This window comes from Streptomyces sp. NPDC001514, assembly GCF_053597075.1.
This window is the reverse complement of the sequence record NZ_JBSFHO010000030.1, coordinates 57,901-109,758: the sequence shown is the minus strand read 5'-3', so window position 1 is coordinate 109,758 and position 51,858 is coordinate 57,901. Positions and strand designations below refer to the sequence as shown.

The window sequence follows — 51,858 nt, the reverse complement described above, 5'->3', positions numbered from 1 at the left end:
ACGCCCGGTTACATTCCGAACCCGGAAGCTAAGCCTTTCAGCGCCGATGGTACTGCAGGGGGGACCCTGTGGGAGAGTAGGACGCCGCCGAACAAAATTTGGGCCGTGGCCCCTGGATTTCGATCCGGGGGCCACGGCCTTTTTGCGTTCTGGGTAGCTTGGTGCCATGCGCTATGACCTGGTGATTTTCGACAACGACGGTGTGCTCGTCGACAGTGAGTCGATTTCCAACAACATCCTGGCCGCCTATCTGACCGAGCTCGGGCATCCGACGTCGTACGAGGACTCCCTCCGCGACTACATGGGGGCTGCCGTGCACAGGGTGCACGACCTTGTCCTGGAGCGGACCGGGCAGCGGCTGCCCGACGATTTCGACGACACGCTTCATTCTCGCGTCTTCGCCGCCTTCAACCGTGAGTTGGAGGCCGTGGAAGGGGTTGTCGAGGTGCTGGGGAAGCTGGTCGCGGACGGGGTTCCGTACTGCGTGGCCTCCTCCGGGAGCCATGAGCGGATCCGCGTCGGGCACCGTAAGACAGGGCTGGATGGGTGGTTCCGGGGCGAGAACGTCTTCAGCGCCCAGGACGTGGGGCGGGGGAAGCCGGCGCCGGATCTGTTCCTGTACGCCGCCGAGCGCATGGGGGTCGCTCCGGAGCGGTGCGTCGTGGTGGAGGACAGCAGGCTCGGGGTGGCGGCGGCCCGGGCGGCGGGGATGGACGTGTACGGGTTCACCGCCATGACCCCGGCCGGGAAACTGGCCGGGGCCAACGGGTTCTTCGCGGACATGGCGGAGCTGCCGGGATTGTTCGCCTGATCCATCTACCCATGGGTAGTTGAGCGCCTTACGCTGTGCGGCCATGACGGATGCGCGGTTGCGGCGTGGTCGGGGCTCGTTGGCGCTGAGCTTCTTTGTGCAGGGGGTGACGTTTGCGCTGCTCGTGACGCGTATCCCTGCCATTCAGGACCGGTACGGGATATCCGACGGGCTGTTGCCCCTGTTCCTGGCGGCGGTGCCGATACTGGCCGGGGTCGGCAGTGTGGCTACCGAGACGGTTGTGGCGCGCGTGCGGCCGGGAGTCGTACTGCGGTGGTCGCAGCCCGTCGTGCTGCTGTCGCTGCTGGGCGTGGGGGCGGGCAGCGGGTTGTGGCAGGTGGCCGTGGCTCTGGGGGCGTTCGGGCTGGCGGTCGGTGCGCTGGACGCGTCCATGAACATGCTCGGGGTGAGCCTGCAGCGGGCGTACGGGCGCAGCATCATGCTCGGTTTCCACGCCACGTACAGCCTGGGCGGGATCGCCGGTGCGTCGCTCGCGTGGGCGGGGGCTCACTGGGATCTGCCGCTCGTGGTGTCGTATCTGCCGGTGGTGGCGGTGCTGTTGCCCGCTGCGCTCGTCGGGAGCCGGTGGTACGTGGACGGGGAGAGCGAGAGCCCGGGGCGCCAGGAGAAGGGGGCTCGGGGCGGGAAGGTCGCCTTCGCGGTGCTGCTGCCGCTGTGCCTGGTGATGACGTTCGCGTACATCGGGGATTCGACGGTCTCCAACTGGAGCGCCAAGTACCTCCAGGACGTGCTGGGCAGCTCGGAGGAGCTGGCGACAGTTCCGTACAACGCGTACATGGTGACGACGCTGCTGGGACGGGCCGTCGGGGATCTCGGGGTACGGCGCTTCGGTGCGGTGGCGGTCGTGCGGTGTGGGACGGTGCTGGCCGCGGGTGGATTCGCGGTGGTGGCGGTGGCGCCTGGGGCGTGGGTGGGGCTGGCCGGGTTCACTCTGTTGGGTCTTGGGCTGTGTGTGATCGTCCCGCAGACGTTCGCGGCGGCGGGGAGGCTGTTCCCGGGCGAGAGCGATGTGGCTGTCGCGCGGCTGAATGTCTTCAACTACGTGGGATTCCTGATCGGGTCGCCGTTGGTCGGGGCGCTCGGAGATGCGTGGAACTACCGGGGCGCGATGCTCGTGCCGATGGTGTTGGTGCTGGTGACGTTGGTGTATGCCCGGTCGTTCGCGGCGGAGTCCGACCGATACGGTGACGTTCATGAGCGGCCGCGCACTGTTGATGTGGGACGAGGCGGTAACGAAGTATGACTTCGGGGCCGGCCATCCGATGGATCCGGTACGGCTTGCGCTGACCATGGGGTTGGTGCGGGCGTACGGACTGGACCGCGCGGTGGATGTGGTGGCGGCGAAGCCTGCCGGGGAGTCGACTCTGCGTCTGGTCCACCGCGAGGACTATGTCGCGGCCGTGCGGGCGGCGTCCCAGAACCCGCGGGCGGCGGATCAGTCGTATGGGCTCGGCACGATGGACGATCCGGCCTTCGCCGGCATGCACGAGGTGTCCGCGCTGATCGCCGGGCAGTCCGTGGGGGCTGCGGAGGCGGTGTGGCGTGGAGAGGCCGCACATGCGGTGAACTTCGCGGGCGGGTTGCATCATGCGATGCCCGGCGCGGCGTCGGGGTTCTGCATCTACAACGACGCGTCGTTGGCCATCGCGCGGCTGCTGGAGCTGGGGGCGGAGCGGGTCGCGTACGTGGACGTCGATGTGCATCACGGGGACGGGGTGCAGGCGACCTTCTGGGACGACCCGAGGGTGCTGACGATCTCGCTGCACGAGCATCCGCGGATGCTGTTCCCGGGGACGGGGTGGCCCGAGGAGACGGGTGGCGCCGGGCCGGGGGAGGGCTCGGCCGTGAACGTGGCGCTGCCGGCGGGGACGGGCGACGAGGGGTGGCTGCGGGCGTTCCACGCGGTGGTGCCCGAGCTGCTGGCGGACTTCCGGCCGCAGGTGCTGGTGACCCAGCACGGGGCGGACACGCACTTCGAGGATCCGTTGGCCCATTTGGCGGTGTCGCTGGATGCGCAGCGACTGGTCCAGGAGGCGTGCCATGAGCTTGCCCACGAGTGGGTCGAGGGCGGGCGATGGGTAGCGCTCGGCGGGGGCGGGTACGCGGTGGTGGATGTGGTGCCGCGGTCATGGACGCATCTGGTGGGGATCGCCGGGCATGCGCCGGTGGACCCGGAGTCGGTGATTCCGTCGTCGTGGCGGGATGAGGCGTATGCGCGGACGCGGCAGTTGGGGCCTGGGCGGATGACCGATGGGCGGACGCCGGGGTGGCGGGGCTGGGAGGACGGGTACGACCCGGCGGACCGGCTGGACCAGGCCGTGCTGGCGACGAGGCGGGCGGTGTTTCCCCTGAGGGGGATGCTGGCGTAGGGGCGGTTTCTCGCCTCGCAGTTACGCCAACTGTGCGGATTTGCCGGGGTTTTGGGGCATGGCGCGGAGGGGTGCGGGAGCATCGGGGGGTGTTGAGCAGGGGAGCGTTGCGTGCGCATCTGTTGGCGGCGAGGCTGGCCGGGCCGGTGGCCACCTCGAGGGAGGAGAGCCTGCGGAGCTATCGGCTGTTCGCGGCGCGGGATCCACGGGTAACGCTCGGACTCGATCCCGAATGGGACTGGGGTGAGCGGGATTTGATCGCCCTGATGGCCGACAAGTGCGGGGTTTCGGGCGATCCCGGTCATGTATCCGGACCGGATGTGATCGATCCCGAAAGGACGTTGAGTGGGCTCGATGCCTTCGCCGAGCGGTTGGCCGAGGCGGCCGGACGGCGGGCCCCGGTGCTGTTCGGGACCGGGCATCCGCATCGGCTGCTCGCGTTCTACGCCGAGCTCGCAGACGCTTTGTCGGCGGCAGGGTGTCCCGTACTCACACCGGCGCAGGGGCGATGTGTCGACATAACGACCCGGTTCGGCGTACGCACGTACAACCTCGACTACGTACGAGGAGTCGCGCTGGTGCGGGAACCGGGCGCGTGGGACGCCGGGCGGGACACCGGCGCACATACCCACTCACCCCTCCCGATTCGGGCTGCCCTGGAGGGACTCGCCGAGGTCGGCGGGCCGCTGCCCGAGCTGGTCGTCGGGGATCACGGCTGGGTCTGCGGGGCAGGTCAACTGGGGTTCGATGCCGTAGGTCTCGCCGATACGGACGATCCCGCGCTGTTCGTCGGCGAGGCAGAGGGGCGTGTGTCGGTCGCCGTTCCGCTTGATGACGCGGTGCGGTCCGATTACTACCGGCCGCTTACTCGCTATGTACTCAATCGAGCGTGTCTGTCACAGTAAACGGCCGATGGCTGCTCCTCTTCCCCACTCGCACCACCCGCCCCTAGTCTGGTGAGTGAGCGCACAGCGACGAAGAGTCACCGGAGGGGAAGCCGGTGTGCGTCGGGTGCGGAAGGTACAGGTGGGTCATGGCTGCTGGCGAGAGGCCTCTCAACGAGGTCAAGTTCCTGACCGTGGCGGAAGTCGCCTCGGTGATGCGCGTGTCGAAGATGACCGTGTACCGCTTGGTGCACAGTGGTCATCTGCCGGCGATTCGGGTGGGCAGGTCTTTCCGGGTCCCGGAGCAAGCGGTTCACGAGTACCTCCGCGAGTCCTTTGTGGGGGTCGAGTCCGCCTGAGGCACCCCTCGGATTACAGGCTTGGAGCTCGGGCCGGTAGGCTAGGCCGACGTAGGTCGTGTGGGCCCAGACGCCCCGCACCGAGTGAAGAGAAGTGAGCGAGGGTAGTCGTGGGCTCTGTTATCAAGAAGCGGCGCAAGCGGATGGCTAAGAAGAAGCACCGCAAGCTGCTCAAGCGCACGCGCGTTCAGCGTCGCAACAAGAAGTAAGCGGCGCCTGTCCGTGAAATACGCGGCCCTTCCACCAGCATGGTGGGAGGGCCGCGGTGCGTCGTACGGCGTTGGGGGCAAAGAGCCGTGAAGACTGTCTGCGGTCATCACAGCGCAACATCAACCCGCTACGGTGACGCCTAGGGGAGAACCGAACGGAAGGCGCTGATCTTGGGCAAGGTCGTGCTCGTCACCGGTGTGGCCCGGCAGCTCGGGGGCCGTTTCGTACGCCGCATCCAGCGGGATCCCGAGGTGGACCGGGTGGTGGGTGTGGACGCGGTGACTCCCGAGCACGATCTCGGCGGTGCCGATTTCGTCCGCGCGGACATCCGCCAGCCGGCCATAGCCCGTGTGCTCGCCGAGCACGGCGTCGACACGGTCGTCCATATGGACGTCACGGGTACGCCGCTGGGCTCGGGCGGCAGGACCTCGGTCAAGGAGACCAACGTCATCGGCACCATGCAGCTGCTCGGTGCCTGCCAGAAGTCGCCCACCGTCAGGCGGCTGGTCGTCAAGTCCAGTACGAGCGTGTACGGCTCCGCGCCACGCGACCCGGCCGTCTTCACGGAGACCACCCCGCCCAAGTCCCTGCCGAGCGGTGGCTTCGCCAAGGACGCTGTGGAGGTCGAGGGGTACGTACGGGGCTTCGCGCGCCGCAGGCCGGACGTGGCGGTGTGCGTACTGCGCTTCGCGAACATCCTCGGGCCGCGGGCCGACTCCCCGCTCGCCGACTACTTCTCGCTGCCCGTCATGCCGACGGTCTTCGGCTATGACCCGCGGCTGCAGTTCGTCCACGAGGACGATGTCATCGAGGTGCTGCGCATCGCTTCCCACGAGCCGCGCCGTGGAACCCTCAACAGCGGCACGTTCAACATCGCGGGTGACGGGGTGCTGCTGCTCTCGCAGTGCTCGCGAAGGCTGGGCCGCCCGACGGTGCCGGTACTGCTTCCTGCGGTCACCTGGGTGGGTTCCGCGCTGCGTACGGTCGGGGTCACCGACTTCTCCCCGGAGCAGATCCGGCTGCTCACGCACGGCCGGGTGGTGAGCACGGTCCAGATGCGCGAGACCCTCGGCTTCACCCCCGCGTACACGACAGCGGAGACCTTCGCGGAGTTCGCGCGCAGCCGCGCGCCGGGGCTGCTGCCGCCGGAGACCGTGGCCAGGACGGTGGACAGGCTCGCCGCTCTGCCGGCCGCTGCGGGCTGCACCAGGAGGACGGCGGGCACCACCGCAGACACCACCGCGACGAGCACCGCGAACAGCACTCAGAGCGCCGGATAGCGTCGGATAAGGAGCGCAAGCAACGATGGCGGACGCCAAGGTCATTCCGTTCGACGACGACCGGTCACGCACGGGCGCGTCGCAACGCCCGGTGCGGCGGCGCCCCGGGGCAGGCCGGCGCAAGGCCGCCGAGGCGGTGGCGGTGCGCGAGGTGCCGGTCGGTGCGGTGCCTGGGCAGCCCGACAGAGAGCATCCGGGCGCGTCGGCTGTGGGCACAGCAGGTGCAGCCGGCGCGGGTGCGGGTACGGGAGGTACGGCGCGCGAGACAGGTCCCCTCTGGGACGCCGCGCGCGGCGTCCGGAGCGAGGGAGAGCCGCGCATGCCGGAAGCGGGCGACCAGGGCACCCAGGGCGGCCTGGGGGCCTGGGACCGGCGGCTCGCCGGCGGCCTGGCGTTTCTGCGGCGGCGGCTCACCGGCGACTACGAGGTCGACGAGTTCGGCTACGACAAGGAGCTCACCGACCAGGTGCTCATGTCACTCGTGCGGCCGCTGTACGAGAAGTACTTCCGGGTCGAGGTGAAGGGCATCGAGAACATCCCGTCGGACGGCGGGGCGCTCGTGGTGGCCAACCACTCCGGGACGCTGCCGCTCGACGGGCTGATGATGCAGGTCGCGGTGCACGACAAGCACCCGGCGGGCCGGCATCTGCGGCTGCTCGCCGCGGACCTGGTCTTCGTGCTGCCGGTGATAAACGAGCTGGCGCGGAAGGCCGGGCACACGCTGGCGTGCGCGGAGGACGCGGAGCGGCTGCTCCAGCAGGGTGAGGTCGTCGGGGTGATGCCCGAGGGCTTCAAGGGCATCGGGAAGCCCTTCAGCGACCGGTACAAGCTGCAGCGCTTCGGGCGGGGTGGCTTCGTCTCCACGGCGCTGCGGGCGGGCGTGCCGATCGTGCCGTGCTCGATCGTCGGGGCGGAGGAGATCTATCCGATGATCGGTAATGCGAAAACGCTGGCGCGGCTGCTGGGGTTCCCGTATTTCCCGATCACGCCGACCTTCCCCTGGCTGGGGCCGCTCGGGGCGGTGCCGCTGCCGACGAAGTGGACGATTCAGTTCGGGGAGCCGATCCCGACGGACGGCTATCCGCCCGAGGCGGCGGAAGATCCGATGCTGATGTTCAATCTGACGGACCAGGTGCGGGAGCAGATCCAGCACACGCTGTACAAGCTGCTCGTACAGCGCCGGTCGGTCTTTTTCTGAGACGCTCGGCCGACGGCGTATCTGAGTGTCCGACGACGTGACGGAAGGGGGTAGGCGCCCGGGCCTGGGCGCCTACCCCCTTCCATGACGTGACCGGCGTACCGGTCTCTAGCGGTCGTCCTCGGCGTCGATGCCCAGGCCCGGGAGCAGGCCCGGCAGCAACGGGGGGATCGTCACGTCCGGCATGGGGTCCGTGATGTCGTTGCCGGACGTGGCGGACGGTGTCGTGCTGTTCTGCGGGGGGTTGAGCAGGCCGCCCGTGTTGCCCCCGAGCAGGCCGTCGCCCGCCGTCGCGCCGGTGCCCGACGGATAGGGCCGGGTGCCGCCGTCCGACTGGCCCGCGGAGGGCGAGGACGACGACGGGTGGTCCGCACCGTACGAACTGGAAGGGCCCGTGGGGCCGTCGGGTGACGCTCCGGGGCGCTGGGATCCGCCGCTCTCCGTCTCGGGAGCGCGGGGCAGCAGCGACTGGAGCGGTCCGACTTCCTGGTCTATGGCGTCGAAGACCGAACTCACCTCGTTGCCGACGTCGGTGAGCTGGGCCGGAAGGCGGTTGCGCAGCCCGTTCCACGTATCGCGGTGTGAGTCGGCGAACGAGGACAAGGTCGCGATGGGGCCGAGCGAGCCGTCCCGCTCGTACGCCTGGTGGAGGAGTCGGTGGCCTTCCGTGGCGTCGTGGCGCATTCCGGTCAGGGCGCGCCTGACCTCGCCGACCGACTCGTGGTCCAGCTCGCCGGCCCGGGCGCGCTCCATGAGGCGGCGGGCCTCGTTGAGCCGTGTCGAGGCCTGGTCGAGGTAGATGGCGCCGCGGTCCGCGTCGTCGTCGGCCATGCCGAGCTTGAGGTCCTCCATGCCTCGTTTCAGCCCGTAGAGCGAGTCACCGGGGAGGGCGTCGGAACTGGCGGCGGCCACTCCGCTGAAGGCGCCCGCGGCGACTCCGACGGTGAGGCCGCCGGCCGCGAGCCCCTTGGACCAGCGGGAGCGCGGCCGCAGTTTCCGGAGCGGCGATGCCCGGTGGGCGCCGCGGCCGGATGCGCGCTGTCTCGGGACCGCAGGATCGGCGGACGCACCTCCTTCGGAGGCTGTGCCCTCCATGAGCATGGCCTCCATGGCGGCGACGAGCTGGGCTCGCTGCACCACCTTGACCTCGGGGTCCAACTGGGGCTTCGGCAGCTCACCGAGGCCGTTCGCCAGGGCCAACAGCCGCCCCTGCTCGGCCGGTTCGGCCGAATCATGGGGCTGCTCGGCCGCCGCGCCCCGGAGCGTCTGATTCTCCAGGGCCTGGGCGAAGGCGTTCGCCCGCCGGTGCGCCGAAACGTTCGCGATCACTGGCGGCACCTCCTCTCGTCATGACGGTCGACTCCCCGGGGGTTCCGGAAGGTTGCACGCCTTGAGCGCATCCACTCGATCGAGTGAGTGGCTGCGGGCAGGGCGTGACCGCAGGGAGTCTGCATTCCGCACAACGAGCGGCTCGGCAGTTGGGTTACGCGCGAAGGATGATCGGACCAGTGCGTCATCAGCCGCTCACGGGTGGTGAGTTGAAGGGACGGGACAGCGTGGGGGGCTTGATGTGGGGGACTGGTTCGTGGGGGGAATGCGTGGGGGAGTGGGGGATCGCGAGGGGGCGCGCGGGGTGGGGGAGTGAGCGGGAGGGTCAGCGGGCGTCGTCGGGGAGGAGCCTTGCCAGGGTACGGACGGCACGGTACTGAAGGGTCTTGATCGCACCTTCGTTCTTGCCCATCACGCGCGCGGTCTCGGCCACCGACATCCCCTGCAGGAAGCGCAGCGTGACGCACTCCTGCTGCTGTGGATTGAGTTTGCGTACGGCCTCGAGCAGCGCGGCGTTCGAGAGCGACTCGAGGACCGACTCCTCGGGGCTGCGTTCGACCTCATTGGCGTCGAGCATCTCGCCGGTGGTCACTTCCAGTCGGAAACGGCTCGACTTGAAGTGGTCGGCGACCAGATTGCGCGCGATCGTGACCAGCCAGGCGCCGAAGTCGCGGCCCTGCCAGGTGAAGGTGGAGATACGGCGCAGGGCGCGCAGGAAGGTCTCGCTGGTGAGATCCTCGGCCGTCGCTTTGCCGCCGACGCGGTAGTAGATGTAGCGGTAGACCGTGTCGCTGTACTGGTCGTACAGACGGCCGAATGCTTCGGCCTCGCCGGCCTGGGCGCGCTCGACGAGCTCCATCATGCGTGCGCTGTCGCTGTCGGCGCTGGGGCGGCGGGCCGTCGTCGAGGCACCGCCGCGGCCGCCCCGTCTGCCGACTTCCCGCCCGTCGCCCGCCCGCCGCCCCTCGACGAGGCCGCTGCGCGCCGACCCCTTGTCGATTCCGCCCGCCAGGGCGTAGCAGGGGCCGGCAGGGCCGAGGGCGGCAGGGCCCGGCGCGGCGAAGGCGGGGACGGCGTACGCGGTGGGGACGAAGCGGCGCAAGTGGTCGGCGACCGTTGCGCGCAGCGTAGCCAGGCCCGAGGCGTCAACCCCGACGTGTGGGTACACGGGACTCCCAGAGGCAGAGCTTCCATCACGAGCAGTGCGGGACCGTTCACTCGTCGTGGCGACGTGTGGGGTCCTTAATGCGTCTGAGGAGAATAACGCTTCGTACAGGCAGCGCTACACCCAGTTGCTCAAATCATCGATTCCGTCGCTTCTGTTACGTCAAAGCGACGGATCAAGTCGCAGGTTGTGACCGGTTATTGATCGGATTACTTCGTGATCTGCTGCGGCGCGTGATGGGTTGTGCTCATGTGCCCGTAACGGGACTGGCGGCGCGGGAGGGCGGGTAAGAAAAATGGAATGCCGCGCGCCGCGCGCCGCAGTCAGCAACGCCCGGTGACGGTGGTTCGGTTGTGCGTTCGCCGATCGCCTGCGCGTACGTCGGCGCCGGCTTCAGCGGCGGCGGCGGTGCAGGGCGACGGCCGCGGCCGTGCCGCCCGCCAGCGCGCCCACACCCGCAGCGGCCGGGATGCCGACCTTGGCCGCCTTGCGGCCCGTCCGGTAGTCGCGCAGCCGCCAGTCGCGCTCGCGCGCGTGCTTGCGCAGCTTGGTGTCCGGGTTGATCGCGTAAGGGTGCCCGACGAGGGACAGCATCGGGATGTCGTTGTGCGAGTCGCTGTACGCAGCACAGCGGGTCAGATCCAGGTTCTCGGCCGCCGCCAGGGCGCGTACCGCCTCGGCCTTCGCAGGGCCGTGCAGCGGCTCGCCAACCAGCTTGCCGGTGTACACGCCGTCGACGGACTCGGCGACCGTGCCGAGCGCGCCGGTCAGGCCGAGCCGACGGGCGATGATCGTCGCGGTCTCGACCGGCGCGGCCGTGACCAGCCACACCTTCTGGCCCGCGTCGAGGTGGGCCTGGGCCAGGGCCCGCGTACCGGGCCAGATGCGGTCGGCCATGTACTCGTCGTAGATCTCCTCGCCGATCGACATCAGCTCGGAGACGCGGTGGCCCTTGACGATGGACAGGGCGGACTCGCGTACGTCCTGCATATGGTCCGGGTCCTCGACCCCGGCGAGCCGGAACCACGTCTGCTGCCAGGCGAACCGTGCCAGCTCACGGCGCTGGAAGAACTTCCGCTTGTACAGGCCCCGTCCGAAGTGGAAGATCGCGGCGCCCTGCATGACCGTGTTGTCGAGGTCGAAGAAGGCTGCGGCGCGGACGTCCCCGACGACGGGGAAGTCCGCCTCCTTGCGCCTGGTGTCGGCGGTGTCCAGGGCTCCGGTCGCCGCGTGCGCGTCGAACTGCTGCGAGGACTTGCGCGCTGCCTCGGCGGCGGCCTCGCCTGCGAGGACGCTCCGGGCGGTCGCGGAGCGCCTACGGGGGGTGAGCCATCCCAGTGCGGCCATGGCGTGAGCATAGCCAGTCAGTTCCGAACTTCCCGACTCGCGGGGATGCGAAGGCGTGAACTCTGGGCGGCCGGATTGTTAAACCGGGCCAATCGGGCGCGCGGTCCGGGGCGGCCGCACGGGGCGGAGAATGGGGTCATGAGTCCTCTGCTGCGGCGCACGAAGAAGAAGGCCGGCGAACGGGTCGTGACCTTGATCGGGAAGCCCGGGTGTCATCTCTGTGACGATGCGCGGACCGTGATCGAACAGGTCTGCGCGGAGACCGGCGCCGCGTGGGAGGAGAAGGACATCACCCAGGACGAGGAGCTGCACCGGGAGTACTGGGAGCAGATTCCGGTCGTCCTGGTGGACGGTCGGCAGCACACGTTCTGGCGTGTGGACGCCGGCCGGCTCCGTCGCGAACTGGGGGGCTGACCCGAAAGGCGGTTACCATTGTGGGCGTTTTGTTGGGGTCTCGGGGGCTGGATCGTGAGGAGTGTGCAGAGTTTTGCCCCCTTCGCGTTTTCCATGGACGGAGACGGTCCACGGTTCCCGGATCCCGTGTTCGAATCGCGTGACCCCGGTCACTTTGCTCGGACAAAGCGGACACCATCTTTGTGCACGCGTTCACAAAGACATAGCCTGCATTCGACGGGGCGGTCCTGCGACGTACGGCCGCCTGCAGCCTCGCTCATCCCGCAGGAGCACCGTGGCAACTGGCCGAACTCACCGACCGGCGACTCGCAGCCGAGGAATCCCCGAGGCCACGGTCGCCCGGCTTCCGCTGTATCTGCGCGCGCTGACCGCGCTGTCGGAGCGCTCCGTGCCGACGGTCTCGTCGGAGGAGCTCGCGGCCGCGGCGGGGGTCAACTCCGCGAAGCTGCGGAAGGACTTCTCGTACCTCGGCTCGTACGGGACCCGCGGCGTCGGCTACGACGTCGAGTACCTCGTCTACCAGATCTCCCGTGAGCTCGGCCTCACCCAGGACTGGCCGGTCGTGATCGTCGGTATCGGTAACCTCGGCGCCGCGCTCGCGAACTACGGCGGGTTCGCCTCCCGTGGCTTCCGCGTCGCCGCCCTGATCGACGCCGACCCGGCGATGGCCGGGAAGCCGGTCGCCGGAATCCCTGTCCAGCACACGGATGAGCTGGAGAAGATCATCTCGGACAACGGTGTCTCCATCGGGGTCATCGCGACCCCTGCGGGTGCCGCGCAGCAGGTGTGCGACCGGCTGGTCGCCGCAGGCGTCACCTCCATCCTCAACTTCGCGCCCACCGTGCTGTCGGTGCCGGACGGCGTCGACGTACGCAAGGTCGACCTGTCGATCGAGCTGCAGATCCTCGCGTTCCATGAGCAGCGCAAGGCCGGTGAGGAGCTGGAGGCGGAGGCCGCCACGGCGTCCGCCGCGTCTGTCGTGGCGCCCGTTCCGCCGGTGGGGTCCACGACGCCCGCGTCGCATGGAGCCACCGGTTCGGCCCCGGGCCGGAAGGGACCCGACGGGGACGTCCCCGCCGTGATGCCGGCATGAGCCTCCTGGTCGTCGGACTCAGCCACCGCAGCGCCCCGGTCAGCGTGCTGGAGCGGGCCTCGCTGGCCGCGGACACGCAGGTCAAGCTGCTGCATGACACCCTCGCTGCGGAACCGGCGGTCGAGGCGTCCGTCCTCGCCACCTGCAACCGCATCGAGCTGTACGCCGACGTCGACAAGTTCCACGCCGGCGTCGCCGAGCTGTCCACCCTGCTCGCCCAGCACAGCGGCGTCGGGCTGGAGGAGCTCACCCCTTATCTGTACGTGCACTACGAGGACCGCGCCGTCCACCACCTCTTCTCGGTGGCCTGCGGTCTCGACTCGATGGTCATCGGCGAGGGGCAGATCCTCGGCCAGATCAAGGACGCGCTCGCGCTCGGCCAGGAGCTGCACACCGCGGGCCGGCTGCTGAACGACCTCTTCCAGCAGTCGCTGCGGGTGGGCAAGCGGGCCCACAGCGAGACCGGGATCGACCGGGCCGGGCAGTCGCTCGTCACGTTCGGCCTGGAGCAGCTGGCGTGCGGCGCGCCGGTGGACGAGTGGGCGGCGGGCAAGCGGGCGCTGGTCATCGGCGCCGGTTCGATGTCGTCGCTCGCGGCGGCGACGCTGGCGCGAGCCGGAGTCGCCGAGATCGTCGTCGCCAACCGGACGCAGGAGCGGGCCGAGCGGCTCGTGCAGATCCTGACCGAGCCTGGGGGTGCCCCCAGGCGAAGCTCTGGGGGAGGTACCGGAGTCGCCGCACGGGCCGTGCCCATGGACGCGGTCGCGGACGAACTGACACGAGTCGACGTCGTGGTGTCCTGCACCGGTGCGACGGGGCTCGTGCTGACGGCCGAGGCGGTCGCCGCGGCCGTGCCGGGTGCGTCGGAGGCACTCGCTGCCGCGGAGACGGCTTCCCTGGAGTCTCTCGCCGCGGAAGCGGCCGCCGAGGAGGCTGCTGGGCAGGCCGCGATCACGGCGGACGCCGAGGTCATCGCACGGCTCGCCGGCTTCGAACGCGTGGCCGAGGACCTCGCCGTCCTCGCCGATGACGAGTGCCCGGTCGGGCTCGACGACAAGGGTGCCGCACCCGCCGGCGCCGCAGCCGCTGCGGCAGGGCTGCCCGCCGACGACATGGGCCTGCACGGCGCATGGGTGGAGAACGCCGCGGCCGACCGGCGCGGTGCCCTGGAGCGGCGTACGGTCCGCGCGCAGAGCACGGGACCGGTCCGCCTCGCGCTCCTCGACCTCGCCATGCCCCGGGACATCGATGCCGCCGTGCACCGGATTCCCGGCGTCCGTCTCGTGGACATCGAGTCGCTCGCCGATGCGTCCGCCGACGCCCCGATGGCCGCCGACGTGGACCAGGTGCGCACGATCGTCGCCGACGAGGTCGCCGCCTTCGGCGCCGCGCAGCGCGCCGCGCACATCACGCCGACCGTGGTCGCCCTGCGCGCCATGGCCGCCGATGTGGTGGCAGGCGAGGTCGCGCGGCTGGAGGGCCGGCTGCCCGACCTGGACGACAAGCAGCGCGCGGAGATCGCCCAGACCGTGCGCCGTGTCGTCGACAAACTGCTGCACGCGCCCACCGTGCGGATCAAGCAGCTCGCCGCGGAGCCCGGCGGTGCCGGCTACGCGGACGCGCTGCGCACACTCTTCGACCTCGACCCGGAGACGGTCGCATCCGTCAGCCGGGCCGACCTGAACGACGCCGACGTCAAGAACCGAGGGCGAGTATGACCGAGAGGGCCGAGAAGGCTTTGAGGCTTGGGACCAGGCGCAGCAAGCTCGCCATGGCCCAGTCCGGGCATGTGGCAGAGGCGGTGACCCGGCTGACCGGGCGTCCCGTCGAGCTCGTCGAGATCACCACGTACGGCGACACGTCCCGCGAGCACCTCGCGCAGATCGGCGGCACCGGTGTGTTCGTCACCGCGCTGCGCGACGCGCTCCTCGCGGGCGAGGTGGACTTCGCGGTGCACTCGCTGAAGGACCTGCCGACCGCGCAGCCCGACGACCTGGTGCTGGCCGCGATTCCGCGCCGCGAGGACCCGCGGGACGTGCTCGTCGCGCGGGACGGGCTGACGCTCGACCAGCTGCCGCCGGGTGCCCGGGTCGGCACCGGTTCGCCGCGGCGGATGGCGCAGCTCAACGCGTACGCGCGCCTCCACGGGCTGCGGATCGAGACCGTGCCGATCCGGGGGAACATCGACACCCGGGTCGGATACGTACGCAGCGGGGAGCTGGACGCCGTGGTGCTTGCCGCGGCCGGGCTGAACCGTATCGGCAGGATCGAGGACGTGACCGACTTCCTGTCGGTCGACGCGGTGCTGCCCGCCCCCGGCCAGGGGGCCCTGGCGGTCGAGTGCCTTTCGGCGAACGCCGAACTCGCCGCCACGCTCGCCGAGCTCGACGACCCGCACACGCGGGCCGCCGTGACGGCCGAGCGGTCCCTGCTCGCCGCCCTGGAGGCCGGCTGCAGCGCACCTGTGGGTGCGCTGGCCGACCTGCTGGCCGACGGACAGGTTGTTCATGAGATGCGCCTGCGCGGTGTCGTCGGTACGACCGACGGATCCACGCTGGTGCAGCTGTCCACCACCGGTCCCGTACCCACGTCGCACGACGACGCAGTGGCGCTCGGTCGCGAACTCGCGGCCGAGATGCTTGCCAAGGGTGCGGCCGGTCTTATGGGGGAGCGAGCACTTTGAGCCCCACCACCACTGCCGCCTCTGCCTCTTCGGCGTTCTTCGCTTCCGGGCACGTCACCTTCCTCGGCGCCGGTCCCGGCGACCCGGGACTGCTGACGCTGCGCGCCGTGGAGGCGCTGTCGGGTGCGGACGTGCTGATCGCCGAGCCCGATGTCCTCGAGGTCGTTCGCGGCCATGCGAGGGCGGGCGTGAGCACGCCTGAGCTGACGGTTGTTGACGATGTGTCAACGACCGTCGGGGTCCCCGTGTTGAGGGATGCGGCCAATCTTGTCATGGAGGCTGCGCGGAGCGGCAAGCGGGTCGTCCGTGCGGTGAGCGGTGACCCCGGGCTCGACGGCAACGCCGGTCAGGAGATGCTCGCGTGCGCGGCGGAAGGCATTCCGTTCGAGGTCGTGCCGGGTGTCGCGACGGCGGTGGGTGTGCCCGCGTACGCCGGTGTGCCGCTGCGCGACGCGCAGGGGACCGATGTGCGCTTCATCGACGCGCGCACGGCCGACGACCGGTGCTGGACGGAGGTCGGGGCGTCGGACGGGACCGTGGTCGTGTCGACGTCCCTGGACGCGGTCGCGGCCGCGGCCGGTGAGCTGGTGGCGGCCGGGCGCAAGCCCGACACCCCGCTGACGGTGACCGTCGCCGGTACGACGACGCGTCAGCGGACGTGGACGGCGACCCTCGGGACCATTGCGCAGGTCTTCAAGCAGGCGAAGGTGCTGCCGTCGCCGGAGGGACACCGGCCCGTCATAGCCGTGGTCGGCGAGCGCAGTGCCCCGGCCCAGCGTGACCAGCTCGCGTGGTTCGAGTCCAAGCCGCTGTTCGGCTGGAAGGTCCTCGTACCGCGTACGAAGGAGCAGGCTGCTTCGCTCTCCGACCAGCTTCGTTCGTACGGGGCGGTGCCGCATGAGGTGCCGACGATCGCCGTCGAGCCGCCGCGGACGCCGCAGCAGATGGAGCGTGCGGTCAAGGGGCTCGTGACGGGGCGGTACGAGTGGATCGCCTTCACGTCGGTCAACGCCGTGAAGGCGGTGCGGGAGAAGTTCGAGGAGTACGGGCTCGACGCCCGCGCCTTCGCCGGGATCAAGGTCGCGGCGGTGGGCGAGCAGACCGCGAAGGCCCTGGTCGAGTTCGGCGTCAAGCCCGATCTGGTGCCGAGCGGGGAGCAGTCGGCGGCCGGGCTGCTGGAGGACTGGCCGCCGTACGACCCGGTCTTCGACCCGATCGACCGGGTGTTCCTGCCGCGGGCCGACATCGCCACGGAGACGCTGGTGGCGGGTCTGATCGAGCTCGGGTGGGAGGTCGACGACGTCACGGCGTACCGGACCGTGCGGGCGTCGCCGCCGCCGGCGGACACGCGTGAGGCGATCAAGGGCGGCGGGTTCGACGCGGTGCTGTTCACGTCGTCCTCCACGGTGCGGAACCTGGTGGGCATCGCCGGGAAGCCGCACAACGTGACGGTCATCGCGTGTATCGGCCCTGCGACCGCGAAGACCGCGGAGGAGCACGGCCTGCGCGTGGACGTGCTGTCGCCGGAGCCGTCGGTGCACAAGCTGGCGGAGGCGCTGGCGGAGTTCGGCGCGCGGCGCCGCGAGGCGGCGCTCGAGGCGGGCGACCCGGTCACCCGCCCGAGCGAGCGCAGGCCGGGCGCGCGGCGTCGTCGTACGACGTAGCCGGGGTCGCTGCCCCGGCCCCCGTTGTGGGCAGCTGGGTGTGCCTGCCCACCTGTTGTGGGCGTGGCACGCCCCAACTGTCGGGTCCAGCGACGACGGCCCTGCCCCACCCGTTGTGGGCAGTCGTTCCGCTGGGGGTCCCCCAGGACGAAGTCCTAGGGGGAGGAACGGGTGGGCACAACCCCCGGTGCCGGGTGCCGGCCCGTTCAGCGTCCGCCCCGGTGGGCCTGGGCCACGCCCGGTGGGTGGGGTCGGGTGCCCTCCGGGGTACCTCCTCGGAGTCGGTGGGCGAGCTGGGGCACCCGGCGCAAGCTGCCGACTCCTGCGGAGCACCCCTGCGGACCCCCTTCCCGGCCCGGTGGGCGGATTACACACCGGCAAGGTGTCGGCAAAAGCCCCCCGAGAGCGGGCGTAGCGTGGACGCATGACTGTGTACGGATCCTTTCCCGGGTCGCGGCCGCGGCGGCTGCGGACCACCCCCGCGATGCGGCGCATGGTCGCCGAGACGCGGCTGAATGCGGCTGATCTGATCCTCCCGGCGTTCGTACGGGAAGGCGTGAGCGAGCCCGTGCCGATCGCGGCGATGCCGGGCGTCGTGCAGCACTCGCTGGACACGCTGCGCAAGGCCGCGGTGGAGGCCCGGGAGGCCGGGGTCTCCGGGATCATGCTCTTCGGCGTGCCGGAGGACGCGAAGAAGGATGCGGCCGGGACGGCGGGCACCGATCCGGAAGGGATCCTGCAGGTCGCCATCCGGGCCGTGAAGGCCGAGGTCGGCGATGAACTCGTGATCATGTCCGATCTGTGTCTGGACGAGTACACCGATCACGGGCACTGCGGTGTGCTGGATGCGGCCGGCCGTGTGGACAACGACGCCACGCTGGAACGCTACGCCGAGATGGCCCAGGTCCAGGCAGACGCGGGCGTCCACGTCGTGGGCCCCAGCGGGATGATGGACGGTCAGGTCGGGGTCATTCGCGATGCCTTGGACACGATCGGCAAGGAGGACGTGGCCGTGCTCGCATACACGGCCAAGTACTCGTCCGCCTTCTACGGGCCTTTCCGCGAGGCCGTCGCCTCGTCCCTGACCGGTGACCGCAAGACCTACCAGCAGGACCCGGCCAATCTGCGCGAGTCCATGCGGGAGTTGGCGCTGGACCTGGAGGAGGGCGCCGACATGGTCATGGTCAAGCCCGCGGGTCCCTATCTGGATGTGCTGGCGAAGGTTGCGGCGGCTGTGGACGTGCCGGTCGCGGCGTACCAGATCAGTGGTGAGTACGCGATGGTCGAGGCCGCTGCCGAGAAGGGCTGGATCGATCGCGACAAGGCGATCCTGGAGACCCTGACGGGCATCCGGCGCGCGGGCGCGCAGATGATCCTCACGTATTGGGCGACGGAGGTCGCGCAGAAGCTGCGCTGACGTTCAGTCCCACCAGAAGGTCCAGTGCGCCTTTCCGAGGACGGCCTCGGCGGCGTACGCACGCATCGTCTCGTAGCCCTGCCAGACGTTGTCCGGGCAGAACGCATGGTGCTCGGCGGCGACCGCCAGGGCATGCGTCATCGTGCGCGGCGGGGCCGCCACGGAGACGTCCAGGCGGTCGAAGGAGAGCGCCACGACGCGTATGCCGAAGCGGTCCTCCCAGGAGCGCAGGACCGCGGAGAGCACGCCCGGGTCCGTGTGGTTGCAAGAGCCGATCCAGCCCAGGGCCGCGGGGATGTCCGCGCCGCGGCGGACGGGCACGAGGCCCGCACGGGCGCCCGGGAGCCGGTCGGCCTCGAGAAGCGCGGCGGCGACACGGGCCGCGGTGGCGTCCGGATCGTTCACGAACTCGCCCGCCGGGGCGAGGCCCGGCCACTGGGTGGTGAACGGGGCGATCGTGTCCGCGTCGTCCTCGTCGCCGTCCTCCGCCTGCACGTACTCCCAGAGGCTCTCCAGGACTTCCTCGGAGTCGTGGTCGTCCGGCTCGGCTGTCTGGTCGGCGAACAGGGCCTTCTCGTCGGTGAGCAGGACGGGGTGCATCCCGGCGGACTCGCGGGCAGGCAGGAGTCGGGCCCAGGTGTCGTGCTCGGCGGGCCCCTCCGCGTACCAGTACGAGGGTTGTGTGCGCACAGTGCCGGGCGGCAGGTCCAGGCCCAGCGCATTCGGATTGATGACCATGGACCGAATGTAGAGGCCGCCACTGACAACGGAGGCCGCCCGTCCAGAACGGGCGGCCTCCACACCGGTCTTGGCGTGGGCGATCAGTAGGTGAGCGCGTCCGACATGTCGCTCAGCCAGTACGTCACCATGGCGCTGTCGTCCTCGATGTAGGTGTCCGCGGGGAGCGCGACCTCGGCGTGTGCGCCGGTCGATCCGGAGCCGTTGCCCGCGTCGAAGGAGACGGTGAGGTGCTTCGCGGTGCGACCCTTGCTCTTGCCGGGCTCGCCGGTCAGCAAGACGGAGGCGTAGGCGGACTGGCCGGGGGCCAGGGTCACGACGGCCTGCGGCTTGCTGTCCTCGACAAACTGGGTGGGGGACTGGGCTTCGTCAAAGCGGAGGTACGGCGCGCCGAAGGCGTTGCAGGGGCGCGAGCCCGTGTTGGTGACGGCGATCAGCAGGTGGTTGATGGGGCGTGTGACCTTGCTGGCGACGACCTTGGTGTTGCTGCCGGTGCAGGTGACGGGGGAGGCGTCGCTGGCGTCGCCGCTCGTGCTGCCCTTGCTGGAGCCGTTGCTCGCGTTGCCGCCGCCGCTGGTGCCCTTGCCGTTGCCGCCGGCCGGGGCTGCGGACGCGGTACCGCCGCCCGTGCCCGAGGAAGAGGTGGCCGCAGGGCCCTCCGAGGCGGTGGCGCTCGCCTTGCCGCCGCCGGCCGGGTCCGCCGCCTTGGCCTTGTCGTCGTTCTGGCAGGCGGTCAGGGACAGGCCCGCAAGAAGCGCGGCGGTCGCGGCGATGGCGGTGCGGGTACGGATGGTGCGCATGGTGGATCGACTCCCCGTTGTTGTGGTGGTGGATTCAGTGACGGTTGATCAGCGAGATCACGACTGCGGTGCAGGCGATCAGAACGACGACCGCGAGGACATCGCTGAAGCCGAAGTTGAAGCGGGTTCGCATCGGAGCTCCCGGTTCGGGTGGTGCTGCCCACACCTTGCGGAGGCGGCGGATCGTGGGACAACCGGCCAGGGACAATGAGGGAAGCTGGAACGCCGAAACGGGATCTGACCTGGGGAAACACTCAGTGCCTGGAATGCGTTTCCGGGACGGCGGAACGAGGGGGAGGGCCGAAATGGCAGCGGGGACAGACGACTTCGCGGAGTTGCTGAGCGCGTTGAAGGTACGTTCCGGGCGCAGCTACGGGACTCTCGCCAGACAGCTCCATATGAGTACGTCCACGCTGCACCGCTACTGCAACGGCGACGCCGTACCGACCGAGTACGCCCCCGTGGAGCGGCTTGCCCGGCTGTGCGGGGCGACCCCCGACGAGCTCGTGGAACTGCACAGGCAATGGATCCTGGCCGACGAGGCCCGCAGACGCGGCCGGGCCGGCGCGGCCGAGTCGTCCGCTGAGGCGGAGCCTGGCATGGGGCCCGTCGCAGCTCCGGGACCCGGAGCGACGCCGGTGCCGGTCGTGGCCGCCGTCGTGGAGACGGATGGTGAGACGGATGGTGAGGCGGGAGAGCCCGGGCCGGAAGACGTAGTCCCCGGGCCGGTGGTCGTCGGGCCCGAGCCCGCCTCGCGCAAGCGCCGTCTGCGTATCGCGGTCGCCACGGCCGCCGTTGTCGCCCTCGCCGTCCCGGCAGCCGTCGCCGTAAGCGAGTTCGGGGGCGATGGCTCCGGTACGGACGCGGACCGGAAGGGGCAGCCCCGCGCGGGAACCGGCGCCGGCGTCTCGGACGGAGCCTCCGTGTCCCCGTCCGCTTCCGTGTCTGCCTCCGCCTCACCGAGCGGCAGCGCCTCGCCCGACGGGAAGGGGACAAGCGCCTCCCCGTCGGACCCGGCCGCCAAGGGACGGTCGACGTCGCCCGACGAGAAGAGCGGTGGTGCGGCGCCCAGCGTGGGGATCAGCTCGTACAACTGGGAGGCGCCGTGCGGTGAGCAGTACCTGCTGGACCAGCAGCCGGGCCAGGTCCCGCCGCCGCCCGCTCCTCAGGACACCCGGGGCTGGGCACGTGCTCTGGGCGGTGTCAGCGGCGGCGACATGCAGCTCCAGCTGACCGTGACGGGCAACACGGAAGAGGCGGTGGTCATCACCGCCTTGAACGTACGCGTGGTGGGGCGAAAGGTCCCCCTGCCCTGGCAGGCCTACTCCATGGGCGACGGCTGCGGCAGCGGCGTCACCCCGCAGACCTTCGACATCGACCTGGACAACGCCCGGCCGCTGGCCAAGCCCGTGGCCGGGCAGGACGGCGACACCGTCGTACCGGCCAAGGACTTCCCGTACAAGGTCTCCACCCGCGACCCGCAGGTCCTGAACCTCGATGTCCACACCGAAGGACACGAGGTCACGTGGTACCTGGAGGTGGCATGGAGCAGCGGCGACCGGCAGGGGACGGTACGGGTCGACGACGGCGGAAAGCCCTTCCGTACGAGCGCCTTCGACGAGCGTCGGCTCCACCACTACTGGCCGGACAAGGGCGAGTGGGTCGCCCAGTGACCGTCAGCGCGACTGCGTGGCGGCGAACGCCGCGAAGGACGACCAGGTGGTGGGCGCGAGGGGGCGGTCCGTGCCCCGGCCTCGCGAGCCGGAGGGGGAGTCGGGGCGTTGGGGAGCGGGCGCCCGGGAAGATCGTGTGGTGCGAGTTCGGACTCGCTCAGTGGTGAGTGAGGTGGTGATCTGCGGCGGCGCGGCGCACCCTGAAGGTGGTACCGGTGGTACCGGTGGAGGTGATCCGTCATGCAGACACTCGCCGGATGGCACGTGGACATGGAATTCGCCGAGGAGGGCCAGAAGACCAAGGCGGCCGCGATGGTCCGCCTCGCCGACGGTACGGAAGTCCGGGGGCACGGGAACGCCAGCCGTCACCCGTCCGATCCGGAGCAGCTTCGGGTCGGCGAGGAGATCGCGGGAGCGCGGGCGCTGATGGACATGGCGCAGCAGATGCTGAAGAAGGCCCACGACGAGATCGAGGAGACCACGGGAAGGCCGGCGCACCCGCTGACGCGGTGAGGGTGCGCTCGAAGAGGTGACGAACGCGGACGGCCCCGGTGCCCCTGGGCGCCGGGGCCGTCCGCGTACCCGTCGGGGTCAGAGGCGCGCGGGGGTGCGGATGCCGAGCAGGGCCATGCCCTGGTGGAGCGTGCGGGCGGTGAGGTCGACGAGGAAGAGGCGGTTCTCGAAGACCTCCGTCGTGTTGTCCGCGCTGATCACCTGGCACTGGTCGTAGAACGTGGTCAGGTGCGAGGCCAGCTGGTACAGGTACGCAGCCAGCTTGTGCGGCTCGTACGACGCGGCTACCTCGGCCAGCGTCTCGCCGAACTGGTCCAGGTGCAGGCCGAGGGCCCGCTCGGCCGGGGCCAGCGGAAGCTCCGGGTGGGCGGCCGGCTTGGCGTCGCCCGCCTTGCGGAGGATCGACTGGATACGGGCGTACGCGTACTGGAGGTACACGGACGTGTCGCCGTTGAGGGACACCATCTGGTCCAGGTCGAACTTGTAGTCCCGGACGGCGGACGTGGACAGGTCCGCGTACTTCACCGCGCCGATGCCGACGTACTGACCGTTCTCGACGATCTCCTGCTCGGTCAGGCCGACCTTCTCGGCCTTTTCGCGCACGACCGTCGTCGCCCGCTCGATCGCCTCGTCCAGCAGGTCCACCAGCCGCACCGTCTCGCCCTCACGGGTCTTGAACGGCTTGCCGTCCTTGCCGAGGACCGTGCCGAAGGCCAGCTGGACGGCCTTCACGTCGTCGTTCAGCCAGCCGATGCGGCGCGCGGTCTCGAAGACCATCTTGAAGTGGAGGGACTGGCGGGCGTCCACGACGTACAGCAGCGTGGTCGCGCCGAGGTTCTGGACGCGGTCGCGGATAGCGGAGAGGTCCGTCGCCGCGTAGCCGTAGCCGCCGTCGGACTTCTGGACGATCAGCGGGACCGGGTTGCCGTCGGGGCCCTTCACGTCCTCGAAGAAGACGCACAGCGCGCCGTTCGACCGGACCGCGACGCCCGACTCCTCGAGCAGGCGGCAGGTCTCGGCCAGCATGGCGTTGTACCCGGACTCGCCGACGACGTCCGCGTCGCTGATCTCCATGTCGAGCTTGTTGAAGACCGAGTAGAAGTAGATCTTCGACTCGTCGACGAAACGCTGCCACAGGGCCAGCGTCTCCTTGTCGCCCGCCTGGAGGTCGACCACCCGGCGGCGTGCCCGGTCCTTGAACTCCTCGTCGGAGTCGAAGAGAGCGCGCGAGGCCTTGTAGAGCCGGTTCAGATTGGACATCGCCTCTTCGCCGGAGACGGTGGCGTCGTCCTTGTGGTCCAGCTCGTGCGGGTGCTCGATCAGGTACTGGATGAGCATGCCGAACTGAGTGCCCCAGTCGCCGATGTGGTGGCGCCGGATCACCTTCTCGCCGGTGAACTCGAGGATCTCGACCATCGCGGCGCCGATCACGGCGGAGCGCAGATGGCCGACGTGCATCTCCTTCGCCACGTTCGGCTGGGCGTAGTCGATCACGGTCGTGCCGGCCTCGGAGGCGTACGGAACGCCCAGGCGGTCGTCCGCGGCGCGGGCGGCGAGGGTCCTCACGATCGCCTCGTCGGTGATCGTGATGTTCAGGAACCCGGGGCCGGAGACCTCGATCTCCTTCAGGACGTCGTTGGCCGGGATCGCCTCGACGACCTTGGCCGCCAGCTCGCGCGGGTTTCCCTTGAGCTGCTTGGCGAGCGCCAGGATGCCGTTGGCCTGGAAGTCGGCCCGGTCGCTACGTCGCAGCAGCGGGTCGGCGGAGCCGGCCTCCGGCAGGGCTGCCGAGAGGGCGTCCGCGAGGCGCTGCTGCACGGTCGAAGCGAGGGAAGGGACCGAGGCCATGAGCTTCCGTTCCTGTCAGTGGGTGTCCGGTGCTAATTCGGTAGTCAAGTGTCCCATGGGGGAGCAACCTGTTTCTCCCACAGGACGGGGGGCTGTGGACAACCGAGATGCGGGGGCTGTGGACAACCACCGAGCCCGCTGTTCCGTCTGGGAGAATGGCTAACGCCAGCTTCGACAGACTCAAGTACTCAAGGACGTGCCGATCGTGGCTCAGAGCAGCACCGAGACCGACTGGGTCTCCCGTTTCGCGGACGATGTCATCGCCGAGTCGGAACGGCGTGCACCCGGGAAACCGGTCGTGGTTGCCTCTGGCCTGTCCCCGTCCGGGCCCATCCACCTGGGCAACCTGCGCGAGGTCATGACCCCGCACCTGGTCGCGGACGAGATCCGCCGGCGGGGGTACGAGGTCCGCCATCTGATCTCCTGGGACGACTACGACCGCTACCGCAAGGTGCCGGCCGGTGTCCCCGGTGTCGACGACTCCTGGGCCGAGCACATCGGCAAGCCGCTGACCTCGGTCCCGGCGCCCGCGGGCTCGGCGTACGCGAACTGGGCGGAGCACTTCAAGGCCGCCATGGTCGAGTCGCTCGCCGAGCTCGGTATCGAGTACGACCCGATCAGCCAGACCGAGCAGTACATGGCGGGGGTGTACCGCGAGCAGATCCTGCACGCGATGAAGCACCGCGGCGAGATCGACGGAATCCTCGACCAGTACCGGACGAAGGCCAAGGCCCAGGCGAAGAAGCAGCAGCAGAAGCCGGTGGACGAGGCCGAGCTGGAGGCCGAGGAGGGCTCCGGCGCGGCGAGCGAGGACGACGGCAGCGGCGGCTCGGCGGGCTACTTTCCGTACAAGCCGTACTGCGGCAACTGCGAGAAGGACCTGACGACGGTCACCGAGTACCTCGACGCGACGACCGAGCTGACGTACTCCTGCACGGCGTGCGGCTTCTCCGAGACGGTCCGGCTGAGCGAGTTCAACCGCGGCAAGCTGGTCTGGAAGGTCGACTGGCCGATGCGCTGGGCGTACGAGGGCGTGATCTTCGAGCCCAGCGGTGTCGACCACTCGTCGCCCGGATCGTCGTTCGTCGTCGGCGGACAGATCGTCCGCGAGGTCTTCGACGGCGTGCAGCCGATCGGCCCGATGTACGCGTTCGTGGGCATCTCCGGCATGGCGAAGATGTCGTCGTCCCGTGGTGGCGTGCCCACGCCGGCGGACGCGCTGAAGATCATGGAGGCGCCGCTGCTGCGCTGGCTGTACGCGCGCCGCAAGCCCAACCAGTCCTTCAAGATCGCCTTCGACCAGGAGATCCAGCGGCTCTACGACGAGTGGGACAAGCTCGAGTCCAAGGTCCAGGACGGGTCCGTGCTGCCGGCCGACGCTGCCGCGTACTCCCGCGCGGTGCGCACCGCCGCCGGTGAGCTGCCGCGCACGCCGCGCCCGCTGCCGTACCGGACGCTCGCCTCGGTCGTCGACATCACGGCCGGTCACGACGAGCAGACCCTGCGGATCCTCAGCGAGCTCGACCCGGCGAACCCGCTGGCGTCGCTCGACGAGGCCCGGCCGCGCCTCGACCGCGCCGAGAACTGGATCACCACCCAGGTCCCGGCCGACGCCCGCACGGTCGTCCGCTCCGAGCCCGACACCGAGCTGCTCGGCTCGCTCGACGACGAGGGGCGGGAGTCGCTGCGGCTGCTCCTGGACGGGCTGGACTCGCACTGGTCGCTGGACGGGCTCACGACGCTCGTCTACGGCGTCCCGAAGGTCATGGCGGGCCTGGAGCCGGACGCCAAGCCGACGCCGGAGCTGAAGGTCGCCCAGCGTTCGTTCTTCGCGCTGCTGTACCGCCTGCTGGTGAGCCGCGAGACGGGGCCGCGACTGCCGACGCTGCTGCTGGCGGTCGGGGCGGAGCGGGTGCGGAAGCTGCTCGGGGCCTGACCGGTCGAGGCCTCAACCGGTCAAGGCCTGACCGGTTGAGGCCTGAGCCGTCGGCTGTGCTTGTCGGAGGGCTCTCATCCCTTGTGGGTGAGGGCCCTCCGGCGTTAGTGGATGGTCCGGGTCACCGGCGCAGGCGAGCGGTGGGGCGCCGCCTAGGTCCTGTCCGGTCGATCCGGCCGGATCAGTGAGCGGGGTCTGGTGCCGTGCATCGCAAGGCGGAGGAGGAAATCGACGCGGTGGGGGCACCTCCCGTGCCCGAAGGGCTACGGGGGAGTCGGTGACCGACGACAACGCAGCGAGGTGCGGTGCCAGGGCACGCGAGCCCGGCAAGATCGGCCGGACAGGACCTAAGCGATGTGCTCCGCCTCCATCTCGGCCTGGAAGCGGTTCTGGAACTCCGGCATCAGACGCCGCAGCAGGCTGGCGCTGCGCGGGTGGTGGATGCCGTGGACGTCGGCGAGGGTTATGTCGAGCTGGTCGTTGCTCGGATGGACACCGTGGCGGTGCGTGTACTCCTTGAAGACGGGGTACGCCAGCTCGGCGAACTCCGCGTCCTCGATGGGCTCCGCCTCCAGCTGCGGTTCGGGCGCCGGAGCCTGCTCGTACACCGGCTGCTGCTCGGTGCGCGGGCCCGGGATGGCACCGGGGACGGGGCCGGCGCCGACGGGCAGCGCGTCCGGGCCGGCCGGCACCGCGACCGGGGTCGGCTCCAGGCCCTCGACATACGTCGGGTTGTACGCGTTCTCGTACGCCTCCTGCGGGACGTGCGGGGCCGCGAACCACGGGCTCTCGTGGGTGCCCGGACCGACAACACCGCCCTGCGGCAGTTGCTGCTGCTCCTCGGGGTGGGCCTGCGGATACTCCTGGGGCCATTCCCGCTGAGCCGGAGCCGGAGCCGGAGCCGGTGCCGCGCGCAGCTCGGCGGCAGGGGCAGGATTCGGCGGCAGCAGCGCCGGCTCGATCCCGGCCGCTGCGAGTCCGGCGGGCGCCGTCTCCGCCAGCGGAACGCCGTACTTCGCGAGCCGCAGCGGCATCAGTGACTCGACCGGAGCCTTGCGCCGCCAGGCGCGCCCGAAGCGGGCCTGGAGGCGGGCCTGGTAGATCAGCCGGTCCTGCTCGAGCTTGATGACCTGCTCGTACGAGCGCAGCTCCCACAGCTTCATCCGCCGCCACAGCCGGAACGTGGGCACGGGCGACAGCAGCCAGCGGGTGAGCCGCACGCCCTCCATGTGCTTGTCCGCCGTGATGTCCGCGATCCGGCCCACCGCGTGCCGGGCGGCCTCGACGGCGACCACGAAGAGCACCGGGATGACGGCGTGCATACCGACGCCGAGCGGGTCGGGCCAGGCGGCCGCACCGTTGAACGCGATCGTCGCCATCGTCAGCATCCACGCCGTCTGGCGCAGCAGCGGGAAGGGGATACGGATCCAGGTCAGCAGCAGGTCGAGGGCGAGCAGCACACAGATGCCCGCGTCGATGCCGATGGGGAAGACCAGGGAGAAGTCGCCGAAGCCCTTCTTCTCGGCGAGCTCGCGTACGGCGGCGTAGGACCCGGCGAAACCGATGGCGGCGATGACCACCGCTCCGGCCACGACGACCCCGATGAGTATGCGGTGCGTGCGTGTCAGCTGCATCGCGGCCACCCGCGATCCCCTCCCGATATCGAATTTCGGATCGAATTCCGGCGCCGCCGCATCCGACTCGGCGCGGGCCAAGCCTGGCACACGTTTGCGGAGCCCGGGCCTCCGGGGAGGCGGCCCGGGCTCACGGCCCTCTGTTCAACACCCGTTGTCGGGCTTGTCGGTGGGGTGTGCGGGGGCGGGGCCCACGCCCACGGCCCATGGTCCGCGGCCCGCAGTACACGGCCGCAGCACACGGCCGCAGCGCATCGCCGCAGCTCACGGCCCACCTGCGGGGCCGCCTACTTGTTGGCCGCCGCGACCGAGGCAGCAGCTTCCTTCGCCGCCTTCACCGCGTCCTTCATCATCTCCGCCGCATCCGGGGTCTTGGCCCCGGCGTAGCCCGCGCCGTTGTATCCGAGCGTGACCACGACGTTGCCCGTACGGGCCACGATCGTCGCGTACTTGAACGTCTCGTCCGTCTTGTTCAGGTCGTAGCTGATGGCCGTCGCCTCGTCGCCGATGCCCGTCGTGGGCGACGTCTTGACGTTCTTGGCGCCTTCCGTGCCCCCGGCCTTGGCGATCTCCTTCGCGTACGCGTCCGTGGCGCGCTTCTCGCCGGTGCCCAGGCCGGGGTCGGACTCGTACCGCAGGAAGGCGACGTCGAGCCAGCGGTAGTTCGAGCCCTTGATGCCCTTGTCCTCGAGGCCGTTCCAGGAGCAGCCGCCGCGGGCGGTGATGTCGCTGGAGGTTCCTGCCGTACCGGCCTTGTTCTTCGCCTTCGGCACCAGCTCGGTGATCGTCTTCGAGGTGATCGACTTGCAGGGCTCGGGCAGCTTGGCGAACTTCGCCGGAGCGACGGTCGCCTCGGACTGCTTCGCGCCGGGGGATGTCGCGGAGGAGGAGCCCGAACCGGAGGACTTGTCCTCGCCGCCGGAGTCCGACGAGCAGCCGGCGACGACGAGCATCACCGGGACGGCGGCGCAGGCGAGTATGCGGGTGAGTCGCGGGGCTGATCGGTGCATGGTTCCTTCACTCGGTGTGTCGTACGGTCCGCCGGTGTGCGGGACGGTCGGCCGGTCGGCACGCGCACGGCGGTCGGCCGCTCGGGACGGAGCCTTCCGGTCGGCCACGATAAGCCGACACGTTACGACGCCGGGGGCATCCAGGGGGATCGGAGCGGGAACCCGGCGGCACGGGGAGGCGGCCGACGTGGCCCGTGCCGGGGGGCGGACGGCGCGCTAGTCGTTGAAGCGTTCGGCCAGGTTCCGGGCCAGGGCCTGCGCCTTTTCCTGCAGTTCCTTGCTGTCGGGCACCTCTGTCGTGCCGGCGGGCTGCTCGCTGTACTCGACGGTCACGATCACGTTCGATGTGCGGAACACCACGCTCACGGTCCGGTGCTGCGCGGCGGAGCCGGCCCGGGTGAGGGCGTCGTCGAGGAAGGCCGCGTCGCCGAGTCCGTCGAGCTCGCGGGGCTCGAGGCCCTCGGCGGTGGCGGGCGTGCCGGAGGGGCTGCCTGCCGCGGTGCCTGCGGTGCCTGAGGTGCCCGCGGGGGCTGTGGCGGTGCCGTTCGTCGGTGTCGGCGTGCCGCCCGCGGGCTGCGTCTCCCGCCCCTTCTCGTCGCGCGGGTCCGCGGGGGCCGGAAGCTGCGCCGCGTCCTTCTTGCCGGCGTAGACCTCCTGCGCCCGGTCGTCGTCGCTGACGTCCGGGTCGTACGAGACGACGCGCTCGACGTCGATACGGAGGTGGTGCGAGGCGTCCGGTGCGTCGGCCTTCCAGCTGCAGCCGACACGGCGATCCGTGTCGTAGGTGACGGCCGCCGTGCCCCGGTACACCTTCTCCTGCTGCTCCTCGGGCAGCTCGGCCGCGACCGGGAGCAGGTCCTTGAGGGCGGCGCGCTGGACCGCGCCGCAGGGCTCGTAGAGCGTGCGGTACTTGCCCGGGGCGGCGACGGAACCCGGGGCGTCGCCCGGCTGGGTATCCGGGGCGGAGCCGTCGTCACCGGAGCCGGCGGTGCAGCCGGCGACGAGCGCGACGAGGAGCGCCGCCAGGGCGGGTACGTACGCCTTTCGCTGCACGGTGCCGAGCTCCTTCTGTCGCGCTGTCGCGGGAAAAGTGGTTGCCGCCCGATACGGGCCGATGGACACAATGTGTATCGCACGCGCAGCTGTGAATGCCGGTCCGCTGTCCCTTTCGCCGACCTTGGCGCCGGTTTTGCGTTTTCAGGCTTTGTGGGGGGATCGAAGAACTTATGTCGTATGTAGAGGTGCCGGGGGCGAAGGTCCCCATCCGCATGTGGACGGACCCGTCCACGGTCGAGGACGGCGCGATGCAGCAGCTGCGGAATGTCGCCACGCTGCCGTGGATCAAGGGGCTCGCCGTGATGCCCGACGTGCACTACGGCAAGGGCGCGACGGTCGGCTCCGTGATCGCGATGCACGGGGCGGTCTGCCCGGCGGCGGTCGGGGTCGACATCGGCTGCGGGATGTCGGCCGTGAAGACCTCGCTCACCGCGAACGATCTCCCGGGTGATCTGTCCCGGCTCCGCTCGAAGATCGAGCAGGCGATCCCGGTGGGCCGCGGCATGCACGGCGAGCCGGTGGACCCGGGCCGGGTGTACGGGCTCCGGACGCCGGGGTTCGATGCCCTCTGGTCGCGGTTCGACGGGGTGGCCGATGCCGTCAAGTTCCGCCGGGAGCGGGCGACGAAGCAGATGGGCACGCTGGGCAGCGGCAACCACTTCATCGAGTTCTGTCTCGACGAGTCGGGTTCGGTCTGGCTGATGCTGCACTCCGGCTCGCGGAACATCGGCAAGGAGCTCGCCGAGTACCACATCGGCGAGGCACAGAAGCTGCCGCACAACCAGGGCCTGGTCGACCGTGACCTGGCGGTGTTCGTCGCCGACACCCCGCAGATGGCGGCGTACCGGAACGACCTCTTCTGGGCGCAGGAGTACGCCAAGTACAACCGCGCGATCATGATGGGGCTGTTCCAGGAGGTCGTCCGCAGGGAGTTCAGGAAGGCCCGGGTGACCTTCGAGCAGGTCATCTCCTGCCACCACAACTATGTGGCGGAGGAGCGGTACGAGGGCATGGACCTGCTGGTCACCCGCAAGGGTGCGATCAGGGCGGGCTCGGGCGACTTCGGGATCATCCCGGGCTCGATGGGCACCGGCTCGTACATCGTGAAGGGCCTCGGGAACGAGAAGTCCTTCAACTCTGCGTCCCACGGCGCGGGGCGCAGGATGAGCCGCAATGCGGCGAAGCGGCGCTTCTCGACGCGGGACCTGGAGGAGCAGACGCGGGGTGTGGAGTGCCGTAAGGACTCCGGTGTCGTGGACGAGATCCCGGGTGCGTACAAGCCGATCGAGAGGGTCATCGACCAGCAGCGGGACCTGGTGGAGATCGTCGCGAAGCTGAAGCAGGTCATCTGCGTCAAGGGCTAGCCAGGGCCGGCACTTGACGTGATCGACGAGCCCCCGGACTGCATCCGTCCGGGGGCTCGGTCACGTGCGTTGGGCCGTAATCACTTCGACCGAGCAGCGGGATGCCGCGGCCGGCTCCGAGGGCTTCGTGCAGACCTGTCTTGCGGGTGCGCAAATCTCGCAACCGTGTCGTATCTGGAAAAACACGACATGGCCGATGAGGATATGGCGCTGGTCGTGAAATCCACCTGGTCGTGGGGTGGACGACGGCCTCGACGGAAAGTGTGGTGGCTGAGGTGGCGAAAGCTTCGACGGGTGCGCAGGACGGCGAGACTTCCGTCGAGCTCGGGGGCTATCAGCAGGAGCTGAAGCGGACGCTCGGCTCCTTTCAGGTGTTTGCGATCTCGTTCGCGTTCATCTCGGTGGCGGTCGGCATCTTCGCGACATACGACGAAGTGTTGCTGACCGCCGGGCCGGTCGGGATTTGGCTCTGGGTGATCGCGGCGGTAGGGCAGACCCTGGTGGCATTGGTGGTCGCGCAGTTCGCGGCCCGCATCTCCCTCAGCGGCTCCTCCTACCAATGGGCCTCGCGGCTGGCCAACCCGAAGATCGGCTGGGGGTTCGGTTGGCTGGCCTTCTGTTACCTGGCGATCGCCGTGGTGGCGATCGACAATGCGCTTGCGAGCCAGGCATTCATGCCGCTCGCCGGCATCGAGCCTGACGAGGGCACCGCGCGTCTGATCACGCTTGTGGTGTTGCTCATCCAGACCTTGCTCGCAGCGGCCTCGACGCGCATCGTCAGCATGATCAACGCGGCCGCGGTGGGGCTCGAACTGACGCTCGTCGTGGTGGTGGCGATCGCGCTCATCATTGCAGTGGCGATCACGGGCAACGGCACAGCAGGCAACCTCACCTCGCGCGGTGTCGCCGAGAATGCCCCCGACTATTTCGCCGTCGGCGGCGGGTTGATGCTCGCGATGATCATGGGCCTCGCCACACTCGTCGGCTTCGACTCCGCGGCGAACCTGGCCGAGGAGGCCAAGGATCCCTATCGCACCGTCCCACGCGCGATCGTGGGATCGGTCGTGGCGGCCGGTCTCCTGGGAATGCTGTTTCTGATCACGCTCACCGTCGCGATCGACGATATCCCCCGGATCAGCGCCGACGGCTCGCCGGTCGCGGCGATCATGCGGGATCGCCTCGGTCCGGTGATGGAGAGGACGCTGCTGGTCGCGATCACGTTCGCGTTCTTCGGCGCGGGAATCGTGGTGATGACCGCGTGCGCGCGGCTTGTTTTCGCGATGTCGCGCGACTCACGCTTCCCCGCCCACCGGCTGATGCGACGGGTCAACCCGCGAACGCATACGCCGATCCCGGCGACGATCCTGATTTTCGTCCTGGGGGTCATCCTGATGGTCGCGCTGCCGGGTGCCGCACTGCTGGAGCTGATCACGGCATCGACGATCCTTCCGGCGATCATCTACGGCTCGACGATTGTCCTCTACTTGGCGGTGCGCGGACGATTGGATCGCAAGAAGGGCGCGTTCGACCTCGGGCGCTTCGAGCTGCCGGTCGCGATCTGCGCGCTGGTGTGGACGCTAGTCGCGCTGTTTGTGCTGGTTACACCCCGGGAGGCGCTCGTCTCCGTCGTGATCGTGGTCGGCTTGCTCCTCGCGGGCGGGCTGTTCTTCCTCGTCATGCTGAAATTCGACCGCCAAGCGCTGGAGACCGAGCCCGGAGACGTGAACCCGTGAACCTTTGATTGAGAGGTGACGGTGTGAGTGCTGGCTGCGGGGCAACCGCGGGCTCAGGGAGACGACGCCGGCCATCGCTCCGCCGCCGGTGGCGACGCCGCTGCTCGGCTTGGGTGCGGAGAAGGGGGGCGTGTCCTGTCGGCACATTGTTCCGGCCGGCGGGAGGGTGCCGTCGATGAAGTAGCGGCTTTCGTGGGCCTTGATGCAGCTGCTGGGGTTGATCAGTGCGGTGTGCCCGTACCCGTTGTTGGTGAGCAGGCGGGCGTTGGCCAGATTTCTGGCCATGGCCTGGGCGCCCGAGTAGGGGGTGGCAGGGTCGTAGGTGGTGCCGACCAGCAGGACGGGGTGCGCCGTCGGCTTGTTCCACGGGCCGCGATAGCTGTTGGCCGCAACGGCCGGCCAGGCGGCACACCCCTCGGCGGCCCAGGCCCAGAAGCGTCCGGCGTCGCCCGCACGGGTCGCACTGGCCTCTTCCATGGCGTGGTAGGCAGCGGGGTCACGCGGATTGGGGCTGTCGCTGCAGAACACCGCACCGGCCTGCTCATCGCCCAGGTACGGATTCGGATTCGGGACCGGTGGTGCGGGTGGAAGAGGGGACGGCTCCGGAACGCGGCCCTGCCACAGGGTCTGCAGCCTGCCGGCGAGGTCCGTCCATCCGGGGTGGACGATGTAGAGGCTGTTCACGACGTCACCGACCGTACGGCCATAGGTCCATGCGCCCACGGGATGCTCCCGGAGCCGCCGCATCAGCTGGTCGAACTTGTCCCGGGTCGCTTTGGGGCTGCCGGCGGAGAAGGCGCAGCGGGCGGTGGTGGTGGACCCGCAGAGGGCGAGGAACTTGTCCAGGACCGCTGCCGCGCCGCGGTCCGCGCCCATGCGCAGGAATGTCGGGAGCCGGGGGTCGTCGTCGGAGGCGTGGGTCCAAACCTGCGGGTCGACGTTGCTGTCAAGAACCATGGCGCGGACCTTGCCGGGGAAGAGGTTGGCGTAGGTGGCGCCCAGGAACGTGCCGTAGGAGATCCCGAGATAGGAGAGTTGTGGGTCGCCCACCGCCTGGCGGAGCTGGTCGAGGTCGCGCGCGGTGTCCGCGGTCGACACATGGCGCAGGAGCTCGGGGTCACGCTGCTGACAGCGCCGGGCCAGATCCTTGTACGCGGCGATATAGGCCGCCCGCTCCTGTTCGCCCACCGGGAAGCCGGCCGCTTTGCTCGCAACCCAGGCGTTGGCTTCTTCGCGGTTCTCGAAGCAGTTCACGGCGGTGCTGCTGCCGATCCCGCGGGGGTCCCAGCTGACGATGTCGAACCGCTCCCGCACCTCCCGCGGGAAGGACTCGAAATTCTGTGGCATCTGCACCGTTCCGGGCCCGCCGGGGCCTCCGGGGTTGAAGAACAGGGTGCCGATGCGCCGTCCTGGGCCGGTTGCCTTGTGTCTCACGACTGCCAGCTCGATGGTGCGACCACCAGGGTTGAGGTAGTCCAGCGGTACCTTCGCGGTCGCGCAGTCGAACGGACTGCCCTGGACACAGGGTTTCCAGTCCAACTGCGGGGCGGGCACCGAAGGTGTCGGCGTACCGTCGGCCGCGGCGAGGCCCGGTCCGGTCAGTGCCGTCGAGCAGGCCACCACCGCGGCGATGGCCACGGCACAACTCCGACGGCCCGCTATGGGTCCGGGTATGTGCATGCCTTGTCCTTTCACGGCTTCGCGCCCGACGCCGCCCATGCGCTCGACGTCGGCACGCATCCGTGTCAACAGCACCGCGGTCCGGCAACGATCGCGAGCCGACCGCAGCCGAATGGCCGAGCCACTGCCACCAAGGCCGCCGGCGACCGCGGCGGGCGCCGGATCGCATCCGCCGCCGGGCGCCCCGCGACTTTGCCGAGATCCCGGCGGCTTACAAGCCGATCGAGAGGGTCATCGACCAGCAGCGGGGCCTGGTGGAGATCGTCGCGAAGCTGAAGCAGGTCATCTGCCGTGAAGGGCTGAGCACTTCGCGCACGTTGCCAGGGCCCCGGACCGGCAACGGTCCGGGGCTTGCCTGTCAGAGTTCGCGGTGGACCTTGGTGTTGGACGCCTGGGCGCGGGGGCGGACCACCAGGAGGTCGATGTTGACGTGGGAGGGGCGGGTGACGGCCCAGGTGATGGTGTCGGCGACGTCGTCGGCGGTGAGGGGCTCCGCCACGCCCTGGTAGACCTTGGCGGCCTTCTCGGTGTCGCCGCGGAAGCGGGTCGTGGCGAACTCGTCGGTCTTGACCATGCCGGGGGCGATCTCGATGACGCGGACGGGGGTGCCGACGATTTCGAGGCGGAGGGTCTCGGCGAGGACGCGGGCGCCGTTCTTGGCGGCGACATAGCCCGCGCCGCCTTCGTAGGTGGCGTGGGCCGCGGTGGAAGAGAGGACGACGACCGTGCCGTCGCCGCTGGCGGTGAGGGCGGGCAGCAAGGCCTGGGTGGTGTGGAGGGTGCCGAGGACGTTGACCTCGTACATCTGGCGCCAGTCGGCGGGGTCGCCGGTCGCGACCGGGTCGGCGCCGAGTGCTCCGCCCGCGTTGTTGACCAGCACCTTGACCGGGGCGGGGCCGTCGAGGGAGGCGGCGAAGGCGTCCACGGCAGCTCGGTCGGTGACGTCGAGTGCGTAGGCCGTGGCCTGGTGGCCCGCTTCGGTGAGCTCGGCGGCGATGGTCTCGATGCGGTCCTTGCGGCGGGCGGTGAGGATCACGTGATAGCCCGCGGCGGCGAGGCCGCGCGCGGTGGCGGCACCGATGCCGCTGCTCGCTCCGGTGACGACGGCGATGGGGGCGGCGGCGGTCATGGCGGCTCCTTGGACAGGTGATCGATACCGGTGGCCAGTGGCCAGGATAGGCGGCCGTCAGCGGCCGCGCGGCGCGTACATGATCACGGCCATGCCGGCCAGGCAGATCAGCGCGCCGATGACGTCCCAGCGGTCGGGGCGGTAGCCGTCGGCGGCCATGCCCCAGGCGAGCGAGCCGGCGACGAACACTCCGCCGTAGGCGGCGAGGATACGGCCGAAGTGGGCGTCCGGCTGGAGCGTCGCGACGAAGCCGTAGACGCCGAGGGAGAGGACGCCGGCGCCGATCCAGACCCAGCCGCGGTGCTCGCGCACGCCCTGCCAGACGAGCCAGGCTCCGCCGATCTCGAAGAGTGCGGCGACGGCGAACAGGAACGCGGATCGGGCGATGAGCATGAGGTCAGCGTGTCATCTGGGGTGGCGGGGTGGGTCGGCGGTGAGCTCGCTCCCGGGGCGAGCCGGGAAGGGTCCCTGCCCGCACGGGACGCGCCGGAACTGACGAGGAGTCAATTCTACGGGCGGATAATAGGTATCTTTCGGGCATGCAGGTGATGCGTAGGACTCTGCTCGTGGCGTCCACCGCGGTGGCGGTGGTGGTACTGGCCGCGGGCGGAGGTGCGGGTGCGGACATCGGCGACCGCCTGCAGGAGGCGGCCGATGCGACTGGTGCGGCCGGAGCTCGGGTGCCGGTGGCCGAGGCTGATGTGGCGCACCATGGTCATGTCTCTCTGTGGGACGGGCGGATCGGTGTCTGGCTGGATAGCGGCAACCACGGCCCGGCGCAGGTGGCCGATGCGACTGTACGGCTGAGCTTCTCGGGCCCGGTCTCGGTGACGAGCGGTGGACAGCTGCCGCCGGCCTGCCTGTGGGGCGGCGACCGGGTGATCCTTTGCCGGACCGGCGCGCTGAGGGCAGGCCGCACCGGGAACGGGGTCGCCCTCGATCTGCGGGCCGCGGGCAGCCCGGTCGAGGTTGTCGTGGATGTCGCCACGGTGTGGAACGGCGGTGCGGTCGACCGCAACCACGCGAACGACGAGCACACCGTCCTGGTGCCGGCGACGGGCGACGGATACATCTTCTGAGGCCGCAGTCGGGGCCGGGGCTCAAGGCCCCGGCCCTGAGGTGGGGTCAGTGCTGCGCCCACGCGATGTATCCGTCCGGGCGGACCAGCAGGGATGTGTCGCGCGGGGTCTGCCAGTGGGCCCGGGTGACGGGGCCGGGGGCGGTGGGCACGGCCGGCGTGGTGGAGGGGGCGTCGCTGGGCGTTATCAGGACGAACTCGCCCTTGCGGAGCAGTTCGTAGAGCCGGCCCTCTGTGAGCGCCAGGTCCGGAGCGCGCTTGCCGGTGAGCCGGTGGGCGCCGCGCTCCGCGCCGTACGAGATGCCGATCCCCGTGACCAGGCCCATCGCCTTGCCGGAGGCCGGCCTGACGGTGGAGAGGAAGCGGGCGACGAGGGAACGGGCCAGGCGCTGGACCGGGTTGTGCGCCATGGCCAGGCGGACGATCGCCCCGCTGCTGCGCAGTACCTTCTTGCCGACCGGATGCCGCTCCGAGTGGTACGTGTCGAGGAGAGCGTCGGCGTCCGGTGCGTGACCGCGGAGGACCGCGGCGAGCTTCCAGGACAGGTTCGCCGCGTCCTGCATGCCCGTGTTCATCCCCTGGCCGCCGGCAGGGGAATGGACGTGAGCCGAGTCTCCGGCGAGGAAGACCCTGCCTTTCCGGTATTCCGGGACCTGGCGCTCGTCGCTGTGGAAACGGGAGAGCCAGCGGGCGTCCCGCATGCCGAAGTCGGTGCCGAATGCCTGGCGGGCGATGGCGCGCACCTCTTCCAGGTCGACCGGCTCGCCGTCCGGGACCTGGTGGCTGCGCCTCCAGGCCATCACCCGGTACCAGCCGTCGCCGAAGGAGGCGACGACGGCGAACGCGTCCCCCGTGCCGCCGGCGAAGAGGCGGTTCTCGGACCCCATCTCGGGTTCTTCGGTGAAACGGACGTCCGCGAGGGCCATGGAGCGGATCGCCGAGCCGCCGGGGAAGGGCAGGCCGAGGGCCTTGCGCACGGAGCTGCGCACTCCGTCGGTGCCCACGAGGTAGCGGGAGCGCAGCGTCGCGTCCCGCCCCTGCTCGTCCTTCAGTTCGGCCGTGACCGAGTCGGCGTCCTGGCGGAGGCCGCGCAGCTCCGTGCCGTACCGGAAGTCGGCCCCGGCGGAGAGCGCCCGGCGCTCCAGCAGCTGCTCCACCTCGTACTGCGGGGTGATGAGCAGGAACGGGAAGCGGGACCGCAGCCGGGACAGGTCGAGGGCGAGCTCGCCGAAGAAGCGCAGGGTGGTCATGGGGGAGCCCTTCTTCACCAGCTCGTCCGCGAGGCCGCGGGCGTCGAGCAGCTCCAGCGTGCGGGCGTGCACACCGAAGGCCCGGGTCAGATTGCTCGCCTCGTGCGGACGGCGCTCGAGGACGGTGACTCGCAGGCCCGCCGCTGCGAGGTCGCCTGCGAGCAGCAGGCCGGTCGGGCCTGCGCCCACGACGGTGACATCCGTGTCGTAGTGAGCGGGGGTGGCGGTCGGGTTCGTGCTGTCCGTGCTGTTGGTGCTGGGCTTGCCGGTCATGGCGGGCCTCCTGCCAACGCTTGTAGGTCAACGCTTGTTGGCAAATGTATGCCCGGGGGTTCTGGCGTGTCAACACTTGTTGGCCTACAGTTGTTGGCATGAGTTCGGAAGCAGCCACCACACCTCGCCGCTCGGACGCGACCCGCGCCGCGATCCTCGAGGCCGCCCGCGAGCGTTTCGCCGCGGACGGATACGAGCGGGCCACGATCCGCGCCATCGCGCGGGATGCCGGCATCGATCCGTCGATGGTGATGCGGTACTACGGCAACAAGGAGGGGCTGTTCGCCGCCGCTTCCGAAATCGATCTGAGGCTGCCGGAGTTGGGCGCGATGCCCGGCAAGCATGTCGGCGCGGTCCTCGTCTCCCATTTCCTCGACCGCTGGGAGGACGACGAGGTGCTGACGGCCCTGCTGCGGGTCGGTGTCACCAATGCCGCGGGCGCCGAGCGCATGCAGCAGATCTTCAGGTCGCAGCTGCTGCCGATAGCGGCCGGGGTCTGCCCCGTCCCGGCCGAGGTCCCGCGCCGGGCCGCACTCGCCGCATCGCAGATCCTGGGGATGGCGCTCGCTCGCTATGTGCTGCACATCCCGCCCGCGGTCGAGATGACCAGGGAGGAGGTGATCGCCTGGCTGGCGCCGACGGTTCAGCGATATCTGACCGCGGAAAGTCCGTAGGCGGAGAGCGGGTGGGGAGCCCGTGGGTGCGGCTCAGGCGGCCGCGTCGCCGAACTCGCGCAGGGCGCTCTCGACTATCGCCTCCAGCCGGGCGTGATGGGCGCCGCGCCAGTAGACACGTTCGCACGCCGCGCACTGGGCGAACACGTCGTACGAGCGCTGCGTGCCCTGCTCCAGGTGGTGCTCGACGGATTCCTTGTCCGTGTCCGTGAGCGGGCCGTTGCAGGCCGTGCAGCGGGTCCAGGGTGCGAGGGCGGGCGCGAACCGCTGCAGGACGTCCCGGAGCTGGTCGTCGGGACGGTCGCTGTAGACGTACGCACCGGCCCACAGCTCCCGGCGGCGCAGCAGTCCACGGTCCCGGGACAGCATTACGCGCTGCTCGCGGGCGGAGAGTGTGGCCAGGGCCGGGTCGCCGATGTCCTCGCTCTCGTACGCGGCGTCGACGCCGAGCAGCCGCAGCCGCCGGGCCAGCGTGCCGAGGTGGACGTCGAGGAGGAAGCGGAGGGGTGCGCCCGGCACGCGCTGCGGGCGCTCGACGCCGAGCACCTCGATGCGCTCGCCGGCGGCGGGGATGTGGGAGACCTGGACCTGGCTGCCGTCCACCAGGAGCCGCCCCGCCTCGGTGAGGGGGACACCGAGCGACTCGACGACATGGCCGAGCGTCGAGGAGCCGTCCGTGATGAGCCGCGTCCGCCCGTTGCGGCGCTCCGCGGCGACGAAGAGCCGCAGCTCCGGGGCGAAACTGATCTGGATCTCCGGTCCGTTCACGCCGCCAGCATGCCATTGGGCGGACGGAGCAGGCCACGGCTTTCCGCCCCGCCGCAGGTGTCCGTCCGGGCTACGGAACGACCCTGAAGTGGGTCGTCACGCGACGGCCGCCCTCGTCCAGGACATGGAAGGCGACTCCCGGCGGGGCCGCACGGTCGGTGACGCCCTCGCCCGGCTCCCAGGGCATCCGGAGTGTCGAGACGACGCCGGGCGCGACGAGCAGGGGGCGGCCGGCCCAGGTGGTCGCCGCCGCGGTGTGCGCGTGGCCGGTGAGGACGGCCGGGACGTTGTGGCGCCCGCGCAGCACCTCGGCCAGGCGGTCCGCGTTGGTGAGCCCCATCGGGTCGGTGTAGCCGTGGTGGAGAGTGGCCGGCGGGTGGTGGAAGGCGGGGAGCGCCGGGGTGTCGCCGAGCTCGTCGAGCGTGCGGGCGAGCCACTCCAGGGTCTCGTCGTCGAGCAGGCCCGCGTCCTCGCCCGGGATCGTGGAGTCGCAGAGCAGCAGGGCGTAACCGCCAAGCCGGTGCACGCGGTTGATCGGTGCGTACGCCCCGTCGCCGCCCGTCGCTTGCGGGGTCCCGGGAGCGGAACCTTCGCCGAGCAGCACCTTGCGGTACGCGGCGCGGTCGTCGTGGTTGCCCGGGCAGGTGAGCACGGGAACGTCGAGCGAGGCGAAGAGCTCGGCCGCTTCCGCGTACTCGGCAGGCGCGCCATGGTCCGCGATGTCTCCGGTGACCAGGACCGCGTCCGGCCGCCGTGTCATCGACCGGAGACAGGCCACGGTGCGGGCGGCCCGGTCTGCCGCTCGTTCCGCCCCGTCGAGGTGCAGATCGCTGATGTGCGCGAGCAACACGGTGTCCAGCACGGCGTCCCCTGCCCTGTCCTGTCGGCTGTTGTGTCGGCTGTTCTGTCGGCGGCCGTGGTGATGGCCGACGGCCAGGCTAGAGGATTATCTAATGGATGTGCCATGGCTAACCATTAAGCGGCTGCCGGTCCCCGGATCAGGGACCCGCCTCCAGGGACTGGAGATCGAGACGCCACTGGTTGCCGCGCATCGGCCGGCCCGGCGGGTACTCGAACTCGCACTCGCCCAGCAGCGAGAAGCCCGCCTTGCGGCACACGCCGTTCGACGGAGCGTTGTCGATGGACGGGAACGCGAGCAGATAGCGGTGCTTGCCCGCCGCCCGCGCCTCCGCCACGACCGCGAGCGTCGCGGCCGTGGCGATCCCGCGCCCCTGGAAGCCGGGCAGGATGCTCCAGCCCGTCTCGTACGCCTGCTGCCCCTGCCAGGTGGTCTCCCAGAACCCGATCGTGCCGACCGCCTCGCCCCCGTCCGCCAGCACCACTCGGTACATCCGCCCCGCCCCGGTCCGGTCCGCGCTCAGGGTCACGTACCGCTTATGCCGCTCGGCCAGCTTCTCGTCCGTTTCGGGGCCGCCGAGATGCTCCATCAACTCCGGTGCGTTCGCCGCCTGGAGCAAGGCGAAGTCGCCCTCCGACCAGGGCTCGATCCGCACCACTGCTGTCGCGTCCGCCTGTGTCTTTTCCGCCATGAACCGCACCGTACGCCCGGGGTCTGACACCCGCCCGGAATCCGCCCGGTCGTCTGCCTCGGAACCGGCCCTCACCCGGGCCGATGCGCCGCGTATGCCGCCGGTGACACGCCGACCGTCGCCGTGAAGTCCCGTACGAGATGGGCCTGGTCGCTGTAGCCCAGCTCGGCGGCGAGGGCCGCCCAGTCCGGCTCGGCACCGGCGTTGCCGGGGCTCTCCGCGTCGGCCCGCTCCAGGGCTTCGTGGATGCGGTAGCGCAGGATGACCCACTTGGGCCCGACGCCGATGTACGCCGCGAAGAGCCGTTGCAGCGTGCGCGCCGACACCCCTTCCGCCTCGGCGAGTTGGGCGACCCGGCGGATCGTGCGGTCGGTGCGGACCTGCTCGACCAGCGCCATCGCGCGCTCGGCCTGGGGATCGGTGTCCGGGCCCAGCCGCAGCAGGTACGCGTCGAGCGCCGCGACCCGCGCGTCCTCCTCGTCCGGCCCGACAATGGCCGAAGCGGCGGAAGCGGCGGAAGCGCCCGAGGCGCCGGCCCCGATGCCGGAAGATCCTTCGAAGACCTCGCTCACCGGCACCCGGCGCCCCGTCCACTCCGACACCGGCCGCCCAGGCGCGAAGGGCCGGAAGCCGCCCGGCCGGAACTGCACCCCGCAGACCCGCCCCCGCCCCTCCAGCTTCTTCGTGAAGAGCTCGAGGCCGACGCCCGCCACCTCGCCCCAGGGCTCCTCGTCCCCGTACCGCTGGAAGACGACGTTCACGGACGGATGCGGCACCACATGGGAGGCGTACGGCTCGGCCATATCCCAGTCGATGAGCCAGTAGTGCTCCAGATACGGCTGCAGCGGCGGGGCCGGCGCGCGGCGCCGGAAGCGTACGCGTGCGAAGAGCTCCGGGGCGTCGACGATGCCCCGGGTGTCGCGTCGCGGTCCGGCTGCCGACGTCTGCGGCTCGTTCCTGCCGTCCATGCCCGGATCCTATGTCGCGCTTGTTCTGTCGCGTTTGTTCAAGACGCAGGAGCCCGCGCTGCCCAGGATCGAGGGCATGAAGGCCATCAGTGAACTGCTCGAAGCCACCACCGCACGCGCGGTGCCTGTCGTACGCGGAGTGACCGCGGAGCGTCTGGGCGCGCCGACCCCGTGCGCCGACTACGACGTACGCGCCCTGATCAACCACCTCCTCCACGTGATCGTCAACTTCCAGGCGCTCGCCGCCAAGAAGGAGTCCGACTTCTCCACGACGCCCGACCGCATCGCCGCCGGCGCCTGGCAGGACTTCTTCGAGGAGGAGACCACGGCCCTCGTGGAGGCCTGGGCCGAGCCGGGCGCGGAGGAGGGCACCTCGGGTTCGCTGGGCCTCCCGGCCAGGACCGTCGGCAACATGGTGCTTCTGGACATGACCGTGCACGTCTGGGACCTGGCCCGCGCGACCGGGCAGTCGTACGAGCCCGATCCGGGAGTCGTCGCCGAACTCGGCCCGGCGGTCGAGGAGATGGCCCCGATGGCCCAGGAGTACGGGGCGTTCGGCAAGCCGGTCAGTGTGCCGGAGGGCGCGTCCCCGTTCGAGCGGCTGCTGGCGACGACGGGCCGTGATCCGGGGTGGAGCCCGCGCTGATGCCGCCGTTTGCGCCGCTGCACTCGTTGTCGTACGCGCCGGCGTACCTGACGTCGTACAGGTCCGCGAGCCGCGCGTACGCCTCCTCCACGATCTCCTCCGCCACCAAGAGCATCTCCCGCTCGGCGAGGCGGGCGCCGGCGTGCGCGTGCGGGTACGGGTACGGGTATGGGTACGGATGCGGACGACGGGCCGGCGGCATCGGATGCCTGCGCAGCCACCAGCTCTCGCACACCGCGTAGATGCCGCTCGCGCAGACCATCAGCGGAATGCACAGGGCCAGCAGGACGTCGCCCACGCCGGGCCTCCTCGGTGGGTCGGATGTCGCGACTCGACGCGTGCACGCGACAGGACGGGTGCACGCGCGACGCGTGCACTGTGGACATCGGCCGGTGTGGGGCACGGCTGTAGGTAGTTCACCGTTCCAAAGAATGTCCGGATAACGGGGACGCAGGCGGCCCCGACCTCTGGCTCGGCGACGACGAAGCGGCCTGAACGGGCGGCGCACGCAGCGGTGGGCCCGGGCGCAATCGGCCGTCGGACCGCCGTGGACAAGTGACTTGCTGTCCGGGAGGGTGGGCAGGAGAGCCTGCTCAGCCCGATCGGGAGCCCACGTTGTCCATGATCCGGAACCTCCGCCGCGTGGTGCGCCGCGCGTACCGCCGCACCGTCGACCTGAGCCACCCGGCCCGATCGCCGCTGGGCAGCGCCGTCGTCAACTGCGTCGGATACGCGGCCGGGTTGCGGCAGTCCGGCCACTGCCCGGCCGATGAGGCGCTGCGCCGCGTGCGCAAGGAGAACGGCGACAGCCCCGGCAGCAACAGCTTCGTCTGGATAGGACTGCACGAGCCGACGCGCGAGGAGTTCGCCTCGCTCGCCGAACTGTTCGGTCTGCATCCGCTCGCGGTCGAGGACGCCGTCGACGCGCATCGCCGGCCCAAGGTCGTTCCGTACGACGACACACTCCTCGCCGTCTTCAAGACCGTCGGTTACGCGGAGCACGACCAGCTGACCGCCACCAGCCAGGTCGTGGAGACCGGCGAGATCACGGTCATCACCGGCAAGGACTTCGTGATCACCATCCGGAACGGGCGGCACGGCTCGCTCGGCCCGCTGCGCGAGGCGCTCGAGACGACGCCCGAGCAACTGGCGAAAGGCCCCTCGTCGGTGCTGCACGCCGTGGCCGACTTCGTCGTGGACGAGTACGTCGCCGTCGCCGACGCCGTCCAGGACGACATGGATGCGGTCGAGACCAGCGTCTTCTCCGAGCATGCGGGCCGCGGTGCCGCGGGCCGTGGCGAGGCAGGACGGATCTACCAGCTGAAGCGGGAGCTCCTGGAGTTCAAGCGGGCGATGTCCCCGCTGAGCCGTCCGCTCGAGGCCCTCGCCACCCAGCCCACCTCCCTCATCGCCCCGGAGATCCGGCCGTACTTCCGGGACGTGTCCGACCATCTCGCCCGCGCGGGCGAGATGCTGGGCGGCTTCGACTCGCTCCTCGACTCGATACTCCAGGCCCATCTGGCGCAGATGACCGTCGCCCAGAACGAGGACATGCGCAAGATCACGGCGTGGGCGGCGATCGTGGCCGTACCGACCATGGTCTGCGGCGTGTACGGCATGAACTTCGAGCACATGCCCGAGCTGCGGTGGACGTACAGCTATCCGGTCGTCCTCGGGGTCATGGCGATCGCCTGCTTCGTGATCCACCGGGGCTTCCGCCGCAACGGCTGGCTCTGACGGCCCGGAGCCGCGCCCAGGCCCGCGCCCAGCCCCCGCCCGGGCCGCGTCCAGACCCCCCGCCCAAACCCGCGTCCAGACCCCCGCCCAAACCCGCGTCCAGGAGGGCCTGGGCCCAGGCCCTCCTTCACGACGGAACCTTTATGCCGGATATATGGATGAAAGGGGCACAATCGAGAGAGAGAGGGGTGCAGCGACAGAGTTCCGCCTGGAGGGTGACTCAGATGCCCAAGGCCCGGTCACATTCCCGCTATGTCCCGGACAGGGGACTCGCCACCCGCATGGTGACGACGATGTTCCTGATCGGGCTGCTCTACGTGGTCTTCGTCGGCGTCCTGCTGGCCCTCCTCCAGAACTCGTGGCCCATCATCCTGGTGATCGCGGGCGCCGTGTTCATCGCTCAGTTCTGGTTCAGCGACCGGATCGCGGCCTACAGCATGGGTGCCCGCGAGGTCACCCCCGAGCAGGCCCCCGAGCTGCACGGCGCCGTGGACCGCATCTGCGCCCTCGCGGACATGCCCAAGCCTCGCGTGGCGATCGCCGACAGCGACGTGCCGAACGCCTTCGCCACCGGCCGCAACGAGAGCACCGCCCTGGTCTGTGCCACCACCGGCCTGCTCCGTCGCCTGGAGCCGGAGGAGCTGGAGGGCGTCCTCGCGCACGAGCTGTCGCATGTCGCCCACCGCGATGTCGCGGTGATGACCATCGCCTCGTTCCTCGGTGTCCTCGCGGGCATGATGACCCGTGTCTGGCTCTACGGCGGACTCGGCCGGAACAGCCGCGACAGCAACACCGCCATCGCGATGCTGGTGATCCCGCTGGTCAGCGCTGTCGTCTATGTGCTCAGCTTCCTGCTGACCCGGCTGCTCTCCCGCTACCGCGAGCTGTCCGCCGACCGCGCCGCCGCGCTGCTGACCGGCCGCCCGTCCGCGCTCGCGTCCGCGCTCACCAAGGTGACCGGCCAGATGGCCAGAATCCCGACGCGGGACCTGCGGAAGGCGGAGCCGTTCAACGCCTTCTGGTTCGCGCCGGCGTTCTCGTCCAAGGAGAGCCTGAGCAGGCTGCTCTCCTCGCACCCGACGCTGGAGCAGCGCCTGGACCAGCTGGGCCGGATCTCGACGCAGCTCGGCCGCGCATGATGCCCCACCCGGGCCCCTCACGCTCCCATGCCCCTCCTGCCCCCATGCCCCTGACTCCCATGCCCCTGACTCCCAGGACGACGAACAGAGGTTCTTCCCGTGGGACTCCTCGACACCATCCTCGGCCGCAGCAAGCCGGTGCGCCCCGACCTCGACCAGCTCTTCGGCCTGCCGGCCGCCGCGATCACGCTCCAGGCGGGTGCCGGCTTCGTCCCGACCGGCATCGGCTCGGTCTGCTTCGCCGCCGTCGAGGGCGGTGCCTTCGCCAGGATCCAGGAGGACGTACGGGAACTGCTCGACGCCGATACCGGCCGGGGCGGCACACCCGTCGAGTTCAGCCGGGACGCCTTCGGCTACACCTGGCTTCTCGCCCGCCATCCCGCCGACGACACGGTCTCACTGGTCAACGACCTGCACGCCGTCAACACTCTCCTCCAGGACGCCGGCTTCGGCCCGCAGCTGCTCTGCTCCCTGATCGGCTTCCGCGATGCCTCGGGGGAGCGCAGGCTGGCACTGGTCTACCTCTACAAACGCGGCACGTTCTACCCCTTCGCACCGCTTCCCGGAACGGCCGAGAAGCGCGACAACGCCCTGGAACTCCAGATCAGGGCGCTGCTCGCGGACGACCTGCGGATCGAGACCGACCTGGGGCGATGGTTCCCCGTGTGGGGCGCGCCGGGACTCGGTGAGACGGAGGACGGCGGAAGGAACGGCTGAAGCGGGAAGGAACGGCTGAAGCGGGAAGGAACAGCTGAAGCGGGAAGGAACGGCTGAAGCCTGAAGGAACAGCTGAAGCGGAGGAACAGCTGAACCCTCAGCCACGTACCGAGCCGCCGGGTCGGCTCAGGGCCACACCAGGCAGTACGGCTGGTGTCCCGCCTCGTGCAGGCGGTGGCTGAAGTCCTGCCATTCGTGCAGCAGCTGGTACACGTTGAACGCGTCCCGCGGACCCCCGCGATCCGGGACCGTCGACCAGATGAACGCCGCTGCGCCCACCGACTCCTCACCGATGCCGCGCAGGGGGTCGACGACGGTCATGGGGAGCTTCACCACCGCGTAGTCCGGGTGCAGGACCACCAGCTCGAGGGGCGGCACCTTGTGCAGGGGCATGCCCTGGATGCCCGTGAGGACCATCGCGGCTATCGTCTCGGGCTTGATCTTGGAAAACATTCCGCCCATGCCGAGTTCATCGCCGCCGAGCTCCTCGGGGCGCATCGAAATGGGCACTCGGGCAGCCGTGGCGCCGTCGGGTGCGCCGAAGTACTTGTACGTCACGCCCATGCGGCCGCCGCCCCTGCTACCCACGGGGTCGTCCGCCTCGTGCCGCCGGTGCCTCCCACGCCGGGCAGGCTCGGGACCCAGATCGTCGGTCCCCTCGCCCAGTCCGCCACCGCGATGCATATCTCCACCCGACTGCTTTTAGGACGCACAGCCCCCGCCGCGCAACCCGATCATCGTGACAGTGACCTCCCCCGCGAACGTGCGGTGAAACACCTGTCCGCAGATACGTCCGAGCCTCTGACACCATGGATTCCGTGAGCTTTCCCTATGACGCCCCAGTTTCGCAGACGCTTTTCGACCGCGCGTCCCTCGTGACGCCCGGCGGCGTGAACTCTCCTGTCCGTGCTTTCCGTGCTGTGGGCGGTACGCCCCGGTTCATGGTGTCCGGTGCCGGTCCGTACCTGACCGACGCGGACGGCCGCGAGTACGTCGACCTTGTGTGCTCCTGGGGTCCGATGATCCTCGGCCACGCCCACCCCGAGGTCATCGCCGCAGTTCAGGAGGCTGTCGCCCGCGGCACCTCGTTCGGTACGCCGGGCGAGGGCGAGGTCGCGCTCGCCGAGGAGATCGTGGCACGGGTCGCCCCGGTCGAGCAGGTGAGACTTGTCTCGTCCGGTACGGAGGCGACGATGTCGGCGATCCGGCTCGCCCGCGGATTCACCGGGCGCGCCAAGGTGATCAAGTTTGCCGGGTGCTACCACGGGCACGTGGACGCGCTGCTGGCCGCGGCCGGCTCCGGCGTCGCGACCTTCGGGCTGCCCGACACGCCGGGCGTCACGGGCGCCCAGGCGGGCGACACGATCGTGCTGCCGTACAACGATCTGGAATCGGTTCACGCCGCCTTCCACGCGCACCCCGGCGAGATCGCCTGTGTGATCACCGAGGCCTCCCCCGGCAACATGGGCGTGGTCCCGCCGCTGCCGGGCTTCAACCAGGGGCTGAAGGACGCCTGCGCCAAGAACGGCGCGCTGTACATCTCCGACGAGGTCATGACCGGCTTCCGTACGTCGAAGGCCGGCTGGTACGGCATCGACGGCGTCACGCCGGACCTGATGACGTTCGGCAAGGTCATGGGCGGAGGCTTCCCGGCCGCGGCGTTCGGCGGCCGCGCCGATGTGATGGGCCACCTCGCCCCGGCCGGGCCGGTCTACCAGGCGGGCACCCTCTCCGGGAACCCGGTCGCCACCGCCGCCGGCCTCGCCCAGCTGCGGCTCCTCGACGATGCGGCGTACGAGAAGGTCGACGCGGTCTCCGAGCGGATCCAGGCCCTCGTGACGGAGGCGCTGGCCAAGGAGGGCGTCGCCCACCGGCTGCAGACCGCGAGCAACATGTTCTCGGTCTTCTTCACCGACCGTGAGGTGCGCGACTACGACGACGCCAAGAAGCAGGAGGCGTTCCGCTTCAACGCGTTCTTCCACTCGATGCTCTCTCAGGGTGTCTACCTCCCGCCGTCCGCGTTCGAGTCCTGGTTCGTGTCGACCGCCCACGACGACGCCGCGATCGAGCGGATCGCCGTCGCGCTGCCGTCGGCCGCCCGCGCCGCCGCGGAGGCCACGGCATGAGCGGCACGGAAACCAGTACGGAAACGACGGTCGTTCATCTCATCCGCCACGGAGAGGTGCTCAACCCGGACGGGGTCCTCTACGGCCGCCGTCCCGGCTACCACCTGTCCGACCTCGGCCGGCAGATGGCCGACCGCGTCGCCGAGCACCTCGCGGAGCGGGACATCACCTATGTCGTGGCGTCCCCGCTGGAGCGTGCACAGGAGACCGCCGCGCCGATCGCCAAGTCGCACGGCCTGACCCTGGACACCGACGAGCGGCTGATCGAGGCGGCGAACGTCTTCGAGGGCAAGACCTTCGGCGTCGGCGACGGCGCGTTGCGCAAGCCGGCCAACTGGAAGCACCTCACCAATCCGTTCCGGCCGTCCTGGGGCGAGCCGTACGTCGACCAGGTGGTGCGGATGATGGGTGCGCTTGGCTCCGCCCGGGACGCGGCGCGCGGCCACGAGGCCGTCCTCGTCAGCCATCAGCTGCCGATCTGGATCGTGCGCAGCTATGTGGAGCAGCGTCGGCTCTGGCACGATCCGCGCCGCCGTCAGTGCACGCTCGCGTCGATGACGACTTTCACGTATCACGGCGACAAGATCGTGTCGGTCGGTTATTCGGAGCCCGCCCGCGATCTTGTTCCCGTGCACCTTCTCGCCGGTGCCAAGCCGGTCAAGGGAAAGGCGAAGGCCTTCGGCGCATAGTTCTCCCGGCCCACCGGCCAACTCCCCGCTCATTCCTGGAACCTTTGCGTCCGGCATGCCATCTAACCCATTGGCGGTACGGCGGCAGCGGATCGCGTACGGCACGGGGACTGGGACAGGGACGGGGTCGGGGACACATGCGCGACATCAGCCGAAGGGGCTTGCTCGGGGCGGGACTCGGTGCCGCAGCGGCGGTGGGAATCGCCGGCTGCGGCACCGGTTCCGGTTCCGGCAAGGGCGACCAGGGACAGTCCGGCGGCAGCGGCGGCGGGGGGAAAGGCGGGGGCGACGGCAAGACCCCCGGCTCCACCACCAAGCCCGTCCGACTCATAGGTGACGGTTCGACTGCCGACACCGGGAAGCAGCCGAACCAGCCCGACCGGCCCGTCCCGCTCCAGCCCGGCGAGACCCCGCCGCAATTCGTGATCTTCTCCTGGGACGGCGCGGGCGAGGTCGGCAACGGACTCTTCCCCCGTTTTCTGGAACTCGCCAGGAACCACGACGCGGCGATGACGTTCTTCCTCTCCGGGATATATCTGCTGCCCGAGTCGAAGAAGACGCTCTACCGGCCCCCGAACAACAGGATCGGCGCATCCGACATCGGCTATCTGACGGACGGCCACATCAAGGAGACTCTGAAGTACGTCCGCCAGGCCTGGCTCGAAGGCCATGAGATAGGCACCCACTTCAACGGGCATTTCTGCGCCGGCTCCGGTTCCGTCGGAAACTGGTCGCCCACGCAGTGGCAGAGCGAGATCGACCAGGCCGTGTCCTTCGTCACCGAATGGAAGACGAACAGCGGCTGGACGGACATCGAACCGCTGCCCTTCGACTACCGCAAGGAACTCGTCGGCGGCCGCACCCCCTGTCTGCTCGGCCAGGACAGTCTCCTGCCCACCGCGAAGAAGCTCGGCTGGCGCTACGACGCGAGCTCGCCCGGCGGCCGCCAGAAATGGCCCGAGAAGCGGGGCGGCGTCTGGGACCTGCCGCTGCAGGCCATGCCCTTCCCCGGGCACTCCTTCGAGGTGCTCTCGATGGACTACAACATCCTCGCCAATCAGTCGCAGAATTCGACCAAGGGCATGCCGTCGCGCTATCCGGGCTGGCGCAAGCAGGCCACCGATGCGTATGTCAACGGATTCAACCGCGCGTACGAATCGAATCGCGCCCCCTTCTTCATCGGCAACCACTTCGAGCAGTGGAACGGCGGCATCTACATGGACGCCGTCGAAGAGGCGCTCAAGGGCATGGCCGGCAAGAAGGACGTACGGCTGGTGTCTTTCCGGCAGTTCTGCGACTGGCTCGACGTCCAGGACCCGAAGATCCTCGCGAAGCTCCGTACGCTCGAGGTCGGACAGTCCCCGGCGGGCGGCTGGAACACCTTCCTTCGGACGACCGCTGCTTAATCGGTCCCGACAAGGGGCGTTACGGGCACCGAGGGGGGCGCGGAAGATCTCCCGAAGCATCATGCGAAACTTTTCACATGAGCCTCAGCCGCGCCCCTCGACGCACTCTGCTCGCCGCCGGCGCCGGTGCCCTGGCGGCCGCGCTCACGCTGTCGGCGTGCAGCGGCGACTCCAACGGCAAGTCCGGCGGCGGTGGCGACACCAACTTCGTGACCAACACCGGCGGGATCTCCACCGTCGCCAAGGGCGAGCGGACGCCCGCCCCGAAGCTCTCCGGCAAGGATCTGGCGGGCAAGCCGCTCGATCTCGCCGACTACCGGGGCAAGATCGTCGTCATGAACGTGTGGGGCTCGTGGTGCGCGCCCTGCCGCGCCGAGGCCAAGTACCTGGAGAAGGTCGCCAAGGACACCAAGGCCCAGGGCGTCGAGTTCGTCGGCATCAACACCCGTGACACCCAGACGGCCCCGGCTCTCGCGTTCGAGGAGGAATTCGGGATCACGTACCCGAGCTTCCACGACCCGATCGGCAAGCTGATGCTGAAGTTCCCCAAGGGCACTCTCCAGCCGCAGTCGATCCCCACCACGATCGTCGTCGACCGGGACGGAAAGATCGCGGCGCGCGCCCTGAGGGCACTCGACGACAAGGCGCTCCGCTCGATGATCGACCCGCTGATCGCGGAGAAGTGACCACCTCATGAACGAGACCGTCTACAGCGGGGCACTGCTGCTCGCACTGCCCATCGCCGTACTCGGAGGACTCGTCTCCTTCTTCTCCCCGTGTGTGCTGCCGCTGGTCCCGGGCTATCTCTCGTACGTGACCGGCGTCACCGGCACCGATCTGGCCGAGGCCAGGCGCGGCCGGATGACCGCCGGGGCCGCCCTCTTCGTCCTCGGCTTCTCCGCCGTCTTCGTCTCCGGCGGGGCGCTCTTCGGCTACTTCGGGTGGACCCTGCAGGAGCACCGGGAGACCCTCACCGCGGTCCTCGGCGTGCTGATGATCCTGATGGGGATCTTCTTCATGGGCATGATGCCCTTCCTCACCCAGCGCGAGTTCCGCTTCCACAAGCGGCCGACGACGGGTCTGGTCGGGGCGCCGGTCCTGGGCGCGCTCTTCGGCATCGGCTGGACCCCGTGCATCGGCCCGACGCTCACCTCCGTCAACGCGCTCGCCGCCGACCAGGCCAGCGCGGGCCGCGGGGCGCTGCTGACCGCGGCGTACTGCGTCGGGCTCGGCCTGCCGTTCATCCTCGCCGCCGTCGCGTTCCGCAAGGCGCTCGGCGCTTTCGGTTGGGTCAAGCGGCACTATGCCTGGGTGATGCGCATCGGCGGCGGCATGATGATCGCGACCGGCCTGCTGCTGCTCACAGGTGCGTGGGACATCCTCGTACAGGACATGCAGGGCTGGTCCAAGGGCTTCCAGGTGGGGATCTGATCCATGAGCAAGACGGCACACACGGCGGCCGGGACGCCGGCGACCGAG

At 70.1% G+C, this 51,858-nt stretch carries 49 protein-coding genes, 1 rRNA gene and 2 pseudogenes (1 of these 52 only partly in view); 33 read left to right on the top strand and 19 right to left on the bottom strand.

Annotated features, from left to right (window positions below; all coding sequences use genetic code 11):
* The 9 genes from rrf to ACWCXB_RS27285 form a co-directional block, all read left to right on the top strand.
* Window positions 1-93: ribosomal RNA gene (gene rrf, locus ACWCXB_RS27325) — 5S ribosomal RNA — on the top strand; the annotation flags it as partial.
* A gap of 73 nt (window positions 94-166) precedes the next feature.
* Entirely contained in the window at window positions 167-811 is a 645-nt protein-coding gene (locus ACWCXB_RS27320; protein ID WP_450726407.1) for an HAD family hydrolase, read from the top strand.
* Window positions 812-854: 43 nt separating this feature from the next.
* Entirely contained in the window at window positions 855-2,075 is a 1,221-nt protein-coding gene (locus ACWCXB_RS27315) for an MFS transporter (RefSeq protein ID WP_450726405.1), read from the top strand.
* Complete coding sequence (locus tag ACWCXB_RS27310; protein WP_450726403.1) at window positions 2,026-3,201, top strand: acetoin utilization protein AcuC; 1,176 nt, start codon at window positions 2,026-2,028, stop codon at window positions 3,199-3,201. Before ACWCXB_RS27315 ends, ACWCXB_RS27310 begins: the two co-directional genes overlap by 50 nt.
* Window positions 3,202-3,290: 89 nt before the next feature.
* Window positions 3,291-4,106: a phosphatase gene (locus ACWCXB_RS27305; RefSeq protein ID WP_450726413.1), complete on the top strand. Its 816-nt coding sequence runs from the start codon at window positions 3,291-3,293 to the stop codon at window positions 4,104-4,106.
* Window positions 4,107-4,234: 128 nt separating this feature from the next.
* The gene (locus tag ACWCXB_RS27300; RefSeq protein ID WP_158687078.1) at window positions 4,235-4,444 is read left to right on the top strand and encodes a helix-turn-helix domain-containing protein; all 210 of its coding nucleotides are present in this window, start codon (window positions 4,235-4,237) and stop codon (window positions 4,442-4,444) included.
* A 110-nt stretch (window positions 4,445-4,554) separates the two neighbouring features.
* Window positions 4,555-4,653, top strand: coding sequence for a 30S ribosomal protein bS22 (locus ACWCXB_RS27295; RefSeq protein WP_003948845.1), 99 nt, complete (start codon window positions 4,555-4,557; stop codon window positions 4,651-4,653).
* A gap of 171 nt (window positions 4,654-4,824) precedes the next feature.
* Window positions 4,825-5,934, top strand: a complete 1,110-nt coding sequence (locus ACWCXB_RS27290) for an NAD-dependent epimerase/dehydratase family protein (RefSeq protein ID WP_450726401.1) — start codon at window positions 4,825-4,827, stop codon at window positions 5,932-5,934.
* A gap of 25 nt (window positions 5,935-5,959) precedes the next feature.
* Window positions 5,960-7,132 (top strand): lysophospholipid acyltransferase family protein, encoded by a 1,173-nt coding sequence (locus tag ACWCXB_RS27285; protein ID WP_450726399.1) that lies wholly within the window; start codon window positions 5,960-5,962, stop codon window positions 7,130-7,132.
* A gap of 108 nt (window positions 7,133-7,240) precedes the next feature.
* Here ACWCXB_RS27285 and ACWCXB_RS27280 read toward each other — a convergent pair whose 3' ends face one another.
* The 3 genes from ACWCXB_RS27280 to ACWCXB_RS27270 all read right to left on the bottom strand — a co-directional run bounded on the left by ACWCXB_RS27280 (window position 7,241) and on the right by ACWCXB_RS27270 (window position 10,973).
* A complete protein-coding gene (locus ACWCXB_RS27280) occupies window positions 7,241-8,461 on the bottom strand; it encodes a DUF5667 domain-containing protein (RefSeq protein WP_450726397.1) in 1,221 nt (406 codons plus the stop codon).
* Between the two features lie 325 nt (window positions 8,462-8,786).
* Window positions 8,787-9,629, bottom strand: coding sequence for an ECF subfamily RNA polymerase sigma factor, BldN family (locus ACWCXB_RS27275; RefSeq protein WP_450726395.1), 843 nt, complete (start codon window positions 9,627-9,629; stop codon window positions 8,787-8,789).
* Between the two features lie 390 nt (window positions 9,630-10,019).
* Window positions 10,020-10,973 carry an HAD family hydrolase gene (locus ACWCXB_RS27270; protein WP_450726393.1) on the bottom strand — a complete coding sequence of 318 codons (954 nt, stop codon included), beginning with the start codon at window positions 10,971-10,973 and terminating at the stop codon, window positions 10,020-10,022.
* A gap of 138 nt (window positions 10,974-11,111) precedes the next feature.
* Here ACWCXB_RS27270 and ACWCXB_RS27265 point away from each other — a divergent pair, with 138 nt between their 5' ends.
* From ACWCXB_RS27265 to hemB, 6 genes are all read left to right on the top strand, one after another.
* Window positions 11,112-11,387, top strand: coding sequence for a glutaredoxin family protein (locus ACWCXB_RS27265; RefSeq protein WP_450726391.1), 276 nt, complete (start codon window positions 11,112-11,114; stop codon window positions 11,385-11,387).
* 274 nt (window positions 11,388-11,661) lie between these two features.
* Entirely contained in the window at window positions 11,662-12,480 is an 819-nt protein-coding gene (locus tag ACWCXB_RS27260) for a redox-sensing transcriptional repressor Rex (protein WP_450726389.1), read from the top strand.
* The gene (locus ACWCXB_RS27255; RefSeq protein WP_450726387.1) at window positions 12,477-14,198 is read left to right on the top strand and encodes a glutamyl-tRNA reductase; all 1,722 of its coding nucleotides are present in this window, start codon (window positions 12,477-12,479) and stop codon (window positions 14,196-14,198) included. The genes ACWCXB_RS27260 and ACWCXB_RS27255 overlap by 4 nt, the downstream gene beginning before the upstream one ends.
* Window positions 14,195-15,163: a hydroxymethylbilane synthase gene (gene hemC, locus ACWCXB_RS27250; protein WP_450726385.1), complete on the top strand. Its 969-nt coding sequence runs from the start codon at window positions 14,195-14,197 to the stop codon at window positions 15,161-15,163. Before ACWCXB_RS27255 ends, hemC begins: the two co-directional genes overlap by 4 nt.
* The gene (locus ACWCXB_RS27245) at window positions 15,160-16,827 is read left to right on the top strand and encodes a uroporphyrinogen-III synthase (RefSeq protein ID WP_450726383.1); all 1,668 of its coding nucleotides are present in this window, start codon (window positions 15,160-15,162) and stop codon (window positions 16,825-16,827) included. The genes hemC and ACWCXB_RS27245 overlap by 4 nt, the downstream gene beginning before the upstream one ends.
* Before the next feature lie 424 nt (window positions 16,828-17,251).
* Window positions 17,252-18,244 (top strand): porphobilinogen synthase, encoded by a 993-nt coding sequence (gene hemB, locus ACWCXB_RS27240; protein WP_450726381.1) that lies wholly within the window; start codon window positions 17,252-17,254, stop codon window positions 18,242-18,244.
* A 3-nt stretch (window positions 18,245-18,247) separates the two neighbouring features.
* Here the strand turns inward: hemB and ACWCXB_RS27235 are convergent, their stop codons facing one another.
* Window positions 18,248-18,982 carry a DUF4253 domain-containing protein gene (locus ACWCXB_RS27235; RefSeq protein WP_450726379.1) on the bottom strand — a complete coding sequence of 245 codons (735 nt, stop codon included), beginning with the start codon at window positions 18,980-18,982 and terminating at the stop codon, window positions 18,248-18,250.
* Window positions 18,983-19,065: 83 nt separating this feature from the next.
* Window positions 19,066-19,782, bottom strand: coding sequence for a DUF4232 domain-containing protein (locus tag ACWCXB_RS27230; RefSeq protein ID WP_450726378.1), 717 nt, complete (start codon window positions 19,780-19,782; stop codon window positions 19,066-19,068).
* A gap of 305 nt (window positions 19,783-20,087) precedes the next feature.
* On the opposite strand from ACWCXB_RS27230, the gene ACWCXB_RS27225 reads away from it, so the two are divergent.
* Together ACWCXB_RS27225 and ACWCXB_RS27220 are read left to right on the top strand one after the other, a co-directional pair.
* The gene (locus ACWCXB_RS27225) at window positions 20,088-21,455 is read left to right on the top strand and encodes a helix-turn-helix domain-containing protein (RefSeq protein WP_450726376.1); all 1,368 of its coding nucleotides are present in this window, start codon (window positions 20,088-20,090) and stop codon (window positions 21,453-21,455) included.
* Window positions 21,456-21,695: 240 nt separating this feature from the next.
* Window positions 21,696-21,968 (top strand): DUF1876 domain-containing protein, encoded by a 273-nt coding sequence (locus ACWCXB_RS27220; RefSeq protein ID WP_450726375.1) that lies wholly within the window; start codon window positions 21,696-21,698, stop codon window positions 21,966-21,968.
* Window positions 21,969-22,046: 78 nt separating this feature from the next.
* Here the strand turns inward: ACWCXB_RS27220 and argS are convergent, their stop codons facing one another.
* Complete coding sequence (argS, locus tag ACWCXB_RS27215) at window positions 22,047-23,816, bottom strand: arginine--tRNA ligase (protein ID WP_450726373.1); 1,770 nt, start codon at window positions 23,814-23,816, stop codon at window positions 22,047-22,049.
* A 196-nt stretch (window positions 23,817-24,012) separates the two neighbouring features.
* On the opposite strand from argS, the gene lysS reads away from it, so the two are divergent.
* Window positions 24,013-25,752, top strand: a complete 1,740-nt coding sequence (gene lysS / locus ACWCXB_RS27210) for a lysine--tRNA ligase (protein WP_450726371.1) — start codon at window positions 24,013-24,015, stop codon at window positions 25,750-25,752.
* A gap of 347 nt (window positions 25,753-26,099) precedes the next feature.
* Here the strand turns inward: lysS and ACWCXB_RS27205 are convergent, their stop codons facing one another.
* From ACWCXB_RS27205 to ACWCXB_RS27195, 3 genes are all read right to left on the bottom strand, one after another.
* Window positions 26,100-27,395 (bottom strand): DUF2637 domain-containing protein, encoded by a 1,296-nt coding sequence (locus ACWCXB_RS27205; RefSeq protein ID WP_450726369.1) that lies wholly within the window; start codon window positions 27,393-27,395, stop codon window positions 26,100-26,102.
* A gap of 278 nt (window positions 27,396-27,673) precedes the next feature.
* Window positions 27,674-28,396: a DUF3558 domain-containing protein gene (locus tag ACWCXB_RS27200; RefSeq protein WP_450726367.1), complete on the bottom strand. Its 723-nt coding sequence runs from the start codon at window positions 28,394-28,396 to the stop codon at window positions 27,674-27,676.
* A 216-nt stretch (window positions 28,397-28,612) separates the two neighbouring features.
* Window positions 28,613-29,449, bottom strand: coding sequence for a DUF3558 domain-containing protein (locus ACWCXB_RS27195; RefSeq protein ID WP_450726365.1), 837 nt, complete (start codon window positions 29,447-29,449; stop codon window positions 28,613-28,615).
* Between the two features lie 173 nt (window positions 29,450-29,622).
* Here ACWCXB_RS27195 and ACWCXB_RS27190 point away from each other — a divergent pair, with 173 nt between their 5' ends.
* Together ACWCXB_RS27190 and ACWCXB_RS27185 are read left to right on the top strand one after the other, a co-directional pair.
* Window positions 29,623-30,816, top strand: coding sequence for an RtcB family protein (locus ACWCXB_RS27190; RefSeq protein WP_450726363.1), 1,194 nt, complete (start codon window positions 29,623-29,625; stop codon window positions 30,814-30,816).
* A gap of 233 nt (window positions 30,817-31,049) precedes the next feature.
* Window positions 31,050-32,369 (top strand): annotated as a pseudogene (locus ACWCXB_RS27185) (APC family permease); the annotation flags it as partial.
* Between the two features lie 24 nt (window positions 32,370-32,393).
* Here ACWCXB_RS27185 and ACWCXB_RS27180 read toward each other — a convergent pair.
* Complete coding sequence (locus tag ACWCXB_RS27180; protein ID WP_450726361.1) at window positions 32,394-34,187, bottom strand: alpha/beta hydrolase; 1,794 nt, start codon at window positions 34,185-34,187, stop codon at window positions 32,394-32,396.
* Window positions 34,188-34,426: 239 nt separating this feature from the next.
* On the opposite strand from ACWCXB_RS27180, the pseudogene ACWCXB_RS27175 reads away from it, so the two are divergent.
* Window positions 34,427-34,528: pseudogene (locus tag ACWCXB_RS27175) on the top strand (RtcB family protein); the annotation flags it as partial.
* Between the two features lie 59 nt (window positions 34,529-34,587).
* Here ACWCXB_RS27175 and ACWCXB_RS27170 read toward each other — a convergent pair.
* Complete coding sequence (locus ACWCXB_RS27170; RefSeq protein WP_450726359.1) at window positions 34,588-35,358, bottom strand: SDR family NAD(P)-dependent oxidoreductase; 771 nt, start codon at window positions 35,356-35,358, stop codon at window positions 34,588-34,590.
* A 57-nt stretch (window positions 35,359-35,415) separates the two neighbouring features.
* The gene (locus tag ACWCXB_RS27165; protein WP_450726357.1) at window positions 35,416-35,751 is read right to left on the bottom strand and encodes a YnfA family protein; all 336 of its coding nucleotides are present in this window, start codon (window positions 35,749-35,751) and stop codon (window positions 35,416-35,418) included.
* Between the two features lie 146 nt (window positions 35,752-35,897).
* Between ACWCXB_RS27165 and ACWCXB_RS27160 the strand changes: the two genes are divergently transcribed.
* Window positions 35,898-36,437, top strand: coding sequence for a hypothetical protein (locus ACWCXB_RS27160; protein WP_450726355.1), 540 nt, complete (start codon window positions 35,898-35,900; stop codon window positions 36,435-36,437).
* 46 nt (window positions 36,438-36,483) lie between these two features.
* On the opposite strand, the gene ACWCXB_RS27155 is transcribed toward ACWCXB_RS27160, so the two are convergent.
* Window positions 36,484-37,959, bottom strand: a complete 1,476-nt coding sequence (locus ACWCXB_RS27155) for an FAD-dependent oxidoreductase (protein ID WP_450726353.1) — start codon at window positions 37,957-37,959, stop codon at window positions 36,484-36,486.
* Window positions 37,960-38,057: 98 nt separating this feature from the next.
* On the opposite strand from ACWCXB_RS27155, the gene ACWCXB_RS27150 reads away from it, so the two are divergent.
* A complete protein-coding gene (locus ACWCXB_RS27150) occupies window positions 38,058-38,633 on the top strand; it encodes a TetR/AcrR family transcriptional regulator (protein WP_450726351.1) in 576 nt (191 codons plus the stop codon).
* 33 nt (window positions 38,634-38,666) lie between these two features.
* Here ACWCXB_RS27150 and ACWCXB_RS27145 read toward each other — a convergent pair whose 3' ends face one another.
* The 4 genes from ACWCXB_RS27145 to ACWCXB_RS27130 form a co-directional block, all read right to left on the bottom strand.
* A complete protein-coding gene (locus tag ACWCXB_RS27145) occupies window positions 38,667-39,401 on the bottom strand; it encodes a Mut7-C RNAse domain-containing protein (RefSeq protein ID WP_450726349.1) in 735 nt (244 codons plus the stop codon).
* 70 nt (window positions 39,402-39,471) lie between these two features.
* A complete protein-coding gene (locus ACWCXB_RS27140) occupies window positions 39,472-40,251 on the bottom strand; it encodes a metallophosphoesterase (protein ID WP_450726412.1) in 780 nt (259 codons plus the stop codon).
* Window positions 40,252-40,399: 148 nt separating this feature from the next.
* The gene (locus ACWCXB_RS27135) at window positions 40,400-40,951 is read right to left on the bottom strand and encodes a GNAT family N-acetyltransferase (RefSeq protein ID WP_450726347.1); all 552 of its coding nucleotides are present in this window, start codon (window positions 40,949-40,951) and stop codon (window positions 40,400-40,402) included.
* Between the two features lie 71 nt (window positions 40,952-41,022).
* Entirely contained in the window at window positions 41,023-41,919 is an 897-nt protein-coding gene (locus ACWCXB_RS27130) for an AraC family transcriptional regulator (RefSeq protein ID WP_450726345.1), read from the bottom strand.
* 76 nt (window positions 41,920-41,995) lie between these two features.
* Between ACWCXB_RS27130 and ACWCXB_RS27125 the strand changes: the two genes are divergently transcribed.
* Window positions 41,996-42,565 carry a TIGR03086 family metal-binding protein gene (locus ACWCXB_RS27125; RefSeq protein ID WP_450726411.1) on the top strand — a complete coding sequence of 190 codons (570 nt, stop codon included), beginning with the start codon at window positions 41,996-41,998 and terminating at the stop codon, window positions 42,563-42,565.
* Here ACWCXB_RS27125 and ACWCXB_RS27120 read toward each other — a convergent pair.
* Window positions 42,486-42,863, bottom strand: coding sequence for a hypothetical protein (locus tag ACWCXB_RS27120; RefSeq protein WP_450726343.1), 378 nt, complete (start codon window positions 42,861-42,863; stop codon window positions 42,486-42,488). The two genes, ACWCXB_RS27125 and ACWCXB_RS27120, sit on opposite strands and share 80 nt — an antisense overlap.
* Window positions 42,864-43,186: 323 nt before the next feature.
* Here ACWCXB_RS27120 and ACWCXB_RS27115 point away from each other — a divergent pair, with 323 nt between their 5' ends.
* The 3 genes from ACWCXB_RS27115 to pspAB all read left to right on the top strand — a co-directional run bounded on the left by ACWCXB_RS27115 (window position 43,187) and on the right by pspAB (window position 46,158).
* A complete protein-coding gene (locus tag ACWCXB_RS27115; protein WP_450726341.1) occupies window positions 43,187-44,302 on the top strand; it encodes a magnesium and cobalt transport protein CorA in 1,116 nt (371 codons plus the stop codon).
* A gap of 224 nt (window positions 44,303-44,526) precedes the next feature.
* Window positions 44,527-45,441, top strand: coding sequence for a zinc metalloprotease HtpX (htpX, locus tag ACWCXB_RS27110; protein WP_450726339.1), 915 nt, complete (start codon window positions 44,527-44,529; stop codon window positions 45,439-45,441).
* 99 nt (window positions 45,442-45,540) lie between these two features.
* Window positions 45,541-46,158, top strand: coding sequence for a PspA-associated protein PspAB (gene pspAB, locus ACWCXB_RS27105; protein ID WP_450726337.1), 618 nt, complete (start codon window positions 45,541-45,543; stop codon window positions 46,156-46,158).
* Window positions 46,159-46,284: 126 nt separating this feature from the next.
* On the opposite strand, the gene ACWCXB_RS27100 is transcribed toward pspAB, so the two are convergent.
* Complete coding sequence (locus ACWCXB_RS27100; protein ID WP_450726335.1) at window positions 46,285-46,842, bottom strand: hypothetical protein; 558 nt, start codon at window positions 46,840-46,842, stop codon at window positions 46,285-46,287.
* A 125-nt stretch (window positions 46,843-46,967) separates the two neighbouring features.
* Between ACWCXB_RS27100 and hemL the strand changes: the two genes are divergently transcribed.
* From hemL to resB, 6 genes are all read left to right on the top strand, one after another.
* On the top strand, window positions 46,968-48,284 hold the full coding sequence (gene hemL, locus ACWCXB_RS27095) for a glutamate-1-semialdehyde 2,1-aminomutase (RefSeq protein WP_450726333.1): 1,317 nt from the start codon (window positions 46,968-46,970) through the stop codon (window positions 48,282-48,284).
* Window positions 48,281-48,973, top strand: a complete 693-nt coding sequence (locus tag ACWCXB_RS27090; RefSeq protein ID WP_450726331.1) for a histidine phosphatase family protein — start codon at window positions 48,281-48,283, stop codon at window positions 48,971-48,973. The genes hemL and ACWCXB_RS27090 overlap by 4 nt, the downstream gene beginning before the upstream one ends.
* A gap of 137 nt (window positions 48,974-49,110) precedes the next feature.
* Entirely contained in the window at window positions 49,111-50,379 is a 1,269-nt protein-coding gene (locus tag ACWCXB_RS27085; protein ID WP_450726329.1) for a hypothetical protein, read from the top strand.
* Between the two features lie 77 nt (window positions 50,380-50,456).
* Window positions 50,457-51,065, top strand: a complete 609-nt coding sequence (locus ACWCXB_RS27080; protein WP_450726327.1) for a TlpA family protein disulfide reductase — start codon at window positions 50,457-50,459, stop codon at window positions 51,063-51,065.
* Between the two features lie 7 nt (window positions 51,066-51,072).
* Window positions 51,073-51,810 carry a cytochrome c biogenesis CcdA family protein gene (locus tag ACWCXB_RS27075; RefSeq protein ID WP_450726325.1) on the top strand — a complete coding sequence of 246 codons (738 nt, stop codon included), beginning with the start codon at window positions 51,073-51,075 and terminating at the stop codon, window positions 51,808-51,810.
* Between the two features lie 3 nt (window positions 51,811-51,813).
* On the top strand, window positions 51,814-51,858 hold the start of the coding sequence (gene resB / locus ACWCXB_RS27070; protein WP_450726323.1) for a cytochrome c biogenesis protein ResB. The gene runs 1,749 nt beyond the window's last position; 45 of the gene's 1,794 nt are visible here — the first part of the coding sequence; its start codon is at window positions 51,814-51,816; its stop codon lies beyond the right edge, outside the window.

What these genes read in the sequence shown, in the direction of transcription:
- ACWCXB_RS27265 (WP_450726391.1), top strand. Translation starts at nt 11,112, where the DNA reads ATGAGTCCTCTGCTGCGGCGCACGAAGAAGAAGGCCGGCGAACGGGTC.
- ACWCXB_RS27170 (WP_450726359.1), bottom strand. Translation starts at nt 35,358, where the DNA reads ATGACCGCCGCCGCCCCCATCGCCGTCGTCACCGGAGCGAGCAGCGGC.
- ACWCXB_RS27085 (WP_450726329.1), top strand. Translation starts at nt 49,111, where the DNA reads ATGCGCGACATCAGCCGAAGGGGCTTGCTCGGGGCGGGACTCGGTGCC.
- ACWCXB_RS27315 (WP_450726405.1), top strand. Translation starts at nt 855, where the DNA reads ATGACGGATGCGCGGTTGCGGCGTGGTCGGGGCTCGTTGGCGCTGAGC.
- ACWCXB_RS27220 (WP_450726375.1), top strand. Translation starts at nt 21,696, where the DNA reads ATGCAGACACTCGCCGGATGGCACGTGGACATGGAATTCGCCGAGGAG.
- ACWCXB_RS27300 (WP_158687078.1), top strand. Translation starts at nt 4,235, where the DNA reads ATGGCTGCTGGCGAGAGGCCTCTCAACGAGGTCAAGTTCCTGACCGTG.
- ACWCXB_RS27080 (WP_450726327.1), top strand. Translation starts at nt 50,457, where the DNA reads ATGAGCCTCAGCCGCGCCCCTCGACGCACTCTGCTCGCCGCCGGCGCC.
- hemC (WP_450726385.1), top strand. Translation starts at nt 14,195, where the DNA reads ATGACCGAGAGGGCCGAGAAGGCTTTGAGGCTTGGGACCAGGCGCAGC.
- ACWCXB_RS27230 (WP_450726378.1), bottom strand. Translation starts at nt 19,782, where the DNA reads ATGCGCACCATCCGTACCCGCACCGCCATCGCCGCGACCGCCGCGCTT.
- ACWCXB_RS27125 (WP_450726411.1), top strand. Translation starts at nt 41,996, where the DNA reads ATGAAGGCCATCAGTGAACTGCTCGAAGCCACCACCGCACGCGCGGTG.
- ACWCXB_RS27320 (WP_450726407.1), top strand. Translation starts at nt 167, where the DNA reads ATGCGCTATGACCTGGTGATTTTCGACAACGACGGTGTGCTCGTCGAC.
- ACWCXB_RS27255 (WP_450726387.1), top strand. Translation starts at nt 12,477, where the DNA reads ATGAGCCTCCTGGTCGTCGGACTCAGCCACCGCAGCGCCCCGGTCAGC.
- hemB (WP_450726381.1), top strand. Translation starts at nt 17,252, where the DNA reads ATGACTGTGTACGGATCCTTTCCCGGGTCGCGGCCGCGGCGGCTGCGG.
- ACWCXB_RS27135 (WP_450726347.1), bottom strand. Translation starts at nt 40,951, where the DNA reads ATGGCGGAAAAGACACAGGCGGACGCGACAGCAGTGGTGCGGATCGAG.
- ACWCXB_RS27160 (WP_450726355.1), top strand. Translation starts at nt 35,898, where the DNA reads ATGCAGGTGATGCGTAGGACTCTGCTCGTGGCGTCCACCGCGGTGGCG.
- ACWCXB_RS27310 (WP_450726403.1), top strand. Translation starts at nt 2,026, where the DNA reads ATGAGCGGCCGCGCACTGTTGATGTGGGACGAGGCGGTAACGAAGTAT.
- ACWCXB_RS27285 (WP_450726399.1), top strand. Translation starts at nt 5,960, where the DNA reads ATGGCGGACGCCAAGGTCATTCCGTTCGACGACGACCGGTCACGCACG.
- ACWCXB_RS27115 (WP_450726341.1), top strand. Translation starts at nt 43,187, where the DNA reads ATGATCCGGAACCTCCGCCGCGTGGTGCGCCGCGCGTACCGCCGCACC.
- ACWCXB_RS27150 (WP_450726351.1), top strand. Translation starts at nt 38,058, where the DNA reads ATGAGTTCGGAAGCAGCCACCACACCTCGCCGCTCGGACGCGACCCGC.
- ACWCXB_RS27200 (WP_450726367.1), bottom strand. Translation starts at nt 28,396, where the DNA reads ATGCACCGATCAGCCCCGCGACTCACCCGCATACTCGCCTGCGCCGCC.
- ACWCXB_RS27270 (WP_450726393.1), bottom strand. Translation starts at nt 10,973, where the DNA reads ATGGCCGCACTGGGATGGCTCACCCCCCGTAGGCGCTCCGCGACCGCC.
- ACWCXB_RS27165 (WP_450726357.1), bottom strand. Translation starts at nt 35,751, where the DNA reads ATGCTCATCGCCCGATCCGCGTTCCTGTTCGCCGTCGCCGCACTCTTC.
- hemL (WP_450726333.1), top strand. Translation starts at nt 46,968, where the DNA reads ATGGATTCCGTGAGCTTTCCCTATGACGCCCCAGTTTCGCAGACGCTT.
- ACWCXB_RS27100 (WP_450726335.1), bottom strand. Translation starts at nt 46,842, where the DNA reads ATGCATCGCGGTGGCGGACTGGGCGAGGGGACCGACGATCTGGGTCCC.
- ACWCXB_RS27235 (WP_450726379.1), bottom strand. Translation starts at nt 18,982, where the DNA reads ATGGTCATCAATCCGAATGCGCTGGGCCTGGACCTGCCGCCCGGCACT.
- ACWCXB_RS27225 (WP_450726376.1), top strand. Translation starts at nt 20,088, where the DNA reads ATGGCAGCGGGGACAGACGACTTCGCGGAGTTGCTGAGCGCGTTGAAG.
- ACWCXB_RS27090 (WP_450726331.1), top strand. Translation starts at nt 48,281, where the DNA reads ATGAGCGGCACGGAAACCAGTACGGAAACGACGGTCGTTCATCTCATC.
- ACWCXB_RS27130 (WP_450726345.1), bottom strand. Translation starts at nt 41,919, where the DNA reads ATGGACGGCAGGAACGAGCCGCAGACGTCGGCAGCCGGACCGCGACGC.
- ACWCXB_RS27155 (WP_450726353.1), bottom strand. Translation starts at nt 37,959, where the DNA reads ATGACCGGCAAGCCCAGCACCAACAGCACGGACAGCACGAACCCGACC.
- argS (WP_450726373.1), bottom strand. Translation starts at nt 23,816, where the DNA reads ATGGCCTCGGTCCCTTCCCTCGCTTCGACCGTGCAGCAGCGCCTCGCG.
- ACWCXB_RS27075 (WP_450726325.1), top strand. Translation starts at nt 51,073, where the DNA reads ATGAACGAGACCGTCTACAGCGGGGCACTGCTGCTCGCACTGCCCATC.
- htpX (WP_450726339.1), top strand. Translation starts at nt 44,527, where the DNA reads ATGCCCAAGGCCCGGTCACATTCCCGCTATGTCCCGGACAGGGGACTC.
- ACWCXB_RS27190 (WP_450726363.1), top strand. Translation starts at nt 29,623, where the DNA reads ATGTCGTATGTAGAGGTGCCGGGGGCGAAGGTCCCCATCCGCATGTGG.